Source organism: Pantoea sp. RCC30.1 (assembly GCF_058148845.1).
Genome location: NZ_JBXUHX010000013.1, coordinates 72,431 through 127,888, shown reverse-complemented (window position 1 = coordinate 127,888; position 55,458 = coordinate 72,431). Strand labels below are relative to the sequence as shown.

The 55,458-nt window shown below is 54.8% G+C and carries 60 protein-coding genes (2 of these 60 only partly in view); 19 read left to right on the top strand and 41 right to left on the bottom strand.

All coding sequences use genetic code 11. From position 1 onward, the window contains the following. The 8 genes from AC2LB6_RS13595 to hinT form a co-directional block, all read right to left on the bottom strand. Positions 1 to 1,123 carry the 5' portion of a ShlB/FhaC/HecB family hemolysin secretion/activation protein gene (locus AC2LB6_RS13595; protein WP_490093910.1) on the bottom strand. The gene continues 596 nt to the left of window position 1, outside the view, so 1,123 of the gene's 1,719 nt are visible here — the first part of the coding sequence; it begins with the start codon at positions 1,121 to 1,123; the stop codon falls past the left edge of the window. Positions 1,124 to 1,704: 581 nt separating this feature from the next. Then, positions 1,705 to 3,009 (bottom strand): NAD(P)/FAD-dependent oxidoreductase, encoded by a 1,305-nt coding sequence (locus tag AC2LB6_RS13590; RefSeq protein WP_490093909.1) that lies wholly within the window; start codon positions 3,007 to 3,009, stop codon positions 1,705 to 1,707. Positions 3,010 to 3,221: 212 nt separating this feature from the next. Continuing rightward, positions 3,222 to 3,764 carry an alpha/beta hydrolase YcfP gene (gene ycfP, locus AC2LB6_RS13585; RefSeq protein WP_490093908.1) on the bottom strand — a complete coding sequence of 181 codons (543 nt, stop codon included), beginning with the start codon at positions 3,762 to 3,764 and terminating at the stop codon, positions 3,222 to 3,224. 40 nt (positions 3,765 to 3,804) lie between these two features. Next, on the bottom strand, positions 3,805 to 4,845 hold the full coding sequence (nagZ, locus tag AC2LB6_RS13580) for a beta-N-acetylhexosaminidase (protein ID WP_490093907.1): 1,041 nt from the start codon (positions 4,843 to 4,845) through the stop codon (positions 3,805 to 3,807). 39 nt (positions 4,846 to 4,884) lie between these two features. Then, entirely contained in the window at positions 4,885 to 5,625 is a 741-nt protein-coding gene (thiK, locus tag AC2LB6_RS13575) for a thiamine kinase (RefSeq protein WP_490093906.1), read from the bottom strand. Positions 5,626 to 5,683: 58 nt separating this feature from the next. Continuing rightward, a complete protein-coding gene (lpoB, locus tag AC2LB6_RS13570; protein ID WP_136197454.1) occupies positions 5,684 to 6,280 on the bottom strand; it encodes a penicillin-binding protein activator LpoB in 597 nt (198 codons plus the stop codon). 11 nt (positions 6,281 to 6,291) lie between these two features. Beyond that, on the bottom strand, positions 6,292 to 6,660 hold the full coding sequence (locus tag AC2LB6_RS13565; protein WP_090962192.1) for a YcfL family putative periplasmic lipoprotein: 369 nt from the start codon (positions 6,658 to 6,660) through the stop codon (positions 6,292 to 6,294). Between the two features lie 15 nt (positions 6,661 to 6,675). Then, entirely contained in the window at positions 6,676 to 7,026 is a 351-nt protein-coding gene (gene hinT / locus AC2LB6_RS13560; protein WP_009090851.1) for a purine nucleoside phosphoramidase, read from the bottom strand. A gap of 360 nt (positions 7,027 to 7,386) precedes the next feature. On the opposite strand from hinT, the gene AC2LB6_RS13555 reads away from it, so the two are divergent. Further along, complete coding sequence (locus AC2LB6_RS13555) at positions 7,387 to 8,985, top strand: MFS transporter (protein ID WP_490093905.1); 1,599 nt, start codon at positions 7,387 to 7,389, stop codon at positions 8,983 to 8,985. Between the two features lie 3 nt (positions 8,986 to 8,988). After that, the gene (gene bglB, locus AC2LB6_RS13550; protein WP_490093904.1) at positions 8,989 to 10,128 is read left to right on the top strand and encodes a beta-galactosidase BglB; all 1,140 of its coding nucleotides are present in this window, start codon (positions 8,989 to 8,991) and stop codon (positions 10,126 to 10,128) included. A 54-nt stretch (positions 10,129 to 10,182) separates the two neighbouring features. On the opposite strand, the gene ptsG is transcribed toward bglB, so the two are convergent. The 14 genes from ptsG to yceD form a co-directional block, all read right to left on the bottom strand. Then, positions 10,183 to 11,619 carry a PTS glucose transporter subunit IIBC gene (ptsG, locus tag AC2LB6_RS13545; protein ID WP_490093903.1) on the bottom strand — a complete coding sequence of 479 codons (1,437 nt, stop codon included), beginning with the start codon at positions 11,617 to 11,619 and terminating at the stop codon, positions 10,183 to 10,185. A gap of 289 nt (positions 11,620 to 11,908) precedes the next feature. Continuing rightward, positions 11,909 to 12,700 (bottom strand): metal-dependent hydrolase, encoded by a 792-nt coding sequence (locus tag AC2LB6_RS13540; protein ID WP_490093902.1) that lies wholly within the window; start codon positions 12,698 to 12,700, stop codon positions 11,909 to 11,911. An 18-nt stretch (positions 12,701 to 12,718) separates the two neighbouring features. After that, a complete protein-coding gene (gene holB, locus AC2LB6_RS13535; RefSeq protein ID WP_490093901.1) occupies positions 12,719 to 13,708 on the bottom strand; it encodes a DNA polymerase III subunit delta' in 990 nt (329 codons plus the stop codon). Further along, complete coding sequence (tmk, locus tag AC2LB6_RS13530) at positions 13,708 to 14,340, bottom strand: dTMP kinase (RefSeq protein WP_490093900.1); 633 nt, start codon at positions 14,338 to 14,340, stop codon at positions 13,708 to 13,710. Before tmk ends, holB begins: the two co-directional genes overlap by 1 nt. Beyond that, a complete protein-coding gene (gene yceG / locus AC2LB6_RS13525) occupies positions 14,330 to 15,349 on the bottom strand; it encodes a cell division protein YceG (RefSeq protein WP_490093899.1) in 1,020 nt (339 codons plus the stop codon). The genes tmk and yceG overlap by 11 nt, the downstream gene beginning before the upstream one ends. Then, positions 15,346 to 16,161: an aminodeoxychorismate lyase gene (gene pabC, locus AC2LB6_RS13520; RefSeq protein WP_490093898.1), complete on the bottom strand. Its 816-nt coding sequence runs from the start codon at positions 16,159 to 16,161 to the stop codon at positions 15,346 to 15,348. The genes yceG and pabC overlap by 4 nt, the downstream gene beginning before the upstream one ends. Positions 16,162 to 16,252: 91 nt before the next feature. Further along, positions 16,253 to 17,494, bottom strand: coding sequence for a beta-ketoacyl-ACP synthase II (gene fabF / locus AC2LB6_RS13515; RefSeq protein ID WP_090962214.1), 1,242 nt, complete (start codon positions 17,492 to 17,494; stop codon positions 16,253 to 16,255). Between the two features lie 85 nt (positions 17,495 to 17,579). Beyond that, the gene (acpP, locus tag AC2LB6_RS13510) at positions 17,580 to 17,816 is read right to left on the bottom strand and encodes an acyl carrier protein (RefSeq protein WP_003849865.1); all 237 of its coding nucleotides are present in this window, start codon (positions 17,814 to 17,816) and stop codon (positions 17,580 to 17,582) included. Positions 17,817 to 17,970: 154 nt separating this feature from the next. After that, positions 17,971 to 18,705, bottom strand: a complete 735-nt coding sequence (gene fabG, locus AC2LB6_RS13505; RefSeq protein WP_090962216.1) for a 3-oxoacyl-ACP reductase FabG — start codon at positions 18,703 to 18,705, stop codon at positions 17,971 to 17,973. A gap of 10 nt (positions 18,706 to 18,715) precedes the next feature. Then, complete coding sequence (fabD, locus tag AC2LB6_RS13500; protein WP_490093897.1) at positions 18,716 to 19,648, bottom strand: ACP S-malonyltransferase; 933 nt, start codon at positions 19,646 to 19,648, stop codon at positions 18,716 to 18,718. 16 nt (positions 19,649 to 19,664) lie between these two features. Next, complete coding sequence (locus AC2LB6_RS13495) at positions 19,665 to 20,618, bottom strand: beta-ketoacyl-ACP synthase III (RefSeq protein WP_490093896.1); 954 nt, start codon at positions 20,616 to 20,618, stop codon at positions 19,665 to 19,667. After that, positions 20,619 to 21,659, bottom strand: coding sequence for a phosphate acyltransferase PlsX (gene plsX, locus AC2LB6_RS13490; RefSeq protein ID WP_090962223.1), 1,041 nt, complete (start codon positions 21,657 to 21,659; stop codon positions 20,619 to 20,621). A gap of 25 nt (positions 21,660 to 21,684) precedes the next feature. Next, positions 21,685 to 21,855, bottom strand: coding sequence for a 50S ribosomal protein L32 (rpmF, locus tag AC2LB6_RS13485; RefSeq protein ID WP_003849870.1), 171 nt, complete (start codon positions 21,853 to 21,855; stop codon positions 21,685 to 21,687). A gap of 14 nt (positions 21,856 to 21,869) precedes the next feature. After that, on the bottom strand, positions 21,870 to 22,391 hold the full coding sequence (gene yceD / locus AC2LB6_RS13480; protein ID WP_090962225.1) for a 23S rRNA accumulation protein YceD: 522 nt from the start codon (positions 22,389 to 22,391) through the stop codon (positions 21,870 to 21,872). 140 nt (positions 22,392 to 22,531) lie between these two features. Here yceD and AC2LB6_RS13475 point away from each other — a divergent pair, with 140 nt between their 5' ends. After that, on the top strand, positions 22,532 to 23,119 hold the full coding sequence (locus AC2LB6_RS13475) for a Maf family protein (protein WP_490093895.1): 588 nt from the start codon (positions 22,532 to 22,534) through the stop codon (positions 23,117 to 23,119). A 13-nt stretch (positions 23,120 to 23,132) separates the two neighbouring features. On the opposite strand, the gene rluC is transcribed toward AC2LB6_RS13475, so the two are convergent. Next, the gene (rluC, locus tag AC2LB6_RS13470; protein WP_490093894.1) at positions 23,133 to 24,089 is read right to left on the bottom strand and encodes a 23S rRNA pseudouridine(955/2504/2580) synthase RluC; all 957 of its coding nucleotides are present in this window, start codon (positions 24,087 to 24,089) and stop codon (positions 23,133 to 23,135) included. Between the two features lie 573 nt (positions 24,090 to 24,662). On the opposite strand from rluC, the gene rne reads away from it, so the two are divergent. After that, positions 24,663 to 28,127 (top strand): ribonuclease E, encoded by a 3,465-nt coding sequence (rne, locus tag AC2LB6_RS13465; protein WP_490093893.1) that lies wholly within the window; start codon positions 24,663 to 24,665, stop codon positions 28,125 to 28,127. A 217-nt stretch (positions 28,128 to 28,344) separates the two neighbouring features. On the opposite strand, the gene flgL is transcribed toward rne, so the two are convergent. From flgL to flgB, 11 genes are all read right to left on the bottom strand, one after another. Continuing rightward, entirely contained in the window at positions 28,345 to 29,310 is a 966-nt protein-coding gene (gene flgL, locus AC2LB6_RS13460; RefSeq protein ID WP_490093892.1) for a flagellar hook-associated protein FlgL, read from the bottom strand. A gap of 14 nt (positions 29,311 to 29,324) precedes the next feature. Continuing rightward, positions 29,325 to 30,974 carry a flagellar hook-associated protein FlgK gene (gene flgK, locus AC2LB6_RS13455; RefSeq protein ID WP_490093891.1) on the bottom strand — a complete coding sequence of 550 codons (1,650 nt, stop codon included), beginning with the start codon at positions 30,972 to 30,974 and terminating at the stop codon, positions 29,325 to 29,327. A 123-nt stretch (positions 30,975 to 31,097) separates the two neighbouring features. Further along, a complete protein-coding gene (gene flgJ / locus AC2LB6_RS13450) occupies positions 31,098 to 32,060 on the bottom strand; it encodes a flagellar assembly peptidoglycan hydrolase FlgJ (RefSeq protein ID WP_489376924.1) in 963 nt (320 codons plus the stop codon). Further along, positions 32,060 to 33,169 carry a flagellar basal body P-ring protein FlgI gene (locus tag AC2LB6_RS13445; protein WP_090962241.1) on the bottom strand — a complete coding sequence of 370 codons (1,110 nt, stop codon included), beginning with the start codon at positions 33,167 to 33,169 and terminating at the stop codon, positions 32,060 to 32,062. The genes flgJ and AC2LB6_RS13445 overlap by 1 nt, the downstream gene beginning before the upstream one ends. A 9-nt stretch (positions 33,170 to 33,178) precedes the next feature. Continuing rightward, on the bottom strand, positions 33,179 to 33,889 hold the full coding sequence (locus AC2LB6_RS13440) for a flagellar basal body L-ring protein FlgH (protein ID WP_490093890.1): 711 nt from the start codon (positions 33,887 to 33,889) through the stop codon (positions 33,179 to 33,181). A gap of 60 nt (positions 33,890 to 33,949) precedes the next feature. Further along, a complete protein-coding gene (flgG, locus tag AC2LB6_RS13435) occupies positions 33,950 to 34,732 on the bottom strand; it encodes a flagellar basal-body rod protein FlgG (protein WP_090962243.1) in 783 nt (260 codons plus the stop codon). Positions 34,733 to 34,749: 17 nt separating this feature from the next. Continuing rightward, a complete protein-coding gene (locus tag AC2LB6_RS13430; RefSeq protein ID WP_010669843.1) occupies positions 34,750 to 35,505 on the bottom strand; it encodes a flagellar basal body rod protein FlgF in 756 nt (251 codons plus the stop codon). Positions 35,506 to 35,525: 20 nt separating this feature from the next. After that, positions 35,526 to 36,785 (bottom strand): flagellar hook protein FlgE, encoded by a 1,260-nt coding sequence (gene flgE, locus AC2LB6_RS13425; RefSeq protein WP_090962246.1) that lies wholly within the window; start codon positions 36,783 to 36,785, stop codon positions 35,526 to 35,528. A gap of 26 nt (positions 36,786 to 36,811) precedes the next feature. Then, positions 36,812 to 37,486 carry a flagellar hook assembly protein FlgD gene (gene flgD, locus AC2LB6_RS13420; RefSeq protein ID WP_090962248.1) on the bottom strand — a complete coding sequence of 225 codons (675 nt, stop codon included), beginning with the start codon at positions 37,484 to 37,486 and terminating at the stop codon, positions 36,812 to 36,814. Between the two features lie 12 nt (positions 37,487 to 37,498). Beyond that, on the bottom strand, positions 37,499 to 37,903 hold the full coding sequence (gene flgC / locus AC2LB6_RS13415) for a flagellar basal body rod protein FlgC (protein ID WP_010246371.1): 405 nt from the start codon (positions 37,901 to 37,903) through the stop codon (positions 37,499 to 37,501). 2 nt (positions 37,904 to 37,905) lie between these two features. Further along, a complete protein-coding gene (gene flgB / locus AC2LB6_RS13410; RefSeq protein WP_009090882.1) occupies positions 37,906 to 38,319 on the bottom strand; it encodes a flagellar basal body rod protein FlgB in 414 nt (137 codons plus the stop codon). A 154-nt stretch (positions 38,320 to 38,473) separates the two neighbouring features. Here flgB and flgA point away from each other — a divergent pair, with 154 nt between their 5' ends. From flgA to flgN, 3 genes are all read left to right on the top strand, one after another. Then, the gene (gene flgA / locus AC2LB6_RS13405; protein WP_490093889.1) at positions 38,474 to 39,133 is read left to right on the top strand and encodes a flagellar basal body P-ring formation chaperone FlgA; all 660 of its coding nucleotides are present in this window, start codon (positions 38,474 to 38,476) and stop codon (positions 39,131 to 39,133) included. A gap of 104 nt (positions 39,134 to 39,237) precedes the next feature. Continuing rightward, positions 39,238 to 39,546, top strand: coding sequence for a flagellar biosynthesis anti-sigma factor FlgM (gene flgM, locus AC2LB6_RS13400; RefSeq protein WP_090962252.1), 309 nt, complete (start codon positions 39,238 to 39,240; stop codon positions 39,544 to 39,546). A gap of 5 nt (positions 39,547 to 39,551) precedes the next feature. Then, positions 39,552 to 39,983: a flagellar export chaperone FlgN gene (gene flgN, locus AC2LB6_RS13395; RefSeq protein WP_090962254.1), complete on the top strand. Its 432-nt coding sequence runs from the start codon at positions 39,552 to 39,554 to the stop codon at positions 39,981 to 39,983. Positions 39,984 to 40,059: 76 nt separating this feature from the next. On the opposite strand, the gene murJ is transcribed toward flgN, so the two are convergent. The 4 genes from murJ to rimJ form a co-directional block, all read right to left on the bottom strand. Next, on the bottom strand, positions 40,060 to 41,598 hold the full coding sequence (gene murJ, locus AC2LB6_RS13390) for a murein biosynthesis integral membrane protein MurJ (RefSeq protein WP_490093888.1): 1,539 nt from the start codon (positions 41,596 to 41,598) through the stop codon (positions 40,060 to 40,062). 121 nt (positions 41,599 to 41,719) lie between these two features. Next, positions 41,720 to 42,640 (bottom strand): Gfo/Idh/MocA family protein, encoded by a 921-nt coding sequence (locus AC2LB6_RS13385; RefSeq protein WP_490093887.1) that lies wholly within the window; start codon positions 42,638 to 42,640, stop codon positions 41,720 to 41,722. Between the two features lies 1 nt (position 42,641). Continuing rightward, the gene (locus AC2LB6_RS13380) at positions 42,642 to 43,280 is read right to left on the bottom strand and encodes a DUF480 domain-containing protein (protein ID WP_490093886.1); all 639 of its coding nucleotides are present in this window, start codon (positions 43,278 to 43,280) and stop codon (positions 42,642 to 42,644) included. Between the two features lie 16 nt (positions 43,281 to 43,296). Then, complete coding sequence (gene rimJ / locus AC2LB6_RS13375; RefSeq protein ID WP_490093885.1) at positions 43,297 to 43,887, bottom strand: ribosomal protein S5-alanine N-acetyltransferase; 591 nt, start codon at positions 43,885 to 43,887, stop codon at positions 43,297 to 43,299. Between the two features lie 299 nt (positions 43,888 to 44,186). On the opposite strand from rimJ, the gene grxB reads away from it, so the two are divergent. The 9 genes from grxB to AC2LB6_RS13330 all read left to right on the top strand — a co-directional run bounded on the left by grxB (position 44,187) and on the right by AC2LB6_RS13330 (position 50,575). Then, on the top strand, positions 44,187 to 44,834 hold the full coding sequence (grxB, locus tag AC2LB6_RS13370) for a glutaredoxin 2 (RefSeq protein ID WP_490093884.1): 648 nt from the start codon (positions 44,187 to 44,189) through the stop codon (positions 44,832 to 44,834). A gap of 115 nt (positions 44,835 to 44,949) precedes the next feature. After that, positions 44,950 to 45,513, top strand: a complete 564-nt coding sequence (locus AC2LB6_RS13365) for a lipoprotein (RefSeq protein WP_090962277.1) — start codon at positions 44,950 to 44,952, stop codon at positions 45,511 to 45,513. A 134-nt stretch (positions 45,514 to 45,647) separates the two neighbouring features. Further along, positions 45,648 to 46,691: a dihydroorotase gene (pyrC, locus tag AC2LB6_RS13360; protein WP_490093883.1), complete on the top strand. Its 1,044-nt coding sequence runs from the start codon at positions 45,648 to 45,650 to the stop codon at positions 46,689 to 46,691. A 62-nt stretch (positions 46,692 to 46,753) separates the two neighbouring features. After that, a complete protein-coding gene (dinI, locus tag AC2LB6_RS13355; protein ID WP_003849907.1) occupies positions 46,754 to 46,999 on the top strand; it encodes a DNA damage-inducible protein I in 246 nt (81 codons plus the stop codon). Positions 47,000 to 47,144: 145 nt separating this feature from the next. Further along, positions 47,145 to 47,417, top strand: a complete 273-nt coding sequence (locus tag AC2LB6_RS13350) for a hypothetical protein (RefSeq protein ID WP_490093882.1) — start codon at positions 47,145 to 47,147, stop codon at positions 47,415 to 47,417. Between the two features lie 246 nt (positions 47,418 to 47,663). Beyond that, positions 47,664 to 47,918: a biofilm formation regulator BssS gene (gene bssS / locus AC2LB6_RS13345; protein WP_010246399.1), complete on the top strand. Its 255-nt coding sequence runs from the start codon at positions 47,664 to 47,666 to the stop codon at positions 47,916 to 47,918. Positions 47,919 to 48,013: 95 nt separating this feature from the next. Then, positions 48,014 to 49,126, top strand: a complete 1,113-nt coding sequence (gene solA / locus AC2LB6_RS13340; protein WP_490093881.1) for an N-methyl-L-tryptophan oxidase — start codon at positions 48,014 to 48,016, stop codon at positions 49,124 to 49,126. 296 nt (positions 49,127 to 49,422) lie between these two features. Then, positions 49,423 to 49,998: a cytochrome b gene (locus AC2LB6_RS13335; RefSeq protein ID WP_490093880.1), complete on the top strand. Its 576-nt coding sequence runs from the start codon at positions 49,423 to 49,425 to the stop codon at positions 49,996 to 49,998. Position 49,999: 1 nt separating this feature from the next. Continuing rightward, on the top strand, positions 50,000 to 50,575 hold the full coding sequence (locus tag AC2LB6_RS13330) for a YceI family protein (protein ID WP_490093879.1): 576 nt from the start codon (positions 50,000 to 50,002) through the stop codon (positions 50,573 to 50,575). Positions 50,576 to 50,614: 39 nt separating this feature from the next. On the opposite strand, the gene trhO is transcribed toward AC2LB6_RS13330, so the two are convergent. Next, entirely contained in the window at positions 50,615 to 51,664 is a 1,050-nt protein-coding gene (trhO, locus tag AC2LB6_RS13325; RefSeq protein ID WP_490093878.1) for an oxygen-dependent tRNA uridine(34) hydroxylase TrhO, read from the bottom strand. Positions 51,665 to 51,907: 243 nt separating this feature from the next. On the opposite strand from trhO, the gene AC2LB6_RS13320 reads away from it, so the two are divergent. The 3 genes from AC2LB6_RS13320 to AC2LB6_RS13310 all read left to right on the top strand — a co-directional run bounded on the left by AC2LB6_RS13320 (position 51,908) and on the right by AC2LB6_RS13310 (position 54,169). Next, complete coding sequence (locus tag AC2LB6_RS13320) at positions 51,908 to 52,831, top strand: Kdo(2)-lipid IV(A) acyltransferase (RefSeq protein ID WP_490093877.1); 924 nt, start codon at positions 51,908 to 51,910, stop codon at positions 52,829 to 52,831. A gap of 538 nt (positions 52,832 to 53,369) precedes the next feature. Continuing rightward, the gene (locus AC2LB6_RS13315) at positions 53,370 to 53,636 is read left to right on the top strand and encodes a hypothetical protein (protein WP_255434135.1); all 267 of its coding nucleotides are present in this window, start codon (positions 53,370 to 53,372) and stop codon (positions 53,634 to 53,636) included. Positions 53,637 to 53,767: 131 nt separating this feature from the next. Then, entirely contained in the window at positions 53,768 to 54,169 is a 402-nt protein-coding gene (locus tag AC2LB6_RS13310) for a MysB family protein (RefSeq protein ID WP_490093876.1), read from the top strand. Here the strand turns inward: AC2LB6_RS13310 and AC2LB6_RS13305 are convergent. Continuing rightward, positions 54,160 to 54,399: a YceK/YidQ family lipoprotein gene (locus AC2LB6_RS13305; protein ID WP_490093875.1), complete on the bottom strand. Its 240-nt coding sequence runs from the start codon at positions 54,397 to 54,399 to the stop codon at positions 54,160 to 54,162. The two genes, AC2LB6_RS13310 and AC2LB6_RS13305, sit on opposite strands and share 10 nt — an antisense overlap. 130 nt (positions 54,400 to 54,529) lie before the next feature. After that, a protein-coding gene (mdoH, locus tag AC2LB6_RS13300) for a glucans biosynthesis glucosyltransferase MdoH (protein WP_490093874.1) crosses the window boundary here: on the bottom strand, positions 54,530 to 55,458 show its 3' portion. Its footprint extends 1,624 nt past the window's final position; 929 of the gene's 2,553 nt are visible here — the last part of the coding sequence; its start codon lies off the right edge, out of view; it ends in the stop codon at positions 54,530 to 54,532.

The window sequence follows — 55,458 nt, the reverse complement described above, 5'->3', positions numbered from 1 at the left end:
CGAGTCGCCACGCGCTGGTACGGCGCTGCTGGCTGCTGATTTCGGTGTCGTTGATGAAGTTGCGCGACTCTTTAACCAGCACATCGGCGCTGAAGGTGGTTTTGGCTGCGGCATTGCGGTAGATCACCCGGCTGGCCTGCACATCCAGCGAGCGGCTCTTTCCGGCGTAAAGAAAATCGCGGCTGTAACCGGCGACGGTCTGATGGTAGTCGTAGTCGCTGGCGGTAAGGCCAAACAGCCAGTAGCCCACAGGCAACGAGTAATGTCCCGACAGGCTTTTGCTGCTTTTTCTGCCCGCAAATCCCAGGTCGCGACTGGCGGTCAGGTAGAAGAGATCGCTGAGGGAGGTCGGGTTATCCAGCGCCAGCATAATTCCACTCTGATAGCGCCCGGTACTTTCGGTGCCGGAATCATCCAGCCATGCGCCGAGTCGCCAGAAACGGTGCTGCGTGCGTTCAATCATGATGTCGCTTTCACCCGGATTGAGGCCAGGACGGAGCGCCATATGCGCCTCTACCGTCGGCAGACGCTGCAGGTTTTCCAGCCCCTGTTCAATATCCCGTAAATCCAGCAGATTGCCTGCATGGGCGGGTAGTGTCGGCCACAGGCTGACATAGCGGGATGATGAGGAAGACAGTTCCACACTGCGGATTTTGCCAGGCACGATCAGCAGGTGCAGCACCCCCTGACGAAGATCCTGTTGCGGGGCCAGCACGCGCGTCGTGACCCAGCCATGATTGATCAGCCGGTTTTGCAGCGTGCTCATTAGCTGGCTGATGCCTTTTACGCCGAGACAATGACCATTGGCCTGGCTGGCCAGACGCTGCAAAGGCACCCAGTGCGGCAGCGCCTCCTGCCCGGACAGACTGACCTGCTGAATAACAAAACAGGGTATTTCCTGCGGGAACTTCAGGTGGGAAGGTGCCGGAACCGTTTCTGAGAGACGCACATCAGGCACCTGTGGCATCAGCCGCTGCTGACGCGCTTTTTGTTGCTCCTGCTGATGCTGTAATTGCTCATCACCCGGTGCAGCCTGAACAGTGCTGACTGACAGGGTGTTAATCAGCAGAACGCAAAGCAAAGGTGCCAGCGTTGTTAAAACTCCATTTTTTTGGGGCTGCATAACCGATCCATGTGGTTAATATGTAACAAAATGTATATGACTGCTTTCCTGCGCACATTATGGCGCGGGAATCAAAAACCACAAGAAAAATTACAGAAAAACTTACACTAAACTTACAAAAGTTAGTGGGGCAGGCCATTTAGAAAGTACCAATATTTACCTGGAGTTAAGGTGTTATTTAGTCCGGCGAATCGTCGGGATTAACTAAAGGTACCGATACGGATATTTTAGCCAATGAATAACAAAAGATTAGCCAACCGTTTGTCACCTAAGACCAGGCTTGCAGCCGGGCTCACGACGGAACTGAAGTAGCTGAACTCGTTACCTGAACAGTTTTCTGGCTATAGCAAATATTCTTCCGGTTATTCTATTGCTATGAACGGCACGAATTTCAGGCGCCACCCTGATCCTGTCCTGCCATGCTCATAAAATTTCACTTAAGTAAAAATTATGAATGCATTTTGTTTGAGTCGTTACCGCACTGTCCTGCGCCAGCTTCTGTTTTAGGTGCCTCTCAAAGACATAAAAAAGCCCCCCCGGAATCGAGGAGGCTTAACATTAGTCAGCGTTATCGCGGTTGCTTAGTGCAGCTTCAGCCGTGGGCGAATAACCCGGTTGATGCTGCCGACCAGCATCATCAGGCCGGTTTTGAAGTAGCCGTGGAGTGCGACCTGGTGCATACGATAGAGAGAGATGTAGACAAAGCGTGCAATGCGCCCTTCTACCATCATCGATCCGCGCATCAAATTGCCCATCAGGCTGCCGACGGTACTGAAGCGGGAGAGCGACACTAGCGAGCCATGATCTTTATAGACATAGGCTTTTAGCGGTTTGCCGTGACGCTGCGCCAGGATATTGTCCATGGCGCGTGAGGCCATCTGGTGCGCCGACTGGGCGCGCGGCGGAACAAAACCACCGCCCGGCAGGGCGCAGGAGGCACAGTCGCCAATCGCGTAAATGTCATCGTCCAGCGTGGTCTGCAAGGTCTCTTTCACCACCAGCTGGTTGATACGGTTGGTTTCCAGTCCGCCAATCTCTTTCAGGAAGTCGGGCGCTTTAATTCCTGCGGCCCAGACCATCAGATCAGCTTCGATAAACTCGCCACCTTTGGTATGCAGGCCCTTCGGCTCAGCGCTGGTAACCATGGTCTGCGTCATAACACGCACGCCCAGCTTGGTCAGCTCCTGATGGGCCGCTGCAGAGATACGCGGTGGCAGTGCAGGCAGTATGCGTTCACCCGCTTCCACCAGCGTCACATTCAGCGCTTCGCGCCCCAGGCCTTTGAATCCATAGCTGTGCAGTTGTTTAACCGCATTGTGCAGCTCTGCTGACAGCTCAACGCCCGTTGCGCCGCCGCCGACGATGGCGATGTTAACTTTCTCGACCCTGCCTTCGCTGGCAGAGAATTTCAGGAACAGGTTGAGCATTTCGTTGTGGAAACGACGTGCCTGATGCGGGTTGTCCAGGAAGATGCAGTTATCTTTTACTCCCGGCGTACCAAAATCGTTTGAGGTACTGCCCAGCGCCATGACCAGCTGGTCGTAGGCCACTTCACGCTGCGGCACCAGCACTTCGCCCTGCGCATTCAGCACTTCAGCCAGGCGGATCACTTTGCGGCTGCGATCGATATCGGTGAGCGAACCGAGCTGGAACTCGAAACCGTGATTGCGGGCATGAGCCAGATAGCTCAGCGCATCAATGCCTTCGTCCATCGAGCCGGTAGCCACTTCATGCAGCAGCGGCTTCCACAAATGACTGTGGTTACGATCAACCAGGATAATTTCGGCCTTCTTTTTACGACCCAGTTTATGGCCCAACTGCGTCGCCATTTCCAGGCCGCCCGCGCCCCCTCCGACAATAACAATTCTCTTAACAGACGTAGTCAACAAAGACCCCCTCAAATTGTGAACCAAAAGTTAACCAAAGGTTAAATTAAACCTTAATAAACATAGGGTTGGCGAAGTTAAAATCGCAATCTGCGGGCAGAATAGCATGGCGGGAAGAGGAGAACATAAGAATATTGATATACATCAAAGCGCAGAAATAAAACTCAGATAATTACGTAACGAAAACAGGCACCTTGCGGTGCCTGACTGGTTTAACTTAATGTTTTAAAAGCTTTTATCCGCTGAAGATGTGGGGATATATTTTTGAATTTGTGTCCTTCTGTCTCATCCCAGACGATTTCATAAAAAGGATGCAGCTGATCGGCGATGCGCTGGCTGTCCAGCGCCTCATCATGACGGGAGAGGAAGAGCAGACAGCGGTCGCGATTGCGTTCGCGAAAATCGCTGACGCATTTGGTAGCGATATCCTCATACTCCTCCGGCCGATCGATCTTCCCTTCCATGTTCTCCTGCGGAAAGAGGTTGGGATTGAAGATCGCCTGGCGGATGCCGCATAAAAAACCGATGCGCTCTGACCAGAAGCCGCCCAGCCCGACGCCGCAAATCAGCGGGTGGTCGTCGTCGGATAGCGTCAGCATCTTATCGGTCTCTTTCAGCAGAAACTGCATATCATGTTTGGGATGGCGGGTGCTGTAACTGATCAGCCTGACATCAGGATCGATAAATTGCAGTTGCAGCACTTTTTCGTGATTGCCCGGACTGTTGGAATCAAAACCGTGCAGATAGATGATCATGATAATCCTCAGGGTTGAGATAGCGCCGGGCAGTTACTGCTTACCACGTCGCCTTGTGAGCCAGCCAGCGTTCCTGAAGCGCACTCAGTTGCTGGGCATTGTTTTTCCAGCGATGCGTAGCCTGCAGCTCATCGCGGGTAAACCTGCCCTGATGATACAGCTGCGTCACCCGCTCTGACCCGACCGGGATCAGGTTATCCAGCACACTAATGGCACCCTGCCGCTGATTGCAGACCAGAATCATGTCACAACCGGCAGAAAGGGACTGCTGCGCCCGCTCAGGATAGCTTCCCATCACGGCGGCGCCCTCCATCGACAAATCGTCGGAGAAAATCACGCCATCAAAGCCCAGCTGCTCACGCAACACGGTTTTCAGCCAGTATCGCGAACCGCTGGCGGGCAGTGGATCAACGTCGGTGTAGATGACGTGTGCGGGCATAATTGCATCCAGCGCCTGCTCAGTAATCAGCTTGCTAAAGATCGCCATGTCATGCTCACGCAGCGTTTTTTCGTCGCGCGGATCGCGTGGCGTCTCTTTGTGCGAATCGGCGCTGACCGCGCCATGCCCTGGGAAATGTTTGCCGGTGGTCTTCATGCCCGCCTCGTGCATCCCCGCAATAAAGCGGCGGGCAACGGCTAGGGCAATGGCCGGATCGGCATGGAAAGAGCGGTCACCAATGGCAGCGCTGATATGACCAATGTCGAGTACCGGCGCGAAGCTGATATCGATATCCATCGCGATCATCTCGGCCGCCATCTGCCAGCCTACCTGCTGCGCCATCTCACCTGCGGTTTCTGCATCGTGAAGCGCGGCAAAGGATTGCATGGCGGGCAGTTGAGTGAAGCCGTCACGGAAACGCTGCACGCGACCGCCTTCCTGATCCACCGCAACCACCAGCCGGGAGTGAGAGGCCGCGCGGATCTGCCGCACCAGCTCTGCCAGCTGAGCCGGGTCGTGATAATTTCGGGCAAATAGAATTAAGCCCCCCACCAGCGGGTGCTTCAGGATGTCGCGCTCTTCGCCATCCAGTTCATAGCCCTCAACGTCTAGCATCAGAGGGCCGGGTAAATGTGATCTCATAACCTGAATCCTGTAGCGTTACGTAGCTGCTTAACGCGATTAAATCTGTTCCCAGCTCTGTCGGGCCAGCTGGTGTAATGTTTCATCCTGACTCTGACCGGCACGGAGCTGATACCAGCTGGCCATCAGCAAACGCAGCCAGGGCTGCCAGCGTCTGACCTGCTGCTCAAGCGCAGGAAGCGGCTGGTGCATCGCCTCGGCATACTCTGCCAGCCAGTCGGCCTCGTGCTGCGGATCGCTGGCACAGACGGCCGCCAGCTCCAGCGCGACGTCGCCATCGGCGGCATATTCCCAGTCGATCAGACAAAGACCTTCGGGACCTTGTATAACATTCCCGGCATGCAGATCCATGTGCAGTGGTGCCAGCCTCAGCGGCCTGGGTTCACCCTGCTGCGTCAGACGCCTGAGCGCTCGCAGCCAGCGGAAATGTCGCTGTGGCGTGAGTTGCCAGTAGCGCCATAACAGCGGCAACAAAGCCAGACGATAGCCGGTCAGCCGCTGCTGATGCAGCTGTCGCAGCAGGGCCACGATCTGCGGACGCTGCTGGCTAAAGCGTTCTTCATCCAGCGTATTGCCTGCGCACCAGGTCAGGATGATCCCCTGACGATGGCCCGCCACGGGCTGCGGAGCCAGTCCGCTGGTTCGCAACTTCTGTAACAGACGGAATTCGCGCTGCCGATCCACAAACGGAATAGCCGGTTGTGGTGTCGCCCGCGCGATAAAGATGCCGCGCGGGCTGACAATCTTCTGGCTGTGTCCGGTCAGGCCAGCCAGCGGCATTATGGATGCCCGTTCTGGTTCGCCGGTGACCTGTTGAATTAACCGCTGGAAAGCCGGATTAATTCTGTGCAACGCCGTTGCCGGACCAGATGATCTCGCCGGTCTGAACCAGCATCAGCTGCATCTGCAGAGTCGGCGCTTTGACATCGCCGCGCGCGTTACTGTAGAGCACATACTGCGCGTTAACGTTGCGCGCCAGGCCGATCGCTTTACTGCGTGAGTTCAGGCTGTCATCCGGCGATAATCCCAGCGTTTGCTTGGCCTGCGCCAGTTGATCGGCAGAAACCAGGGTAAATTTGCCATTGTTATTCAGCGCATTCTGGATAGCGGCCGTGGCTTTATCGCTTTGCAGTGAGCCGTTGGTGCTGTTTTTGATTCGATCCACCAGCAACACGCTGCCAGGCTCGGCGCTGGCGGCCTGTAACATCTGCGCCACCAGCGGCTGAACGCTGGCATCCCAGTTGATAGTAACCAGTTTCGGTGGCTGCGGCACAGGCTGCGGTTGCGGAACCGGTTCAGGTTGTGGAACGGGCTGCGTTGGCTCAGCGGGTTGGGTCGGCTCAACCGGGGCAGGCTGCTGCTGCTGTTTCACGACACAGCCTGTCAGAATGAGCGCCATCAGGAGCGTTCCGGTACGATTAATACTGCGTATCACGATGAAAATCCTTAAAGATAGAGATAAAGACGAACCTTGCTGGCAGTCAGGTTACCCATTTGCGAGGCGGCGACAATGCTGCCCTGCGGCGGAACGGTGACGGTCTGAGCCGGTTCCTGCGGGGAGATTTCCAGCCCTTTGTCGTCGTACCAGTAGTAACGATAGTGCACAACAACCGGTGTTTCGCGCTGATTATAGAGCACGCTGGTGGCACGTTTCAGCCCATCGTTCTCATCCAGCGTCGGCTCATCGGTAATGATCCCTGCCGACAGCACAGAGGACTCCATCACCAGTGACTGTGAGGTATTAATCATTGGTTTATCACTGCTACAGGCCGTCAGGCAGAGCAGGATCGGCAGGCCAGTCAGCCAGGATCGCATAGCACGTTTCCGTTATCAATTAGAGAGCATCGGACCCAGCGGTTCACCGCCCAGCAGATGCATATGAATGTGATAAACCTCCTGCCCACCATGTTGATTGCAGTTCACAATCAGACGATAACCATTTTGATCGATACCTTCCTGGCGGGCGATTTTCGCCGCAGTAGTAAACATGCGTCCCAGCGCGTGCTCATGCGCCGCTTCCGCCTCGTTCACCGTTGGGATCAGGACATTCGGCACAATTAAAATATGGGTCGGCGCTTTGGGCGAAATGTCGCGGAAGGCCGTGACCAGCTCGTCCTGATAAACCACATCAGCGGGGATTTCGCGGCGGATAATTTTACTAAAAATGGTTTCTTCAGCCATGGTGCAATTCCTTTAGCCTGAGTCGTAATCAATCAGTATGCGGGAGAAATTTGTTTTCTTTCAACCTCAGGACCACTTTTCTTGCATTGTTCGCCTGCCTTTGCAGCAGCCCTTCCTCTCCCTGATCGAAACGCCGTTCTGAATGCCAGTAAAGCAGCCACCATCACAGAAAAATGAAACGCTGTTTTATAAATTAGAATTCCGCCACCCTTTTCTTTGTCTGATTGCCACTTCAGCGCCAGTGCTTGCCAGATTGCGAAGGTTTAGCCATGGCGTCAGCTCTACTTTGCTAATCAGTCCGGGTGAGATGTCCGGCATCACCAGGGATAAACCGACATATAACATCAAGGAGCATCAGACATGCGCTCACGTAAAATTGGTCTTGGTCACTATCTGGCCTATGGTTCCGGAGATTTTCTCGGAGCGGGCACCACGGCGCTGACTGCCGCCTGGTTGCTCTATTTTTACACCACCTTTTGTGGATTAACCCCGATTCAGGCCACGCTGATCTTCGCCGCTGCCCGCGTGCTTGATGCCGTGGTCAGCCCGCTGATGGGCTTTCTGACCGACAACTTCGGTTCGACATGGCTGGGCAAACGCTTTGGCCGCCGCAAATTCTTTATCCTGCTCGGCATACCCTGTGTATTCAGTTATAGCCTGATGTGGGTCAGCGACATGAGTTTCTGGTGGTATCTCTGCACTTATCTGCTGTTTGATATCGTCTACACCATGATTCTGGTGCCTTATGAGACGCTGGTGCCGGAAATGACCGACGATTTCAAACAGAAGACCCGCTTCTCCGGTGCACGCATTGGTCTGGCACAGCTGTCGGCCATTCTGGCGGCGTTTCTGCCCGGTATTTTGCTGGGTATGCTGGGCAAAGATAATCCAGACTCCTTTTTCTACGCCAGCCTGGTCTTTTCGGTGATCTGCGCGCTCGTGCTGACGCTGGTCTGGTGCTTTACCTGGGAACGTCATCCCGATGACTTTTCCGCTGAATCACGCCGTGCCGAGCAGGAGAAGCAGCAGTTGACGCTGATGCAGAATCTCAAGCGACTCTATGTCGAACTGGCCTCCACCTTACGCATCCGCATCTTCCGACAGCACCTTGGCATGTATCTCGGTGGTTATATCGCCCAGGATGTGTTTAACGCCGTATTTACCTGGTACGTGGTGTTTGTGCTGATGCAGAGCGCGCAGGTCGCCTCAAGTCTGATGGGCACAATGGCGGTCTTACAGTTTATTGCTGTGATGGTGATGATTCCACTGTGCATCCGCATGGGACCTGCACCCGCCTACCGTATGGTAGCGGTGCTGTTCGGCTTTGCGGCCCTCTCCTATGCGGGGCTCTGGTACGCGGGAATGAATGACAGCATGTCACTGCTGCTGGTGATCTCCGCTCTGGCTGGTCTGGGGCGTGGCGGCATCAACTATGTGCCATGGAACACCTACACCTATATCGCCGATGTGGATGAGGTAATCACCGGTCAGCGCCGTGAAGGGATTTTTGCTGGCATCATGACGCTGACGCGTAAAGCATCGCAGGCGGGTGCAGTCATGCTGGTTGGTATCGTGCTGCAACTCTCCGGATTTGTCTCTGGCCAGGCCACACAGGTACCCGGTGTCAGCCACACTATTCTGGCGATTCTAAGCCTCGGTACCGTGGCCGTGCTGGCCTGTGGCTTTATCGTCTCACTGCGCTTTAAGCTGAATCTGCAGACTCACACCGTGCTGCGTCAGGAGACGCTGAAGATGCGCGAAGCAGACCGCATTGTGCCTGAAAACATCACTCCGGAAGCGCGTGGCATTGTTGAAACACTGGCTGGCATGCCTTACGAGAATCTGTGGGGCAACAACAACATTGGCTTCCTTAACCGCAACAAGCCAGCGCCAGCAAAACTCGCCGCGCATCCGGCTGTAACGCCTTCTTTAAACCCGACCTTAAAACGACAGGAATAAACCATGACTGTATTTCCCGTTAAACACAGCAAATTATTGTGCCAACCTGAGCATCTGCTGCCACGCAGCGAACTGGTACAGCTGATTCAAAAGCTGACACAAAATCTGGTTAACATCACCGATGAGACAGGCGAATTTTTATTGCGGCTGGACGATGGCCGGGTGATTGATACCAAAGGCTGGGCGGGTTGGGAATGGACACATGGCATCGGTCTGTATGGCATGCTGCACTACTATCAGCAGACCGGCGATCAGCAGACGCTGGCAATCATTGATGAGTGGTTCACTCAGCGCCTGGCGGAAGGCGCGCCAACCAAAAATGTGAATACGGTGTGTCCTTTCCTGACGCTGGCTTATCGTTACGAAGAGACAAGAAACCCGGTCTGGGTGCCGGTGCTCGAGCGCTGGGCAGAATGGGTCATGTATGAGATGCCGCGCACCGAACAGGGCGGCCTGCAGCACATTGTTTATAACAATGAGAACACGCAGCAGCTATGGGACGATACGCTGATGATGAGCGTAATGGCGCTGGCTAAGATTGGCCAGTTGCTGAAACGTGATGAGTGGATTGAGGAAGCGAGCTACCAGTTCCTGCTGCATACCCAATATCTGATGGATCGCAAAACCGGCTTATGGTTTCACGGCTGGAACTTCGACGGCCGCCATAACTTTGCTGATGCTCGTTGGGCGCGCGGTAACAGCTGGGTGACGATTGTCATTCCCGACTTCCTGGAGATGATGAACTGGCCAGAACATCATGCTACGCGCCGCTTCCTGCAGCAGGTGCTGGAAAGCCAGGTCAAAGCGCTGAAGGCCTGCCAGCACAGCAGCGGATTGTGGCACACCCTGCTCGATGATCCGCAGAGCTACCCGGAAGCCTCCGCCACCGCCGGGTTTGCTTATGGCATTCTTAAAGGGGTACGAAAGCGTTATCTGCCCGCTGAGTATCGAGAGATAGCAGAAAAAGCGCTGCGCGGCGTGATTGCTAATATCGATGAGGATGGCGAACTGAAACAGGTCTCCTTTGGCACCGCGATGGGCAGCAATCTGGATTACTACCGCACGGTTCCCCTGACGTCTATGCCCTATGGGCAGGCGATGGCCCTGCTCTGCCTGACCGAGTATCTGCGCGTCTACCTCTGAATCCTGGCCAAAAAAAAGCCCCGCTTAGCGGGGCTTTTTCAACTTAGTACATCATTACATGCTGCGGATGTAATCATCCATATCAGTTTTCAGGTTATCGGATTTGGTTCCGAAAATTGCCTGCACACCGGAACCGGCAACCACCACGCCACGGGCGCCGAGGTTTTTCAGTTCAGATTGATTCACTTTCGCCACATCGGCAACACTGACGCGTAAACGGGTGATACAGGCATCCAGGTTAGTGATGTTCTCTTTACCACCAAACGCGGCAACCAGTTTACCCGCCATCTCGGTACCGGTCGCGGTAGATTGCTCGCTGCTGCTGCTCTCTTCACGGCCAGGCGTTTTCAGATCCAGTTTAGCGATCAGTACGCGGAACACGGTGTAGTAAATCAGACCGTAGATGATACCGACAATCGGGAACAGCCAGATTTTGCTGCTGTTACCGCTCAGCACGATAAAGTCGATCAGACCGTGTGAGAAGCTGGTGCCATCACGCATTCCGAGCAGGATACAGATTGGGAATGCCAGACCAGCCAGCAGCGCATGGATCACATACAGGATCGGCGCGACGAACATGAATGAGAATTCAATCGGTTCGGTGATACCGGTCAGGAATGAGGTCAGCGCAGCAGAGATCATGATGCCGCCAACTTTGGCACGGTTTTCAGGTTTAGCTGAATGCCAGATAGCAATCGCTGCCGCTGGCAGGCCGTACATTTTGAACAGGAAGCCGCCAGAAAGTTTACCTGCGGTCGGGTCACCTGCCATGTAGCGCGGGATATCGCCGTGGAACACCTGACCAGCCGCATTGGTGTATTCACCAATCTGCATCTGGAAAGGAACGTTCCAGATGTGGTGCAGGCCAAATGGCACCAGCGAGCGTTCAACGACGCCATAGATACCAAAGGCAACGACCGGGTTCTGATAGGCAGCCCACTGTGAGAACTCCTGAATCGCGGCACCGACAGGTGGCCAGATAAAGGAGAGCAGCACGCCCAGTACAATCGCCGCCAGGCCAGAGATAATCGGCACAAAGCGTTTACCGGCAAAGAAGCCCAGGTATTCTGGCAGCTTAATGCGGTAGAAGCGGTTGAACATGTAGGCGGCGATGGAACCGGCGATAATACCGCCCAGTACCCCGGTATCGGCGAGGTGTTTAGCCTCGATCTCCGCCGCAGGCAGATGCAGCACCAGCGGTGCAACAACCGCCATGGTTTTTACCATGATGCCATAGGCGACAACTGCTGCCAGCGCCGAAACGCCATCGTTATTGGTAAAGCCCAGCGCCACACCGATGGCAAAAATCAGCGGCATGTTGGCGAACACTGATCCACCCGCTTCTGCCATTACATGCGAAACCACTGCAGGTAACCAGCTGAAATTGGCTGAACCGACCCCTAACAAAATACCGGCAATCGGCAGAACCGATACCGGCAGCATCAGCGATTTACCGACCTTTTGAAGGTTGGCAAAAGCATTTTTGAACATAGCGTGAAGCTCCTGAGTATGAGTGCATATTTGCGCAGTGCGCGTGGCAAAGAGGGAGGATTCTTTGCCGGGCTAGCGGTGACCGCCTTTTGATTTATTACGAAGGGTAAAATAAATCCCGGTTTGTTACTTTGATGGCTATCACGTTTCGACAATCACAGGCGCGCACTTTACGAAATTTCTGACTGATCCGCACGAGTAATCGACGATAAAAAGCTAACCCTGTCTGAAAAAACAGGGTCATATAAGCAGGTTGAACATTAATTACAGGGGCTGAAATAAAAGCCGATCAGGCACCCAGCTTGCTCATAGGGATATGAAATAGCGTGGAGAAGTTTTGCGTGGTGGCGGCGGCCAGGGTTTCCATATCCACGCCTTTTAATACGGCCAGATATTCGGCAACATCGCGCGTATAAGCGGGCTGATTCTCTTTACCACGGAAAGGCACCGGTGCCAGATAAGGGGAATCCGTCTCCACCAGCATCCTGCCCAACGGCACATAACGCGCGGCTTCACGTATCTGTTCGGCATTACGGAAGGTTACGATACCGGAAAAGGAGATGTAGAAGCCCATATCCAGCAGTTTCGCAGCGGTAGGCTGATCCTCAGTGAAGCAGTGCAGCACCCCGCCGCAACGCTCAACCTGCTCTTCACGCAGAATCGCCAGCGTATCTTCGCGTGCATCCCGGGTGTGAACGATGATCGGTTTGTTCAGCGCGATACCGGTGCGAATGTGTTCCCGGAACGAGCGCTGCTGCTGCTCTTTAGTCTCTGGCTGATAGTGATAGTCCAGCCCGGTTTCACCCAGCGCCACCACCTGAGGATCGGCAGAGAGCCGACGAAACTCTTCGACGTCATAGGCCTCTTCCTGATTCAGCGGATGCACACCGCAGGAGAGCGCAATATTTTTCCGATCGCCAACCAGACTTTTCAGGGTGTGAAAACCTGGCAGCGTGGTGGCGATAGCCAGCATAAATTTCACATCACGTGCCGCCGCTTTAGCGACCACATCATCAAGGTCTCGATGGTTCTTTTCATAATCCAGGCCATCGAGATGGCAATGGGAATCCACAATAAACATAATTACTCTCAGATAGGTTTAGCCGACCAGCGCAGGCTTCTGTTTGTCCGCCCAGCTCAGAAGCTGATCGGTCAGCAATAGTTCGCGATTCACTGACGCCACATGCAGTAACTGCTCGCGACAGCGCATCCACTCCTGGGTACTGCTGTTGAGCGCACTGGCTGAAAAGTATCCGGCCAGCAGTTGCACGACATCCTGGCGATCGATATTACTCAGCCACTGACCTGCATTTTGCTGCCATTTCATTGCATCCAGCAGTAAAGAGAGCAGCCAGCCAATACGCGCAGCCGCATCGTCCGCGTTCAGCGCAGGCAATAACTGCAGGATATCCTGCTGCAACGCAGCGGGCAGCGCATCACAGAGCTTTTGACGGGCCTGCCACGGCCCGGTTTCCAGCAGGCTCAGTGCCGCACCCGGTGCGCCTGCGCTAAGGCGCAGCGCCGCCAGCAGCATCTGCTCATCGTGTGAAGACTGCTTCTTCAGCCAGAGCAGGCTTTGTCCTTCATCGGGCGGCGTCAGATGCAGCGTCATGCAGCGGCTACGTAACGTGGCCAGCAGGCGTGAAGGATCACGGCTGCTGAGGAAGAACCAGCTATTGGCAGGCGGCTCTTCAAGGGTTTTTAGCAGGGCATTGGCTGCCGCTTCCGAAAGCTGCGCGGCATCCGGCAGCCAGACGATTTTCGCGCCGCCCTGCTGACCAAAGTGATACATCTTTTCCGTCACCTGGCGCACTGCATCAATGCCCAGCGTACTTTTGCCCTTCTCCGCCTCAAGGCGATACCAGTCAGGATGGGTGTTGGCCTGCATCAGCTGACAACCATGACACTCTCCGCAACTTTTCAGGCCATCCCGCTGCTGGCACATCAGCCAGCGACTCATCCCCCAGACCAGCGCCTCATCGCCCATGCCGGCCATTGCCTGGATCAGCAGCGCATGATGCGCGCGATTCTCCTGGTGCTGGCTAATCACCTGCCGGTAAGGTTGATTCAACCACGGATACCAGTTCATTATTCCTGCTCCGCCAGCCAGCTATCCAGCGCCGCCTGAAGTGACGCGGTCACGTTGGTGAGCGATTGTGTGGCATCAATGGTGAGAATGGTGGGATCTTCTGCGGCCAGCGCCAGATAGCGCGCACGGGTACGTTCAAAGAAGCGCAGCGACTCCTGTTCAATGCGATCCAGTTCGCCACGCGCACGGGCACGCTGCAGACCGATGTCCGGTGTCACATCGAGATAAAGTGTCAGATCGGGCCGGAAATCACCTAAAACAGCATCGCGCAGCGTCTGCATCAGTTTGCTGTCGAGCCCCCGGCCACCACCCTGATAGGCCTGAGAGGAGAGATCGTGACGGTCGCCAATGACCCAGGCACCGCGAGCCAGCGCCGGTTTGATTACGGTCTCCACCAGCTGAACCCGCGCCGCATAGAGCATCAGCAGTTCCGCTTTATCCGTAACCTGCTCACCCTCAATCCCCTGTTTGACCAGCACCCGCAGCTGTTCTGCCAGCGGTGTACCGCCAGGCTCACGGGTGAAGACCAGATCACGGATGCCACGAGCGTGCAGCGTGGCGACGATGGCGTCACGCGCAGTGGTTTTTCCGGCGCCTTCCAGGCCTTCAATGACGATAAACTTACTGTTCATTTTTTTCCTTCAGCGTCTGCCGGTAGACCTGCACCGCCTTGTTATGGCTGGCAAGATTGGTGGTAAAAGTATGTCCGCCCTTGCCGTCTGCAACAAAGTAGAGATAGTTAGTTTTCTCGGGATGCGCCGCTGCCTGCAGTGAGGCTTTGCCCGGCATCGCGATCGGGCCAGGCGGCAGACCGTTAATGATGTAAGTATTATACGCGCTGGCGGTCTCAAGATCTTTGCGGGTCAGCGTGCCGTTATAACTGTCGCCCATGCCATAGATGACGGTGGGATCGGTCTGTAAACGCATGCCGGTGCGCAGGCGATTGATAAACACCGAGGCGACGCGCGCGCGCTCTTCGCTGACGCCGGTCTCTTTCTCAATGATGGAGGCCATCGTCACCAGATCCTGTGGCGTTTTATAAGGCAGATTGTCCGCCCGTCCCTGCCACACCTCATCAATGGTCTTTTTCATCCGCTCATGCGCGCGCTGCAGCAGCGACATATCCGTGGTGTTCGCCGTGTAGAGCCAGGTATCGGGGAAGAAGTTGCCCTCCAATTGCTCAGGCTCCACTTTGAGTGCGCTGGCAAGGGTGGCGAACTGATCGTCTTTCAGAGTATGCCGGATGTAGGGCGCTTTACGCAGCTCACTCAGCCACTCTTTCAACCGCTGACCTTCTACGAACCGCACAGGGAATTGCGCCTCTTTTCCGCTGGCCAGCAGCTGTAACAGCGAGCGTACGGTCATGACCGGCTCAAGGCGATAGGTACCCGCCTTGAAGGTCGCCAGTTCCGGCTCCAGGCGCAGTAGCGCGCCAAACCAGATGCTGCGTGGAATAATCTTTTGCTCTTCAAGCTGCGCTTCAAGCGCGACCCGGCCCGTACCGGCAGGCAGCGTATAGATCGTTTCCTGCTTAATGGTTAACGGGGTTGCCGCAAACTGTTTAACCTGCCAGTAACTCAGCACAGCTGCGAGACCCACAATCGCCAGCAGGCCGACGAGAATTTTTTTGCTTCGAATCATGATGCATCCATTATCTTTTCACAGCTTGCCTGCAGCTGATTAAACAGCGAGCGCTCAGTAAACTGTACCGCTTCTATCTGTCGGACCGGCAGAACCGGCATCAGCGCGTTACATATCACCACTTCATCGGCGGCCAGCAGCTGCGCCGGTTCGCTTTTTACTACCTGACAAGCCTGACCTGCGGCAGCAAGTTGCGCCATCAGACTCCGCCGCATAATGCCATCCACGCCCGACGCTGAAAGATCAGGCGTGAAAATCTGCGTGCCCTGACGCCAGAATAAATTGGCCGCACAGCATTCCACCACCCAACCTTCAGTGTCAAGCACCAGCGCCTCGTCGGCGTCTGTCTGGTCAAGATGAGCCCGGATCATCACCTGCTCCAGGCGGTTAAGGTGCTTGATACCAGCAAAATGGGAATTACGCGCCAGAGGGATTGGGCTGATCCGGAGTGAAGCTCCCCGCTGCTGTAGATCGGCATAGTGTTGCGGCCAGGGTGCCAGCGAGACAAGCCGCGTGGGTTCATCACAGCTGCGTCGGCTGTAACCCCGTCCACCGCTGCCCGCGCTGATAATCACTTTCAGTACCGCCTGGGTTTGATCCTCCCCGGCTTGTTTCATCTCTGTCTCAAGCTGATGCCAGTCGACGCCAGCGATCCATAACCGTTCACAGCCCTCTTTGAGGCGCTGGATGTGGCTTTCCAGCAGCACGATTTTACCCTGACGCACGGCGGCGGTAGTAAAACAGCCATCCCCGAACTGCAGGCCGCGATCGCTGGCGGCCAGCACCGATTGTTTTGTCCCGTTAATCCACATCGTTCTCTCCTGAGCATGACCCGTGATTTCAGCGCATTTTGCAGGATAAAAAAAGGCCCGCATCGCGGGCCTTTTTAGCAATCTACAACGATTACACTTTACGGAAGATCAACGAACCGTTGGTTCCGCCGAAACCGAAGGAGTTACACAGCGTGTACTCCAGTCCAGGAACCTGACGCGCGGTGTGAGGGACGAAGTCGAGATCGCAGCCCTCATCCGGATTGTCCAGGTTAATGGTCGGTGGAACGGCCTGGTCGCGCAGTGCCAGAATCGAGTAAATCGATTCAACAGCGCCTGCGGCACCCAGTAAGTGTCCGGTCATTGATTTGGTTGAGCTGACCATTACGCTGCTGGCTGCTGCCCCAAAGACCGATTTCACCGCCTGCGCTTCCGCTTTATCACCGGCTGGCGTGGAGGTACCGTGCGCGTTGACGTAGCCGATTTGCTCTGGCGTAAGCTGAGCATCACGCAGTGCATTGATCATGGCCGCCGCGGCACCTGAACCATCTTCTGGTGGTGAAGTCATGTGGTAGGCATCGCTGCTCATACCAAAACCTACGATTTCTGCGTAGATTTTCGCACCACGTTTCTTCGCATGTTCATACTCTTCGAGTACAACAATGCCCGCGCCGTCACCCAGCACAAAACCGTCACGATCTTTATCCCACGGGCGGCTGGCCGCTTGCGGGTTTTCGTTACGGGTTGAGAGAGCACGTGCTGCACCAAAACCACCGACGCCTAATGGCGTGCTGGCTTTCTCTGTGCCACCTGCCAGCATCACGTCAGCATCGTTATAAGCGATGATACGTGCGGCATGACCGATGTTGTGCACACCAGAGGTACAGGCTGTCGCGATAGAGATGCTTGGACCTTTCAGGCCATACATGATGCTGAGATGACCCGCCACCATGTTAACGATGGTTGAAGGCACAAAGAATGGGCTGATTTTGCGCGGGCCGCCGTTGACCAGTGAAGTATGATTCTCTTCAATCAGACCTAAACCACCGATGCCGGAGCCAATTGCTGCGCCCATACGGCCTGCATTTTCGTCGGTAATAACCAGACCACTGTCCTGCATGGCCTGCATACCGGCCACAATGCCGTACTGGATGAAGGCATCCATCTTGCGTTGATCTTTACGCGAGATGTAGTCATCACAATTAAAATCTCTTACCAGACCTGCAAAACGTGTTGCATAAGCACTGGTATCAAAATGGTCGATCAGGGTAATGCCGCTCTGACCGGCAAGGAGAGCACTCCAGGTAGACTCTACGGTATTGCCGACAGGAGACAACATGCCAAGACCAGTCACAACTACACGACGCTTAGACACGTTCGTCCTCCAGGGAGGGGAAATAGGGAACTATGTGGGACAAACAAAAAAATCAGGCGGTCGAGCGACCGCCTGAAGATATTCATTAGCCTTTATGGCTATTGATATAGTCGATCGCTGCCTGAACGGTAGTGATTTTCTCAGCTTCTTCGTCTGGAATCTCAGTATCAAACTCTTCTTCCAGAGCCATCACCAGCTCAACGGTATCAAGAGAATCGGCACCCAGGTCTTCTACGAAAGATGCAGAGTTGGTGACTTCTTCCTCTTTCACACCCAGCTGCTCACTGATGATTTTCTTAACGCGTTGTTCGATATCGCTCATACTATTTAATTTCCTATCAAAACTCGCTTTCGCGATGGTTTTCGTAGTGTATAAAAAGGTGAAAAAGATGCAACAAAATCCCGGCTGGTCGAACCACGATTTTGCGTTATTTTGCGGTTTTAACCGCAAATAAAGCAAATGATTTCGTGATTTATCAGACCATGTACATTCCGCCATTGACGTGCAGCGTTTCACCAGTGATGTAGGCTGCTTCGTCAGAGGCTAAAAATGCAACAGCATTGGCGATTTCCTGAGCATCGCCTAAGCGACCCGCAGGCACTTCCGCCAAAATACCGGAACGTTGATCTTCGTTCAGTGCCCGCGTCATGTCAGTCTCAATAAAGCCTGGAGCCACGACGTTGACGGTAATGCCACGTGACGCGATTTCGCGCGCCAGTGATTTGCTAAAACCAATCAAACCCGCTTTTGCTGCCGCGTAGTTTGCCTGGCCCGCATTACCCATGGTTCCAACAACGGAACCAATGGTGATGATACGGCCCACGCGCTTTTTCATCATGGCACGCAGGACCGCCTTAGAAAGGCGGAATACCGATGTGAGGTTGGTATCGAGGATATCCGCCCACTCATCGTCCTTCATGCGCATGAGAAGATTATCACGCGTAATGCCTGCATTATTGACTAAAATATCCACTTCGCCAAATTCAGCGCGAATATTCTCTAAAACGCTGCTGATTGAGTCAGCGTCTGTCACGTTCAGTAACAGGCCTTTTCCCTTGTCGCCAAGGTAAGCACTGATGGCGTCGGCGCCACTCTGGCTGGTTGCAGTTCCGACCACTTTAGCACCACGTGCCGCCAGAGTTTCTGCAATCGCACGACCAATGCCGCGACTCGCGCCGGTAACCAGCGCAACTTTACCTTCAAAGCTCATGATTTTCCTCTTATTCCTTACCGAGTGCAGCCGTCAGTGATGCCGTATCGTTAACGGCAGCCGCAGTGAGGCTATCGACAATACGTTTCGTCAGTCCGGTCAGGACTTTACCTGGACCCATCTCCAGGAGCTGCGTCACGCCCTGTGCTGCCATCGCTTCCACGCTCTCAGTCCAGCGAACCGGGCTGTAGAGCTGACGAACCAGCGCATGGCGGATGGCCGCAGCGTCGGTCTCAGCTTTCACATCGACGTTGTTGATCACTGGCACCGCAGGTGCATTAAACGTAATGCTTTCCAGCGCAACCGCCAGTTTATCGGCAGCAGGCTTCATCAGTGCGCAGTGAGAAGGCACGCTGACCGGCAGTGGCAGGGCACGCTTAGCGCCCGCGGCTTTACAGGCAGCGCCTGCACGCTCAACGGCTTCTTTGTTACCCGCAATGACCACCTGGCCCGGCGAGTTGAAGTTAACCGGTGAGACAACCTGGCCCTGCGCGCTCTCTTCACAGGCTTTGCGAATAGCCGCGTCATCCAGGCCAATAATCGCCTGCATCGCACCGGTGCCTTCTGGCACCGCTTCCTGCATCAGTTTGCCGCGCAGTTCTACCAGCTTCACTGCATCAGCAAAGTTAAGCACACCCGCGCAAACCAGCGCTGAATATTCACCCAGGCTGTGACCGGCCATCAGGACAGGCTGTTCACCGCCCTGCTGCTGCCAGACACGGTAGATGGCTACTGAGGCGGCTAACAGCGCAGGCTGAGTCTGCCAGGTTTTGTTCAGCTCTTCAGCCGGACCCTCACTGACTAACTGCCACAGATCATATCCCAGCGCGTCAGAGGCTTCACGGAAAGTCTCTTCTACCAGCGGATAAGTTGCTGCTAATTCAGTCAGCATGCCCACGGTCTGTGAACCCTGACCTGGAAAAACAAATGCAATTTGCGTCATCTTTCGTTCCTGTCAATCAAAAGCGAACCAGCGCAGAACCCCAGGTGAATCCACCACCAAAGGCTTCCAGCAAAATAAGGTGTCCGGGTTTGATGCGGCCATCACGAACCGCTTCATCCAGTGCGCTTGGCACCGATGCGGCAGAGGTATTGCCATGACGATCCAGCGTGACGACCACTTTATCCATGGTCATGCCGAGTTTTTTCGCGGTGGCGCTGATGATGCGCAGGTTAGCCTGATGCGGCACCAGCCAGTCCAGCATTTCGCGATCGAGATTATTGGCCTGCAGCGTTTCATCAACAATGTGGGCCAGCTCGGTGACGGCGACCTTGAAGACTTCGTTGCCTGCCATGGTGACATAGGCAGGTTGATCCTGATGGGCACGATCCTGATAAGGCAGCGTCAGCAACTGGGCGTAGCGACCATCAGCATGAAGATGGGTAGAGATAATCCCCTGCTCTTCGCTTTGACCCAGCACGACCGCACCCGCGCCATCACCAAACAGGATAATGGTGCCGCGATCTTCCGGATCCAGTGCGCGCGCCAGGACATCAGCGCCAATCACCAAAGCATGCTTAACCGCGCCATTTTTAATGTATTGATCGGCCACGCTCAGTGCATAGGTGAAACCTGCACAGGCGGCAGCGAGGTCAAACGCCGCGCAGTCTTTGATTTCCAGCATTTGCTGGATCATGCAGGCGGAGCTTGGGAAGGCATGGCTGGAAGAGGTTGTGGCGACAATAATCAGCCCAATCTCGTTCGCTTCAATGCCCGCCATTTCAAGGGCGCGTTGCGCCGCACTGAATCCCATGGTGGCGACGGTTTCGTCAGGCGCTGCAATGCGGCGCTCACGGATGCCGGTACGGGTAACAATCCACTCGTCCGACGTCTCCACCATTTTTTCCAGATCAGCATTGGTGCGAACCTGGCTGGGCAGATAACTGCCCGTACCGATAATTTTGGTATACATCTAGGCTTTGTCACTCCTGGCTAATACAGCATCAAGGCGCGCAGCAATTCGCTCGGGAATTTGCTGCCTCACCGCCTGCTCTGCCTGTTCTATCGCCACGGCGAACGCGTGTTGATTTGCTGCGCCGTGACTCTTGATCACTGTTCCGCGCAATCCTAACAGACAAGCGCCATTGTATTGGTCAGGGTTGAGTTGCCCGAAGCGCTTCGCCAGACGTTTCTGGATTAAGCGTCCCAGCAACGTCAGCCACCATGACCGTTTTTTACCTTCCCCTGATGACTTCAGCAGAGAAAGAAACATTCTTACCACGCCTTCCATGGTCTTCAGCGTGACGTTTCCGACAAAACCGTCACAGACCATCACATCCGTTTTACCGGTGAGCAGCTCGTTACCTTCGAGGTAACCAATATAGTTGATTTGCGGTGATTCTCGCAGCACTACCGCGGCGTCACGGATGGTTTCCAGCCCTTTAGTCTCTTCATGACCAATATTGAGCAACGCGACACGGGGCCGTGGAATACCAAGCACATGCTCAGCCATCACTGACCCCATCACGGCAAACTGCACCAGCATCGCACTGTCTGAATTAACATTCGCGCCCAGATCCAGTACCACGGTTTTACCCTGCTGCTGATGCGGTAAAACGGACATCAGCGCCGGACGTTTAATTCCATCCAGCGGTTTTAATAAGAGTGTCGACAGCCCCATCAGTGCACCGGTATTACCGGCGCTGATGCAGGCCTGAGCACGTCCCTCTTTAACCATCTCCAGCGCCACGCGCATTGAGCTGCCGCGACTGTTCCGGATGGCCTGAGCGGGCCGCGCATCACTTGCAATAACCGATTCGGCAGGGATAACCTGCAAACGCCCCGTCAGGGAGGAATCCGCTTTGGCAAGCAATGGCGTGAGGGTGTCGGGATGTCCGACCAGAAGAAGGAATAGTTCCGAATGAGAGGCCAGTGCCTGCAATGCTGCAGGCACTGTCACGCAGGGACCGAAGTCCCCGCCCATGGCATCAATCGCCAGGGTCAAACGTGTCAAGGTATCGCCTTGCTAAGCAAGAAACTTACTTAACGATAACCTTGCGACCGCGGTAGTAACCGTCCGCAGTGATGTGGTGACGCAGATGAGTTTCGCCAGAAACTTTATCTACTGACAGAGCAGCAGTGGTCAGCGCATCGTGCGAACGACGCATACCACGCTTAGAACGGGTGGGTTTATTCTGTTGTACGGCCATGGACCTTACTCCTATTACTTACGCTTTAAACTGGCTAATACGGCAAATGGATTTGGTTTCTCCGCCTCAGGAGGCAGTTTGCCAAAGACCATGTCCGCCTCGGACACTTCACAGTGTTCAGAATCGTGCACCGGAACGACCGGCAGCGCGAGAATAAGTTCATCCTCGACAACCGCCAGCAAATCGATCTCACCAAACTCGTTGACATCGACCGGCTCGTACGCTTCCGGTAATGCCTCGGCCTGCTCTTCAGAAGAGACAGGGCTGAAGCAGTAACTCACTTTTACGTGATGGGGAAAGGTCTGGTTGCAGCGCTGGCAACGCAACGTCACGTGTGCTTCAGCAGTACCCGTCAGTACCGCCAGACGTTGGTTATCAACCGCAAACGACATGGCACAATCCACATCACTGTCCACACTAACGACCGACTCGGCCACACGCTCCACCTGTACAGATGTGTAGACACCCTGATAATCAAGGCGCTTCTGAGCGGTGCGGACAGGGTCCAGCGTTAGGGGTAATTTTACCTTTTGCATAGGGCGCGCATATTAACTTTGTAATGTTATAGAGTCAAAGAAAAAGGCCGTTAAACAGCATCTTTCAACCACTATTCGCATCCAGTGCGGCGCACAGTTTAAAATGACTGTCACCAATTCGCTATCACTATTGAAAAAAAATGACACCATCGATTCTTTTAGCTTCAACTTCACCCTTCCGGCAGGCATTACTGCACAAGCTGGGCCTGCCTTTTATTACCGCTGCACCTGAAGTGGATGAGTCACCACAGCCCGGTGAAAATGCCGAAGCGCTGGTGATCCGTCTTGCTGTGGCGAAAGCGCAGGCGCTGGCAAAAACGTATCCCGGCCACTGGATCATCGGCTCGGATCAGGTCTGCGTACTCGACGGCCAGATTACAGGAAAGCCTCACACGCCTGAGAATGCGCGGGCGCAACTGCGTGCCGCCAGCGGTAAGGCCATTACCTTTTATACTGGCCTGGCCCTTTTCCATCCAGACAGTAACCAACTGCTGCACTGCTGTGAGCCCTTTGTGGTTCATTTCCGCATGCTAACGGACGCTGAAATCGCCGGGTATGTGGAAAAGGAGCAGCCATTGCAGTGTGCGGGCAGTTTTAAAAGTGAAGGGTTGGGGATTTGTCTGTTCAATCGTCTGGAAGGTCGCGATCCCAATACGCTGGTCGGACTGCCGCTGATTGCGCTGAATGGGATGTTGCAGCAGGCCGGCATCAACCCTTTAACGGACTGATGCCGGAGAGCGATTACGCTTTCATTTGACGCAGTTTATTCAGGCACTGCTTCAGGCCATCATCCAGAGGCGCTTCGACCCGCATCACTTCGCCGGTGCCAGGATGGGTAAAGCTCAGCGCCGCTGCGTGCAGGAACAGGCGTTTTAAACCGGTTGACGCCAGCTGACTGTCAAAGTCACGTTCACCATAGCGATCGTCGAAGGCGATGGGATGCCCGGCATGCAGCGTATGTACACGAATCTGGTGAGTACGTCCGGTGACCGGACTCGCTTTCACCAGCGTGGCAAACCCGAACCGCTCTTCCACTTTAAAGCGGGTTTCAGAGGCTTTACCTTCGCTGCTGACGCGAACCACTCGCTCGCCGCTCTGCAGGATATTTTTCAGCAGCGGTGCCTGAACCACCTTCAGATGTGACGGCCAGTTGCCGCGCACCAGAGCCAGATAATCTTTCTGCATCCCCTTTTCGCGCAGTTGCTCATGCAGGGAACGCAGCGCCGAGCGCTTTTTAGCGACCAGCAGAATGCCGGAGGTGTCACGATCCAGGCGATGCACCAGCTCCAGGAAGCGTGCTTCAGGTCGCAGGGCACGTAATCCTTCAATAACGCCGAAACTGAGTCCGCTACCGCCATGAACCGCAGTGCCAGAAGGTTTGTTCATCACCAGCAGAGACTCATCTTCAAAGAGGATGGCATCGGCCAGTGAGGCGACTTTCGCCAGTTTGGGGGAAACAGCATCTTCGTCGCGTTCCGCTACCCGAACCGGCGGAATGCGCACCTCATCGCCCTCTTCCAGCTTGTACTCTGGCTTAACGCGTTTCTTATTAACCCGCACCTCGCCTTTGCGTACGATGCGATAAATCATGCTCTTTGGCACACCCTTGAGTTGCGTGCGCAAAAAGTTATCAATACGTTGTCCGGCATTTTCAGCCGTGATGGCGACAAAATGTACGCCGGGATTCTCTGTTTTCATGGCGGCGATTCTAAATAGTGTCCCCTGATAGCGCCACCCCTTTTTCTGTGCTTAACTCAGGAGTTGATGTGGCGGCGGCTCGCTTCCCTGCTGGCTTTTTCAGCAAAGTGGTGCTTTGTCCGACACATTAGCGCTTTAAATGTAAAGAAACTTCACAAGCTGGCTAAAGTCGCCTTGCTATATGAAGGTTAGCAATGGAATAATGTTTGAGTTTCTTGCCTGTTGCATTTCAGGGCAGAAAACGAGCGGAATTGTCATTTTGCCGGATTGAGCAGACACGCAGCAATGGCGTAAGACGTAATGCGAAATCAGGCACTTAGCGGGCTGCGGGTTGCGGCCTGGACAACAGTATGGGATGCACGGGTTTTCTTTATCCTCTCAGGCATTTCCACTATCTGGTGCTGTTTTCCCTTATGAAAAACAGGCCACCGACGTTATTTGCGCCCCTCGCGCGGTCGACAGCCGTGAGGTTGACGACATTGCACTAAGTCACGGGGCCATCGGTTGATACTCGTCCAGGGTAACTATGCCCGCAGCTGTAATCACTCATGAAAGAATAACGAGTAAGTCACGATGAAAAGAATGTTAATAAACGCAACTCAGCAGGAGGAGTTGCGCGTTGCCCTGGTTGACGGTCAGCGTCTGTACGATCTGGATATTGAAAGTCCTGGACACGAACAGAAGAAAGCCAACATCTACAAAGGTAAAATCACTCGCATTGAACCCAGCCTTGAAGCTGCGTTTGTCGATTATGGCGCAGAGCGTCACGGTTTCCTCCCTTTAAAAGAAATCTCCCGCGAATACTTCCCTTCCAGCTACAACGCGCATGGTCGTCCGAATATCAAAGATGTGCTGCGTGAAGGTCAGGAAGTTATTGTTCAGATCGATAAAGAAGAACGCGGCAATAAAGGCGCGGCGCTTACTACCTTTATTTCTCTGGCGGGCAGCTATCTGGTACTGATGCCGAATAACCCACGTGCAGGCGGTATCTCTCGCCGCATCGAAGGTGACGATCGTACCGAACTGAAAGAAGCGCTGTCGGCGCTGGATCTGCCGGAAGGCATGGGCCTGATTGTCCGCACTGCGGGCGTCGGCAAATCCGCCGAATCACTGCAGTGGGATTTAAGCTTCCGTCTTAAACACTGGGAAGCGATCAAGAAAGCCGCTGAAAACCGCCCTGCTCCGTTCCTGATCCATCAGGAAAGCAATGTGATCGTGCGTGCCTTCCGCGACTATCTGCGTCAGGACATCGGTGAAATCCTTATCGATAACCCAAAGGTTCTGGAACTGGCGCGTCAGCATATCGCTGCGCTGGGCCGTCCGGACTTCAGCAGCAAAATTAAGCTCTACACCGGTGAAATCCCGCTGTTCAGCCACTATCAGATCGAATCGCAAATCGAATCCGCTTTCCAGCGTGAAGTCCGCCTGCCTTCCGGTGGCTCGATTGTGATCGACAGTACCGAAGCGTTGACCGCTATCGATATCAACTCAGCACGTGCAACGCGCGGCGGTGACATCGAAGAGACAGCCTTCAACACTAACCTTGAAGCGGCTGATGAGATTGCTCGTCAGCTGCGCCTGCGTGACCTGGGCGGCCTGATCGTTATCGATTACATCGATATGACGCCAGTACGCCATCAGCGCGCGGTTGAGAACCGTCTGCGTGAAGCTGTCCGCCAGGATCGCGCCCGCATTCAGATCAGCCATATTTCACGTTTCGGCCTGCTGGAGATGTCCCGTCAGCGCCTGAGCCCGTCATTAGGTGAATCCAGTCATCACGTCTGCCCACGCTGTAGCGGCACCGGCACCATCCGTGATAATGAGTCACTGGCGCTGTCAATTCTGCGTCTGATTGAAGAAGAAGCGCTGAAAGACAACACCAAAGAAGTTCACGCCATTGTTCCGGTTCAGGTTGCCTCTTACCTGCTGAACGAAAAACGTGAAGCGGTCAGCGCGATTGAAAAACGCCAGGGCGGCGTGCGGGCGATCATCGTTCCTGATGACAAGATGCAGACCCCACACTACTCCGTGTTACGTGTGCGCAATGGCGAAGAGACGCAGACCCTGAGCTATCATCTGCCGAAACTGCATGAAGCCGAAATGGCGATGCCGTCTGATGAGGAACATGCTGAGCGCCGTCGTCCTGAGCAGCCTGCTCTGGCCGCGTTTGTGATGCCTGATGCCCCTCCGGCACCGGTGGAAGTTGAGCCAGAAGCGCAGCGCGCTGAAGTTCAGCCAGCAGCAAAATCCGCCCCAACTGTGGCTGCACCTGCTACCGTCAGCACCGGTTTCTTCGGACGTCTGCTTGGCGGCCTGAAGAAAATGTTCTCAGGTGATGAAGCCCCTGCCGCCGCGCCAGTGGCCGCTGAAGTTGCTGAACCGCAGAAAGCGTCTGAAAGCGAGCAGGAAAGCAACAACGGCCGTGGCGAGCGCCGTAGCAACAATAACAACCGTCGTAACAACAATCGTCGTGAGCGTACGCCGCGTAATGGTGATAACGCCCAGTCGCGTGAAGGCCGTGAACCACGCGAAAGTCGTGAGCCACGTGAAAGCCGTGAACCGCGCGAAAGCCGCGAGCCACGTGAAAATCGCGAGCCGCGTGATGGCAATAACACCCGTCGTAACAAGCGTGAGTCTCAGCCAGGTGAAGTTCGCGAAGAGCGTCCAGCTCTGAGTGAAGAAGCGCGCCAGCAGCGTGATGAGCAGCAGCAGCAGCGCCGTGAACAGCGTGCTGAACGCCAGCGCCGTCGTCAGGAAGAGAAACGCGCCGGTGAAGAAGCCGCCAAAGTGGCTGAGCAGCCGGAAGTGATCGCTGAAGTTCTGGACGTGGCCGAGGCGCAGGATGATGAGCGCGTGCAGGTTATGCCGCGTCGTAAGCCGCGTCAGCTGAACCAGAAGGTGCGTGTTGATGATAACCGCCCACCTATGCCAGCCTCAGCCAGCGATTTTGCCCAGCCTGCTGAAGTACGTCAGCCTCAGGCTGTTGAAGTTGCACAGCCGCAGCCTGTTGAAGTTGCACAGCCGCAGCCTGAGTTCCAGGCGCAGCAGAGTGACGAGCAGGATGACAACGACAATCGTGATAACGCCAATATGCCGCGTCGCTCACGTCGTTCGCCGCGCCATCTGCGCGTCAGCGGACAGCGTCGTCGTCGTTACCGTGATGAGCGTTACCCTACTCAGTCAGCCATGCCTCTGGCGGCTGCCGCTGCCTCACCAGAGATGGCGTCCGGTAAAGTCTGGATTCGCTATCCGGTGAGCCAGGCCAGCGAAGAGCAGGTTCAGAATGTGACGCATGAGACACCAGCGTACAACGCGGAAGAGACAGCAGAGGCCACCCGTGCGCTGCCGGTTGCTGCTGCCGTTGAATCTGTTGCTCAGGAAGCACCAGTGCAACAGGCTGAGCCTCAGGCAGAAACGCCAGTGCCGGTCGTCAACACTGATAATACCCGTGCTATCGACGCCCCGGTTGACGAGCAGCCCTCTGTTGTTCCGGCTGCCGATGAAGCTAAAGCAGACGCTGTAGCGGCTGAAGCCGTGCCTGCTGAGCCCGTCGCTGAAGCACCCGTGGTGACCCCTGCTATTGATGCAGTTGAGACTGTTCAGCCTGCAGAGGTTGCACAGCCTGCTGTTGAGACTGTACAGCCTTCAGAGGTTGCTGAGCAGTCAGCCACCGATGTCAGCGAAGAGATCGCAGCAGAAGTTGAAGAAGTCCTGAAAGCGCCGGTCGCAGCAGAAGCTGAAACCGCGCCGGTAAGTGAACCTCATGCACCGGTTGCCGCACGTGATATCGCGCCTGCAGCACCAGTGACTGCGGCCGAACCTGTTGCTTCCGTGCCTGCTGCAGCTGTGCCCGATGACGGTACACGCTGGAAGCACTTTGCTTCTGCGCCGATGACTAAAGCCCCTGCGCCAGTCTGGCAGTCAGAACCAGCTCCGCAGAGTGACTGGGTGCGTGCACCGTATGAGTTCGACGGTCGTGGCTCTGCGGGTGGTCATAGCGCCACCCATCAAGCCACTGCCCCGGCAACTAAACCGTAACGCCTAATCTGTTGTGAACTGAACCCCGGCCTCTAAGCCGGGGTTTTTTTATGGCTACAATACTGCCTGTCTGCCACTTTAAATCTACCCGCTTTTAGTGTCTGGTGCTCACGTCAGCAACTGAATCGCAGGCAAAAAAAATCCCACCGTCCTTTAGCAGGAGGGTGGGAAAAAGTAAGCGCATCCGGTTAAAGTACGCCTAAAATTTCAGGTCAGACTACGAATTCATCTGGAACAGTGACATCTTGGACATATCAGTAAAGGTCTTGTAAGACGCCTGAAGTGCTGTCTGCTTCATGGTATAGCTGGAAGCCGCTTCAGTTAAATCCACGTTAACCAGGTCACTCATCTGCGAGTTGTAAATGACACTGCGGTCATCGCCCTGGGCATTCAGCGTATCGATCTCTGAAAGCTGAGTACCAATTTCAGAACGTACGGTTAAAACATTATTCAACGAGTTACCCAGACCACGGTTGGTTTTATCCATCGCATCCTGGAAAGCCTGTTTGGTTGTAGCGTCAGCACCTTCCTGCGGCACTTTTAGTGCAGCAATGGCGCTATCCAGCATCTTAAACACGTTAGTTTCGCTGGCGCTGCCATCCGGCTCTTTGGTGGCATTGCCTGAGATAGCCATAAAGATGTTGTCACCGGTATGCCCCACGGTCATGGTACGGCTGGTATCGACCTTCTGGGTGATCGCATCGGTGCCGCCGGCGTAGCTTACGCCGGTGCCTGCCGTATCAACAAATGGTGCACTGTCAGTTTTATAACCGGCAAAAATATAGCGACCATTAGCATCCTGACTGTTTGCCTGGTTCAGCAATTGGGCGCGAATACCTTCCAGCTGGGTGGCAATCGATCCGCGGTCACTATCGCTCAGGGTACCGGTTGAACCGTTAACGATCAGTGCTTGCGCAGCAATGACCCCATCGGTAACACCTTTCAGCGTATTCTCTTCCAGTGACAGGCCCTGCTCGGCAAAGGTACGCGCCAGCTCATATTGTTTTCCCTGCTGCTGGGTTTGTGACAACACCACAGCACGGGACGCTGCAATCGGATCGTCCGAAGGATTATTCACACGGCGGCCGCTGGAGAGCTCCTCGCCTGATTTCAGCCAGGAGGCCTGTGAGTCAGTGATGCCACGCACCTGCTGCTCAAAAATCATATTTGTACTGATTCGCATGTTATCTCCTGCCCTTAGCGAATATTGATCAATGCATTAAACACGGTGCTGGCAGTCTGCAGCACCTGCGCATTGGCCATGTAATATTGCTGATATTTAGTCAGGTTAGCGTACTCCTCATCGAGGTTTACGCCTGAGACCGATTGCTGGCGTTCAGTCAACTGACTGACCACGCTTTTCTGTGTATCGCTGGTGGTTGCCAGCGAACTGGTTTTGTTACCGACACTACTGACGATGGTGGCGTAAGCCTGTGACAGCGTGGCGTTACCGCCAACCAGCTTCACATCCTGCAGATTCAGCAGTTTTTGCGCATTGCGGTTATCACTCTCACCGCCAACGGCACCCGCTGCGGCCACCTGAGATTCATTGGTGATCGCGACGGACATGTCGTTAACCACGTTCTGGACCGGCTTCACCAGGAAGCTGTCTTTGGCGGCGGGTGCAGGCGTGCCGGCGACAGTCAGCTTCAGGCCATCAAAGCTCAGCGTGGTATTGCCACTGGCATCGGTACCCGGCGTGATGGTCACGGCGGTGCTGTCCGAGGCACGCGTGGCGCTCCAGTTAGTGCCGTCAAAGCTGACGTTATAGTTGGTGGCTTTCAGCGCGCTGGTATCGGTCCACTCCGCAGTAACGGATGCGGCGGTGCTGTTTTTGTTGTTGCTCACCACCAGTGGGCTGCCGATATTAAAGAAATCGACGCCCTGATTGCCGTTGCTGTCAAAGCCCTGCTTGTGGACATCGTTAAAGCTGGTGGTAAACGCAGCCGCTAACTGACCCAGCTGGTTCTGTGCCAGATCCAAATCCTGAGTACGGAATGCCAGCAGACCGCCCAGTGAACCGGTGGTGATCAGCTTTTCCGGGATCTCGACGTTGCCCGCCTGTTTATCGACATAGCCGATAGTCGTGCGTGTCGGATCGCTGCTGGAAGGCATCGCCACCAGATCGTGAGATTTGTCGCCGTTTACCAGCGTCAGGCCATTCGCCATCGCGACCGTGTAGCCGCCATCCTGCTGCGACACCGTCACGCCAACGACGTTATTCAGGGTATTCACCAGCTGATCGCGCTTATCGAGCAGATCGTTAGGTGTGGCACCGTTAGCGGTACTCAGTTTGCCAATCTGCTTGTTAAGATCGGCGATCTGGCTGGTAATGGTGTTGACCTGCTTGATGCTGGAACCGACGTCTGCGTTGACGCTGTTCTGCATATTGTTCAGGTATTGCGCCGAGGTCTGGAACTGGCTGACCAGACCCTGTGCATTGCTGAGCATTGACTGACGTGCTGACGGATCGTTGGCGTTGCTGACCACGTTCTGCAGGTTAGTAAAGAAGCCCTGCAGCGAGGTCGACAGGCTTGTCGTCGAAGTCGACAGCAAATCGTCAATGTTAGAAATCTGGCTGTGCTGAGTGCTTACCGCGCTGTAGTTCGCGCTGGAACCGCGTAACTGCGTGGCAATAAATGCATCATATTCACGTTGTACACCGGTGATATTCACGCCGTTACCATAATAGCTATTGCCCTGCAGGGTACTGTTCGCCTGCGCCAGTACCGTGGTCTGACGTGAATAGCCCGCCACGGTGTAATTGGAAATGTTGTTACTGGTGGTGCTCAGAGCGGCCTGCGCGGCACTCAATCCACTCATCGCGGAGTTAATTATGCTGGACATCTCGGTTCCTTACGTTCCCCGTCAACCGGGCTGGCAGACATCAAAGTGGGCGCCAGCAGGCGAAAACGCTTCTGGCTATAGGGATGTTATCGGCTTGCTTAAGTGAAACTTGAGGCGCAATGATCAGAACAGGTCGCCCATATCCTGGCTGTACGCTTTGACGACTTTATCGCCCATACTTTTGAACTGCTGAATCATTCCCACCAGCTTTTGCGCATATTTCGGATCGGTGGCGTAACCTGCCGCCTGCAATGCCTGCGCACCCTGCTCTGCGGATGTGGCGTTGGTCACCGCCGCATAGCGTGGGTTTTTGGTCAGAAGTTTAACGTAGTCAGTCAGCGCCTCGAAATAGGAGTTATAAACACGGAAGCTGGCATGGACTTTCTTCGCTTCGCCCTGCTCATATTCGGTGGTCATGATATCGGTGGTGTCACCTTTCCAGTCGCCGCTGGCTTTAATCCCGAACACGTTGTAGCTCGGTTTGCCGTCGCGGGTCAGGATCTGGCGCTGGCCCCAGCCCGACTCCAGCGCAGCCTGCGCCAGAATCAGGTGATGAGGAATGCCACTCTGCTGACTGGCTGCCTGCGCCGGTTGCGTCAGTTGGGCGATAAATTCGCGGCTGTCGCTGGGCAGGCCCGTCGGTGACGCGACCGGCGGCAGACGCGGCATCGCCTTACGCACAATCTGCTCCAGCTGCTGCGCGGCCATGGGTGTTGCTCCGCTGGTACTGAGAATAAAGCTGTTATCCAGCTTCATCGGCACCGTACCGGCTTTTTCGTCCGGCGCGGTGGCGGGCTGCATCTGTTTGACGATGGTTTCCGCCAGCCCAAGGCCGCGCTTACCCATCTCCTGTGCAATCTGCTGGTCATACATAGAGGTAAAGAGTTTGGTCTGTTCGTTGCCCATAATGCCGTCCTGCGGCAACGCCTCACGCATGCTCTTTAGCATCATCTGTACAAACATCCCTTCGACCTGACGCGCGACCTGCAACGCTTGTCCTTTCGGATCGTTGCTGGCCTGGCGTTTCAGTTCATTCAGGGAACGGCTGTCAAAAGCCGAACTTGTCAGAGATTGCATATCAGCCATCAGATAATTTCCAGTTTGGCACGCAGACAGCCGGCACTCTGCATCGACTGCAGAATCGACATCAGTTCGATAGGTGACGCACCCAGCGCATTCAGCGCACGCACCACGTTGTTCAGGTTGGCGCTGGCATTCACGCGTTGCAGCGCGCCGCCGGTCTGGCGCAGATCGATCTGCGTCTGCGTCGTCGCCACCGTCTGACCACCGGCCAGGGGGGTGTCAGGCTGACTGACGTTCTGCTGCTGATTAACCGTCACCGACAGGTTACCCTGCGCCACAGCACACTGATTCAGCGTCACTTCGCGGTTCATAACGACTGAGCCGGTACGGGAGTTGATGATGACTTTGGCATCTTCAACCGGAATAGAGACATCAATGTTCTGGATCTCAGCCAGCAGGCGCACCTGCGCACCATTATTGGGTGACACGCGGATCTGCACGGTACGGGCATCCAGCGGCTGCGCTGCGCCGTAACCGCCGCGGGCGTTGATTGCATCAGCAATACGCTGCGCCATCGAGAAATCTTCGCTGTTAAGCTGCAGGTTAATGGTGTTCTGCGTACCAAAGTTGCTCTGCAGTTCACGCTCAACGGTTGCGCCGCTGGTAATACGGCCACCGTTCAGCTGGTTAACCTGAACACTGCTGCCGCCCGCTGAGGCACCCGCACCACCGACCAGGATATTACCCTGTGCCAGCGCATAGACCTGGTTATCGACCCCTTTCATCGGCGTCATTAACAGCGTGCCGCCGCGCAGGCTTTTGGCGTTACCCAGCGATGAGACCACCACATCCAGCGTCTGTCCCTGACGGGCAAACGACGGCAGTTTCGCGGTGACCATAACGGCCGCCACGTTTTTCAGCTGCATGTTGGTTCCGGTGGGAACGGTGATACCAAGCTGTGACAGCATGTTGCTCACTGTCTGCGTGGTAAATGGCGTCTGAGTCGTCTGGTCACCCGTGCCATCCAGACCCACGACGAGGCCGTAGCCCAGCAGCTGGTTATCACGTACGCCCTGTACCGTGGTTAAATCACGAATCAAATCGGCTTTGGCCAGCAGGCTTACGCCCAGCAGCAGCGCCAGCCCGGCGCGTAACAGCGTTAACTTTTTCATTGAAACCTCTTACATCGGCGAGATGTTCAGGAAGAAACGCTGGAACCAACCCATGGTCTGCGCCTCATTGATGTAACCATTTCCGACGTACTCAATACGTGCATCGGCGACAGCGGTAGATAACACGGCGTTACTGGCGCTGATGGTGCGTGGGTTGACCACGCCCGAGAAGCGAATGAACTCCGTGCCCTGATTAATGGCAATCTGTTTTTCACCGACCACGTGCAGGTTGCCGTTTGACAACACCTGATCCACGGTGACGGTAATGGTGCCGGTAAAGGTGTTATTGGCGGATGCGCCGCCTTTACCTGCGAAATCGTTTTTGCCTTCTGCGCTGAGATTGGCTTTTTCGCCACCTGCACCCACCAGGCCAGCCAGACCGGTCGGCACCCCGCTCACACCAAAGCTGTTGCTGCCATCGCGGCTGGCATTGGCTGAGGAGCTTTTGCTGGCGCTGACGTTTTCCTGCAGCGTAATGGTCAGGGTATCGCCAATGTTGCGTGGACGACGATCTTCAAACAGCGGCTGATAGCCGTAGTTAAGCGGCGCGACGCCCTGGAATATAGAGCCGTTGACCACCGGTGGCGCGGACGGCATGGGTTGCGCTGTGGTTGCACCTTCGACCAGCGGAGTACGCGGGACCAGGGCACATCCGTTGAGAGTTAGCAGCAACGAGGCGACTAACCAATGTCCAGGCTTGAGAATCTGTTGCTTCGCCACGGCGTCACGACCTTATTAATGTCTTTGTTTCAGGCCAGCACGGGCTGGCCCTGTTCGGGATTAAAGCTGTGTTAATTTCGCCAGCATCTGATCAGAGGTACTGATCGCCTTACTGTTGATTTCGTAGGCGCGCTGCGTCTGGATCATGGTGACCAGCTCTTCCGCCACGTTAACGTTCGAGGTTTCGGTGTAGCCCTGATAGAGCAGACCCGCGCCGTTCTGGCCTGGGGTGCTGTCTGTCGGTGCGCCCGATGCCTGCGTTTCCTTGTAGAGGTTTTCACCCACGCTATCGAGACCGGCGTCATTCATAAAGGTGCTCAGGGTTAACTGACCCACCTGCGCGGCCTGAGCCTGACCCTGCTGCGTCACGCTGACCACACCGTCACGCGACACCGTAATGCTGGTGGCGTTGGCCGGAATGGTGATGCCTGGCTGAACCGGGAAACCGGAGTTGGTCACCAGCTGACCGTTCTGATCAACCTGAAACGCACCGTCACGGGTATAGCCAGAGGTGCCATCCGGCATCTGAATCTGGAAATAGCCCTGGCCGTTAATGGCGATATCTTTTGAGTTGCTGGTCTGCGACAGGTTGCCCTGAGTATGCAGACGCTCAGTGGTCACCGGACGAACACCGGTACCGATTTGCAAACCGGATGGCAGCGTCGTCTGTTCTGATGACTGGGTGCCCGGCTGGCGCATAGTCTGGTACATCAGGTCTTCGAACACGGCACGTGAACGCTTAAAGCCGTTGGTGCTGACGTTTGCCAGGTTGTTGGCAATGACGTCCATGTTCATCTGCTGCGCATCAAGACCGGTCTTAGCGATCCATAAAGAACGAATCATGTTGTTATCCTCGTGCCTTAACCCATGCTCAGGAGCTGGTTGGCTTTTTGTTCATTTTCGTCGACGTTGGTGATGACTTTCATCTGCATCTCAAAACGTCGGGCGTTGGCGATCATATCAACCATGGTTTCTACCGGTTTGACGTTGCTGCCTTCCAGCACGCCAGGCATCACCTGCATAGTGGCATCGGCCTGCAGCGCGGCACCGCGGGTCGCCTGCGTCGACGCAGTAGGACGGAACATGCCGTCATCACTACGCTGCAGCTCCTGGCCGGTGGCCCTGACCAGCTTCAGCTTGCCCAGCTGAACCGTGGCGTTCGGTGAATCACCGGCATTCAGCCCGGTGATCGAGCCGTCAGCCGCAATGGTGATTTCCGTGCCCTGCGGGATCACAATCGGACCGCCATCGCCCATCACAGGATTGCCCTGAACCGTCAGCGTACCGGTCGGACTGATTTGCATATTGCCGTTGCGGGTATAGGCTTCGCTGCCGTCAGCGGTACGCACCGCCAGCCAGCCATCCTGCTGCACCGCCACATCGAGCGGACGCTCGGTGTAATCCATCGCGCCCTGACTCATGTCGGCGCCAGGTGTAGAGGCGGCGACCAGCGTACGGGTCGGCAGCGACCAGCCACTCACCGGAACTGCGCGCAGCGCATTCAGCTGCGCACGAAAACCAGGTGTAGAGGCGTTGGCGAGGTTGCTGGCGGTCACCGCCTGCTGATCCAGCGTCTGGCTGGCCGCGCCCATCGCGGTATATATCGCGTGATCCATATGGCAATCCTGTTAGCGAATTAACGTAAGTTAACCAGCGTGTTGAGAATCTGGTCCTGAGTTTTGATGGTCTGCGCATTCGCCTGATAGTTACGCTGCGCCACAATCATATTCACCAGCTCTTTACTCATGTCGACGTTGGAAGATTCCAGTGCGCCGGCGGTCAGTGAACCAAAGGTGCCGGTGTTAGCCAGACCGACTGCTGCCTGACCAGATGCGCTTGAAGCCTGCCAGACGTTGTCGCCCTTAGACTGCAGACCTTCCGGGTTAGAGAAGCTCGCCAGGACAATCTGACCCAGCAGCTGGGTTTTCTGGTTTGAGTAGCTGCCGGTGATGGTGCCGTCATCATTGATCGCGTAGCTGGTCAGATCGCCAGGTGCATAACCATCCTGGGTCGGACTACCAAAAGAGGTTGCGCCGGTGTTCTGCTGCAGGCTGCCCAGCATGCTCAGGTTGATGGGCTGATTGGCGACCGCGCCATTGGCGCCGCCCACGTTCAGCGTCAGGCCGACGGTGCCATCAGTGGTAGGCGTGCCCACTACCGCGCCGCTGGCATCCAGCTTAGAGACGCTGGTCAGCTTACCGCTGGTGTCAAATGCCATTCTGAAGTCACCCGCTGAGGTGCCGGTGGTGCCATCAATGGTCCGCACGGTCCAGCTGTTGCTGGTGGTGTCTTTCGCGAAATACATGTCGAGCGCGTGATCATTACCCTGCGAGTCGAACACGGTTACCGTGGTTTTCTTGTTGTAGCTGTCCGCGTTAGCCGTCGAGAAGGTGGCCACAGATGGCGTTGCATCCGTTGAGTTCAGGTTGGCAACCAGACCGGCAGTGGTGGTGGAACGGGCTGACATCTGCTCGGTAGGAATACGCAGCGCGACCGGGTTAGCACCTGCCTGGATAGTGGCCGGTGAACCGCTGGCCGGATAGCCGGTCACGTTCAGACCCTGGGTGTTGACCAGGTTACGGTTGGCATCCAGCGTTAACTGGCCGTTACGTGAATAGAAGACGCCGCCGCTGCTGTCGGTCATACGGAAGAAACCGTTACCGCTCAGCGCAACATCCAGGCCACGGCTGGTGGTGGTGGTCGCGCCGTCGTTAAAGTTCTGGATTACCGCAGCGACTTTGGTGCCGAGGCCGACGTTTGAGCCGGCAAACATATCGGCAAACGCAATGGTGCTGGATTTAAAGCCCGCTGTTGCGGAGTTAGCAATGTTGTTACCGATGACATCAAGGTTACTTGAAGCAGCACCAAGGCCGCTGACCGCTTGGGAAAATGACATTTATTTGTTTCCTGTCTACAGGTTAATCAGAGAATCTGACGTACGTCGTCAAGGGTGGCGGAGCCCATGGTGCCGAGATCCAGTTTTGTGGTGTTGTTCGCAGTACTCACCCCATTGACGTAGGCGTAGTTAAGCGGTTGTGCCACCAGTTGTGCGTTGCCATTACTTGCGGCAATCGCAACGCTGTATTTACCATCCGGCGCGACAGAACCATCGGTCAGCTTGCCGTCCCACGAGAAGGTGTGCACGCCAGCGCTGAGCGCGCCCAGATCGACGGTGTCGATCACGTTGCCACCGGCATCTTTAATCGTGGCCGATGCGCCGGTTGAGGCAGAGGCCAGCTCAACGCCAAATGGCGTTGTGGTGCCCTTGCCGACCAGAATCTGTCCGCCATTGACCATCACGCCATGCCCAATCAGCGTGGAGCTCTGCAGTGACTGGCTGGTGGTGATCTGGCCGGAGATCGATCCCAGCGTGGTGTTCAGTTTTTCAATACCGCTCAGGGTATTGATCTGTGCCAGCTGTGTGGTGAGCTGGCTATTGTCCATTGGATTGGTTGGATCCTGGTTCTTTAACTGCGTCACCAGCATGGTCAGGAACTGGTTCTGCAGATCCTGCGCATTGTTGCCGGTGCCACTGGTGTTGGAAGAGCTCAGGACCGTGGGGTCCAGCCTTTCGTTAACGCCTACCGCGATAGCCATAAATTTTCTCCGTTATTGCCCGAGGGTCAGGGTTTTCATCATCATCGACTTCACGGTGTTGAGCACTTCGACGTTGGCCTGGTAACTGCGTGACGCCGACATGGTGTTGACGCTTTCAGAAACCACATCCACGTTCGGCATCTTCACGTAGCCTTTGGCATCTGCCATCGGATTGCCTGGGTCATAGACCAGCTTCGCTGGCGTGGGGTCATCTACGACTCTTGCTACTTTCACGCCGCCGGTGGCTGAACCTGGCGCTGCATCGGTCTGGAAGACCACCTGCTTGGCCACATAAGGCTTACCATCGGGGCCGGTGACGCTGTCGGCGTTCGCCAGGTTACTGGCACTGACGTTTAATCGCTGTGATTGCGCGGTCATCGCTGAGCCGGCAATGTCAAAAATATTCAGCAAGGCCATAATTATTGCCCTTGTAACACGCTCATCATGCCTTTGATCTGGCTACTGATGAGGGTGAGGTCGGTTTGATATTTCAGGCTGTTATCCGCGAACTGCGTACGCTCACGGTCCATATCTACGGTGTTGCCGTCGGCAGAAGGCTGATCGGGAATGCGATAAAGCATATCCATCGATGGCACGCCGTTTGTCTGTGCTTCAATGTGGCGAGCTGACGTGACTTTTAACGCCATGCTGCTGCCTTCCGCACGGCCATTGGACATCACCCGACTCAGCTCGCTTGCAAAGTCGATATCCCGGGCCTGATAACCAGGGGTATCGGCGTTGGCAATATTTGACGCCAGGATCTCCTGACGTTGAGCACGCAGGTTGAGGGCCTCCGTACCAAATTTCAGCGCCGCATCCAGTTTGTCGAGCATGTTTCCTCCGCGTATGAAAATTTTGAGTTCGCAGCTTAATTTGAAAAAGCAAGTCGTCATCGTCTGAATAGGGCCTCAAATTACCGCTATTTTGACAATTAAGGATTTTTCTTAAGGGGTACACTTGTCGCCATCATCAGTGAGGAAATGCACAATGCGTCGATATCTGACCCTGCTGACCAGTCTGCTGGTCGTGATCGCCCTGCCGGCTTCTGCCGGTGATCTCAATGCACAACTGAATCAATTTTTTAAAGCGCGTGACGCCCAGCATGCTGATGGCATGGTCGTGGTGGTACGCACGCCGAAGGAACAGTGGCCAGCCTGTGAAACGCCAAAGTTCACTCTGCCCGGCAACAGCCGGTTGTGGGGCAATATGAGCGTGGCGGCAAACTGCGATGAGAACCGCCGTTATATTCAGGTTCAGGTTCAGGTCACCGGTTCTTACCTGGTGGCGAACCGGTTGCTGAGCCAGGGTAGTAGCGTCACCGAGAGTGATTTCACTCTGCAGACCGGCCGCCTTGATACGCTGCCCGCCCGCGCCCTGCTGAATGCGGACTCGATCGCCGATGCTGTCGTGCTGCGCGACATCCAGCCAGGACAGCCAATTAATCCGTCTACGCTGCGTCAGCCGTGGCGGGTCAAGGCAGGTCAGAATGTGATGGTAATTGCCAGCGGCGATGGATTTGACGCCAGCGGTGAGGGTAAAGCACTGAATAACGCCGCCCGTTCGCAGTCGGTCCGGGTCCGGATGGGAAATGGTCAGGTTGTCAGCGGTAAGGTACGAGAAGATGGGAATATTCTTATAACGCTGTAAAGTGTTAAAGAAGCCCGTAGTGCTGCCGATAGAAGAATCAACGAAGCGATAACGCTATTCTGATTCAGGTGGCAGACTTCCCCTGACCGTACAGGAGCCCGAACATGAGCATTGACAGAACGCAACCTCTGAAACCCGCCAGCACCGTACAGAGCCGCGATAGCAGTGAGTCCGGTAACAGTAAAGTGCGCCAGAGCGCCAGCCCGGTGGCAGCAGCCACGACGCCTGCAGCAGCTCAGGTGAGCCTGAGCAGCGCACAGTCGCAGCTGATGCAGCCGAGCAGCAAAGATATTAACGTCGAGCGCGTTGAACAACTGAAAACCGCCATTCGTAATGGCGAACTGAAGATGGATACCGGCAAAATCGCCGATGCGCTGATTGCCGACACCAAGGCGTATTTAGAGGGTAATTAATTCCCATGAGTAATTTGCAGACCACATTAGATAAGATGCAGGACGTGCTGGCGTCGCTGTCAGCCGTGCTGGAAGAAGAACAGCAGCAGCTGGCTGCCGGAAACATTAACAGCAACCTGCTGCAGCGTATCACCGAAGATAAAAGCGCGCTGCTCAGCACGCTGAACTATCTGGATGAGATGCGCCGCACCGCTGAACAGAGTCAGGCGACATCGGCACCTTATCGTGGGCAGAATGACATGGCGCGCCGCTGGGACAGTATTCAGCAGCATTCCCGTCGTCTGCAGGATGCCAATGTCCATAATGGCATGCTGCTGCAACATCAGATTCGCTACACCGAGAATGCGCTTGAAGTGCTGAAGCCGCATCAGACCCAGGCCTTTTATGGCCCGGATGGTATGGGTAAAGGCCAGGCGACGTTAAGCCGTAAAGCCTGAGCCGAAAAGTAGCGTAAAAAAATCCCGCCTGGTGCGGGATTTTTTATTGTCTTATTTTATTGTAAGGTGCTTTGCCTTACACAGCCGTGCGCCGTGCATAGTCGCGCAGCCGGAAGCCCAGCAGCCCCAGCGCCAGGAAATAAGCCCCACCGCCAACCGCACAGACCGCAGCCAGACGCAGCAGTCGCCACAGCATCGAACCCTGCTCCCAGTCTGGCATCCACTGCAGCATGGCAAACAGCGCGCCAGCCATCACTACCACGGCGATCAGCAGGCGGATCAGGAAGCTGCTCCAGCCCGGCTGCGGCATAAAGATCTTCTGCTTACGCAGCTGCCAGTAGAGCAGCGATGCATTCAGACAGGCCGCCAGACCAATCGACAGTGACAGACCAGCATGTTTCAGCGGGCCAATAAACGCCAGGTTCATTACCTGCGTCATGATCAGCGTGATAATCGCGATTTTTACCGGCGTTTTGATGTCCTGACGGGAATAGAAGCCCGGTGCCAGCACCTTGACTACAATCAGCCCCATTAGTCCGACGGAGTAGGCAATCAGGGCGCGCTGCGTCATCAACGCATCAAAAGCAGTAAATTTACCGTACTGGAACAGCGCTACAGTTAGCGGGCCGGAGAGCATACCCAATGCCACCGCGCTGGGCAGCGCCAGCAGGAAGCAGAGACGCAGACCCCAGTCCATCAGCCGGGAATATTCATCATGGTTGCCGCTAGAAAAACTTTTGGCCAGCGATGGCAGCAAAATGGTGCCCAGCGCCACACCCAGCACGCCGGAGGGGAACTCCATCAGACGGTCGGCATAGTACATCCAGGAGACGGAACCTGAGACCAGAAAAGAGGCGAAGATGGTGTTAATGATCAGCGAAATCTGGCTGACGGAGACACCCAGAATGGCGGGACCCATCTGACGCATAACCCGCCAGACGCCCGCGTCACGTAGATTCAGGCGCGGCAGCACCAGCATCCCGAGCTTCTTCAGGTGTGGCAGCTGATAGCCGAGCTGCAGCACGCCGCCAGCCACGACGGCCCAGGCGAGCGCCATAACCGGTGGATGGAAATGTGGCGCGGCAAACAGCGCAAAGCCAATCATGCTGACGTTCAGCAGGGTCGGCGCAAAGGCTGGCACCGAGAAGCGGTTCCAGGTGTTCAGCACCGCACCCGCCAGCGACGCCAGCGAAATTAGCATAATGTAGGGGAAGGTCACCCGCAGCAGCGAGCTGGTCAGCGCGAACTTGTCGGGACTGTCGGCAAAGCCGGGAGCCGTGACCATGATGACCCAGGGCGCAGCGATCATGCCCGCCACGGTGACCAGCGCCAGCGCCAGCGTCAGCAGCCCGGAGACGTAAGCCAGGAAGAGTTTGGTCGCCTCTTCACCCTGCTTGCTTTTATATTCAGCCAGTATCGGCACGAAGGCCTGAGAAAATGCGCCTTCAGCAAAAATACGCCGCAGCAGATTGGGAAGTTTAAACGCAACAAAGAACGCATCGGTCGCCATTCCGGCGCCAAACACCCGCGCCACGATGGCATCACGGGCAAAGCCCAGTACGCGGGAAAACAGGGTCATAGAACTGACCGCTGCCAGCGATTTCAACAAATTCATAATTGACGGCGCATCCTGAAAAGAATCGGCAAAAAAGGAGAATTAGCGCGGGCACCTGAGGATGCCCGGCGACAGTCTACTGCCACGGAGGGAAATGACCAGCACGGAGTGTTACAAGGCGTTATTCGCGGGTCGCCTCACGCCACAGTTTTTCTACCACACGCTGCGCCATCAGTGCCTGCTCACCGCTGGTTTCAGGCTTCGTCTGATTTTGTACGCAGTCGATAAAATGACGGGCTGCACCGCTGAAACCGCGCTGCGTCAGATGGCTCTGCCAGGCGGGTGGTGGCGTAATCAGCAGGCCATCGCTGCTTTCTTCCTGCCAGTCGCGCATCTCACTGATGTCGATGCACTTACCATCACACACCGCGCTGACCCGCTCGCGCTGGCTGCCCGCACGCCGGTGCATGCTGGTGGTGATCGTTAATCCTTCGAGGTTGAAATGGTGCTCGGCATAGAGCATCTGGCCCTGTTCGTTGGTGTCGATGCGTCCCTGAACCTGGCGCAAGGGTTTGCCGCCCAGCCAGAGTGCGGTGTCCACCACATGCAGGTAGTCGTCGAGCAGGGTAAAGCGGAGATCCTGTGGCCCGACGCTGTCGCTGCGGTGCTTTTCAATCCGCAGAGAGGCGGCGTCAGCCATCTCTGCCCGCAGCTGCTGATAGCGCGGAGCGAACCGCCGGTTAAACGCCACCATCAGTTTGCGCTGGCGTTTTTCCGCCAGCGCCACCAGCGCCTCGGCCTGCTCCAGGGTTTCAGCCAGTGGCTTATCAACGCAGACATCTTTTCCTGCCAGCAGCAGCGCTCTGACTACTTCATAGTGCGTGGCGGTGCTGCTGTGGACAAAGACCGCGTCACAGGCAGCAGCCAGATCATTCAGTGACCCAAAACATTGCATTCGGTAGCTGTCACAGATCGGGCCGGCTTTGGCCTGGTTCGGAGAAAATGCGCCCACCAGCGTCCAGTCTGTCGCGGCCGACAGCACCGGCAGCCAGGCTTTCTGTGCGATGCCGCCTAATCCTATCACGCCAATACGTAATGTCATCTCAGCTCTCCGGTTGCAGTAGTTGGGTGAGTTGTGCCTGAAGCTCTGCGACCTGCTGCTCCAGCGTGGCAACGCGTGCCGCCAGATCGCCCTGCTCTTCCGGCGCGTCAGCGGCCTGCGGCTGATCACTTTCTTCACCCAGCAGATGCATAAAGCGGCTTTCACGCTTGCCCGGCTCACGCGCCAGACGGATCACCTGAGCACTGTCGTCACGCTGCATCAGGCCTTCCAGCGTCTGCTCGACTTCGCTGACGTCACTGAACTCGTGCAGACGACCGCTGCGGGTGCGCAGTTCGCCTGGCGTCTGTGGTCCGCGCAACAGCAGCAGGGTCAGCAGGGCAACTTCCGCGCTATTGAGCTTCAGCGTGCCAAACGCGGAGTTACAGAAACGCTGCTCATATTTCACCACCCGCTGTCCGGCGGCGCTGCTGGCCGTGATGAGATGCCGTTTTTCCAGCAGGTCGAGCTGATTCTGTACCTCGCTTTCACTCAGCTCCATCACCGGCTCGCGGTTCGATTTCTGGTTACAGGCTACTACGACACCGTTTAGTGACAGCGGATACTGTTCCGGCGTCGTCACCTGCTTCTCCAGCAGGCAGCCCAGCACGCGCATTGCCTGCGCCGATAAAACCATCTTCATACTCGCATTCTCATTATTATCCACGCCGGTCAGGCGTCCATTCCCGCAGGGTTAAGGCTGTCAGCACGTGATCCTGCCAGCGTCCGTCGATGAGCAGATAATCTTTAGCGTACCCCTCTTTCTCAAAACCGAGTCGCGCCAGCAGATCGCCGCTGCGCTGGTTGTGCGGCATGTAGTTCGCCATGATGCGGTGAATATGCTGCTGGCGCTGCATATAACGAATAGCTGTCTGCAACGCTTCGAACATCAGACCCTGTCCCTGCCACTTTTCACCCAGTGAATAGCCGAGGTAGCAGGCGTGAAATGATCCGCGCAGCACGTTGCTGAAGTTCGCCACGCCGCGCACTTCGGTTTCATCGCTGTCCATGAGGATAAAATAGAAGGCCGTTCCCTGCTTGTGCATGTCGGAAATCAGCCCGAGCCGTGCCTGCCAGCCCGACGGGTAGCAGTGGCTGTCATCGCGCACCGGCTCCCAGGGTTTTAAAAACAGGCGGTTTTCCGAATAGTAATCTGCCATTCGCCAGGCATCACGTTCGTGAACCAGACGGACCACCAGCCGATCGGTGGTTAATCGCACCCTGGGCGCGGCAGAACGATAGCCAAACATCCTGACTCCTGAAATCAATGGCTGCTAGAACTGAGCCGTCATTACCCGGCTTTCACTATAACCGCCGCCTGAGCTGCGGTAAAACGTTACAGTGGTTGCGCCATAAAGAGGTTGATTTTGCTCTGTTATCCCAGCGGTCAACAAACTGTAAAGGCGGCTCTGACAGCGGGGCCTGTCACGCATCTGACAGGCCGGTTTGCCCTGTGGGGTAATCTCTTCCATACTTTTTACGCGCCCGAAAACAGGATGAATAGATTCACTCTGTTAAAACAGTAAACCTCTAAACCCGGGAGATCAGGATGAAGCTCTATATCTATGACCACTGCCCTTTCTGCGTTAAAGCGCGAATGATTTTTGGCCTGAAAAATAAGCCGGTTGAGCTGGTGGTGATGCTCAACGACGATGAAGAGACGCCGAAACGACTGATTGGTCAGAAAATGGCACCAATTCTGCAGAAGCAGGATGGCAGCGCGATGCCTGAGAGCATGGAGATTGTGCATTACGTCGATCAGCAGGATCGCGAGCCGCTGATCACCGGCGCGCTGAACCCGGCGATTGGCGAGTGGCTGCGTCATATGAACAGCTACGTCAATAAGCTGCTGCTGCCGCGCATTGCAGACGCCGCGTTTGCCGAATTCGCCACCCCGGAGGCGCGTGACTATTTCCGCACTAAAAAGCAGGCAAGTATCGGTGACTTCGACACGCTGAATAGTCACTCAGCCGGGCTGATTAAAAATGTCAGCCAGGATCTGCGCAAGCTGGACAAATTAATCGAACAGCCCAATGCGGTAAACGGCGAGCTGTCGGAAGATGATTTTAATCTGTTCCCGCTGCTGCGCTCGTTGACGCTGGTGGCGGGTATAGACTGGCCCGCACGGGTCGCCGACTACCGCGATAATATGGCCAAGCAGACCCAGGTAAATCTGCTCTCCTCAATAGCCCACTAATCCTGCCCCGATGAGAGACGCTGCGGCGTTTCTCATCTCTTTCCTGATGACACCCGCCACGCATTCAGGCAGGCTATTGCCTGTTTACTGGCTCTGATATTCAGGATAAAGATCGATGAAAAAGGCATTTTTCGGGCTGACGGCCCTGTTGATCGCGCTGCTGGTGAGCGGCTGTAATCAACTGACGCAATACACTATCAACGAACAGGAAGTGAATCAGGCGCTGCAGAAGCACAACAACTACGAGAAAGATATTGGCGTCTCCGGACTGGTTAACGCGCACATCGTGCTGAACAACCTGACCAGCCAGATTGGCCGCGAAGAGCCGGGTAAAGTGACGCTCTCCGGCAACGCAAAAATCAACGTGACATCGCTGTTTGGCCCGCAGCAAGCTGATATGCAACTGAAGATGCGTGCTCAGCCGGTCTATGACCAGCAGCAGGGTGCCATCTATCTGCGCGATCTGGAGATTGTTGATGCGCAGGTTGCGCCGGAAAAAATGGCCTCAATTATGAAAACGCTGACGCCTTACCTGAATCAGTCACTGAAAAGCTATTTTGATCAAAACCCGGCTTACGTCCTGAGTGCTGACCGCAGTAAAGGCGAGTCGCTGGCGAAGAAGTTTGCCAAAGGGCTGGAAGTGAAACCCGGCGAACTGGTCATCCCCTTTACGCAGTAACCCCAATCTCCGCGCCCTCCGGCGCGGATTTTCTTTGTCGGCATAAAAAGCAGGTGCAAACGGTTGCCTGAATCCTTATGCTTATACCCCGGCCAAAACACGCCTTTTGTTTCCCTTCTGCCGGAGCTTCACTGATGACAGCACAACCTCAGCAACTTACCCTGCGTCGCCCTGACGACTGGCATATTCATCTGCGTGACGATGAGATGCTCAAAACGGTCCTGCCCTATACCAGCGCGGTGAATGGTCGTGCCATTGTGATGCCTAACCTGGTGCCACCGGTGACCAGTGTGGCGGCAGGTGAAGCGTACCGCGCTCGCATCCTGGCGGCGCTGCCCGCCGATCACACCTTTATGCCGCTGATGACCTGCTATCTGACTGACTCGCTGGATCCTGATGAACTTGAGCGCGGCTTCACCGCCGGTCTGTTTACCGCGGCTAAGCTCTATCCGGCGCACGCCACCACCAACTCCAGCCATGGCGTGACCAATATCGCGTCGATCGCCCGCGTGCTGGAGCGGATGCAGAAACTCGGTATGCCGCTGCTGATCCACGGCGAAGTCACCGATGCGCATATCGACATCTTTGACCGCGAAGCCCGTTTTATCGAAACCGTCATGGTGCCGCTGCGCAGCCAGTTTCCGGCACTGAAAGTGGTGATGGAGCACATTACGACTCAGGACGCCGCTGATTACGTCGCTGATGCTGATGAGACGCTGGGCGCGACCATTACGCCACAGCATCTGATGTTTAACCGCAACCATATGCTGGTGGGCGGTATTCGTCCGCACCTCTACTGCCTGCCCATCCTGAAGCGCAACGTGCATCAGGAAGCGCTGCGCAAAGTGGTGGCAAGCGGGAATCCTCGCTTCTTCCTCGGCACCGACACCGCGCCGCATCTACGTCACCTCAAAGAAGCCAGTTGTGGCTGTGCCGGCGTCTTTAATGCGCCGACGTCGTTGCCCGCTTACGCCACCGTTTTTGAAGAGCTGAACGCGCTGGAACATTTTGAGGCGTTCTGTTCTGAAAACGGCCCGCGTTTCTACGGCCTGCCGCTGAATGAAGGGACGATTACCCTGGTGCGTGAGCCCTGGCAGGTGCCAGAGTCTATTGCGCTCGGCAGCCATTCACTGGTGCCGTTCCTGGCGGGTGAAACACTGAACTGGCGCATAGCATAATTTTACTTGCCTCCGGCCTGCCGATACTGTAAATATATACAGCATCTTAACCGGAGGCTATTATGCGCGTTGAAATTACCGTATCCAATACCCGACCTCTTCCTGCTGGCGCGATTGAAGCGTTAAGCGATGAATTATCGCGCCGCATTGATGAACAGTTCCCTGACTCGACCAATCACGTCAAGGTACGTTACGCCAGTGCCAACAATCTCAGCGTGCTGGGCGGTGGAAAAGAGACGCGCGACCAGATCAGCGAAATCCTGCAGCAGACGTGGGAAAGCGCTGATGACTGGTTCATTACTGATTAACCGCCACTGTGCTTTTTTTTCCGGGTGTCGCCACCCGGTTTTTTTATCTTTTCTCCCCTCTCGCACTTCCCCCTCTCTGCATCTAGACTCTTAATGATCAATGCCCTATCCTTGCGCTCGTCACGCATAACAGGAGGTGCGCACCATGACTACTGATAAACCGGAAGAGGCGATGACCTTTGGTGAGTTGTTAGCACTGATTGGTGATCAACAGCGTCGTTTAACGGTGCTGGAGAATGCTTTTTCCAGTCTGATTTTCTGTCTTGACGATCGTGCCAGTCAGCTGCTGGTGCACAATCTGTCGCTGGAAGCCCAAAATCAAAACCATGATGAGCAGCTTCAGCAGCACTTTGCCCGTCTGGCAGAAAACCTGCAAAAACGCGGCGGCGGTATCGTGCCGGAAACCCCGACACTCTGAGCACGCACATGCGGCTTAACCCGCTATTTGCCGGCCCATTGAATAGTGATTAAAATGCCTGCCCGCCAGGCATTTTATTTTTTCCTCCCCTCCTTTCAAACGCAAATATTCTGTGAGAAGCTGACTCACGGCATTTTTTAAACAGTGATGCACTGGTTTACTGTTATAATAGTTTTGCTATTGGAATAAAAAAGCCGCATTGAACCTCACCATGCACTTCGTTTAACGAGTAATAAGGAGGTTATAATGGACAGAAGAAAAGACGTTATTCAGACTCATCCGCTGGTGGGCTGGGATATCAGTACCGTTGATAGCTATGACGCCATGATGATCCGCCTGCACTCGCTGTCGTCGCAGGATCAAAAAGAAGAAGAAGCGGATGTTGGCCCGACTTACTGGCTGACAACGGATGTGGCAAGGCAATTTATCTCGATTCTCGAAGCGGGTATCGCCAAGATAGAATCAGCCGAGCAGATAGAACGACTCCTCAAAAAGCATTAATTTCTGCCGCATCAAAGAGGCGCCCTCAGGGGTGCCTTTTTCGTTTCTGTTTCTGGTATGCTTTTGATTATCTGTCCCTTTAGAGCGTAGTTACCATGATTTATGATCTTATCGTCGTCGGCAGTGGCTCAGTGGGCGCGGCGGCAGGCTACTATGCCACCCAGGCAGGTTTGTCGGTACTCATGATCGACAGCGCCCATCCTCCCCACAATCAGGGCACGCATCATGGCGAGAGCCGTCTGATTCGTCACGCCTATGGTGAAGGCGAACGCTATGTTCCCCTGGTCCTGCGGGCGCAGTCGCTATGGGATGAGCTGGAACAGCGTGCCGGAGAGCGCATCATGCATCGCAGCGGTGTACTCAACCTTGCGCCGCTTCAGTCGCCCTTTATCCAGAACGTTATCGACAGTGCCTCCCGCTGGCAGCTCAACATCGAGGTCATGCAGCCCGATGAAGTGCGCAAGCGCTGGCCGCAAATCAACGTACCTGAAGGTTATCTGGGCGTCTTTGAGCCGGAGTCCGGTTATCTCAAGTGCGAGCAGGCCGTTCGCAGCTGGATCCAGCTGGCGGAACAGGCGGGCTGTGCGCAGCTGTTTAACTGCCCGGTCACTGAACTGGGTCGTGATGGCGATCTGCAGCAGGTTACCACCCTGGATGGTATCTACCGGGGCCGCAAAATGCTGGTCAGTGCCGGAACCTGGGTTGGCAAATTAGTGCCTGGCCTGCCGGTGGCGCCGACCCGCAAAGTGTTTGCCTGGTATCAGGCCGATGGCCGCTACAGCGAAAATAATAAGTTTCCCGGCTTTACCGTGGAAATGGCGGATGGCAGCCAGTTTTACGGCTTCCCGGCGGATAACAACGCACTGAAAGTGGGTCGTCATGATGGCGGTCAGCTGATGCAGCAGCCTGAGGATCGTAAACCCTTTGGCGCGGTAGCCGCAGATGGCAGTGAAGCTTTTGGTTTCCTCCGTCAGTTTTTACCTGGCGTGGGTGTCTGTCTGCATGGCGAAGCCTGCAGCTACGATTTCAGCCCGGATGAAGACTTCATTATTGATACTCTGCCGGGTGAGCCTGATCGCTTATTAATTACCGGACTTAGCGGACACGGGTTTAAATTTGCCAGCGTATTAGGCGAACTGGCTGCGGAATTCGCCCAGAAAAAACCGTTCTCATTTGATTTGGCACCTTTCCGTCTTTCACGCTTCTGACTCTGATAACGGGTGGTATCAGACAGGTGCCACCCGATTGACATTAACTGAAGGAAGCTGAACGTTATTGACATAACAGCGCTGATTTGTTTCGCCCTTATGGTTAATTCCCGCCCTTTTTAGTTGACGAGCTTCCTGCCCCAAAATACTCATTCAGTAATATTGAGCATTTTCTGCCCTTTTTATTCAACCTTTTCAGGATAGAAATTAAAACTTATAGAAGCGTAAGGAAGGTTGCTTTTATATTTCATAATGTGGATGCTTATTTCAGATTATTTCCTTATGAAAACCACATTATGTTATTACGCAATTCACCTCATCAGTTTGGTCTGGTTGCCGTGCTGCTACACTGGTCAATGGCGCTGGCGATCTATGCCATGTTTGCACTGGGATTATGGATGGTAGGCCTGGGATACTACGATAGCTGGTATCACGACGCGCCGGAAATTCATAAAAGTATTGGTGTGATTCTGTTGCTAACGCTGATTATTCGTCTGGTGTGGCGCGTTATTTCACCGCCGCCAAAACCGCTTAGCAGTTATTCTCCGCTGGTGCGCATCAGTTCAGTGGTGGCTCATCTGTTGCTGTACACCCTGCTGCTGGCCATTCTGATCAGTGGCTACCTGATCTCCACCGCCGATGGCAAACCGATCTCTGTATTTAACTGGTTTACCCTGCCCGCGCTGTTCAGCGGTGCAGGCGAACAGGCTGATCTTGCAGGCGACATTCACCTCTGGCTGGCCTGGACAGTTGTGGTCCTGTCGGTACTGCATGGTCTGGCTGCGGTAAAACATCATTTTATCGATCGCGATATCACCTTAAAACGGATGTCAGGTTTACGCATCCCTTCTCCCTCTGAAAAGGATAAATAATATGTTCAAGAAGACTCTGCTGGCGATGACCGGTGCCAGCCTGCTGCTCGGCTCGATGACTGCTAATGCTGCGGACTACAAAATCGATAAAGAGGGCCAGCACGCTTTTATTCAGTTCCGTATTCAGCATCTGGGTTACAGCTGGCTCTATGGCACCTTTAAAGACTTCGATGGCAGCTTCACCTTTGATGAGAAGAACCCTGCCGCAGATAAAGTCAACGTCACGATTAACACCAGCAGCGTCGATACCAATCACGCGGAACGTGACAAACATCTGCGCAGCGCTGACTTCCTGAACACCAGCAAAAACCCGCAGGCCACGTTCAAATCCACAGAGGTGAAGAAAGAGGGTGATGAACTCAAAATTACTGGCGATCTTACACTGAATGGCGTGACTAAACCGGTAACGCTTGAAGCGAAAATGTTGGGTGAAGGTAAAGACCCGTGGGGCGGTTACCGCGCCGGCTTTGAAGCCGAAGGGGAAATTGCACTGAAAGATTTCAACATGACCAAAGATCTGGGGCCAGCTTCGCAGAAAGTTCAGCTGATGATCTCGGTTGAAGGTGTGCGTCAGTAAAATAACACGCCGCCTGAAGCTGACTTCAGGCGGCGACGTTTATTTCTTCAGTGGCGAGGGAATGGTCATATTTAACAGGCCACGTGACTTGTTAAAGATCTTGTTGCCATTCTCACGTCCCGCCCGACGAGCACGCTGCTCTTCCGGAGAGAGTTTTGCCTCTTCCTGACAGATCGGGCTGCAGCAGTTCTCAAACTTCTCTGCGCAACTTTTGCACTGAATAAACAGCAGATGACAGCCGTCATTCACGCAATTAACGTGAGTGTCGCAAGGTTCGCCGCACTGATGACAGTTCGACAGCACGTCGTCAGAGATGCGCTCACCCATCCGCTCATCAAACACAAAGTTTTTACCTTTGAAGCGTACTGGTAATCCCTGCTCACGCGCGCGTCGGGCATACTCGATGATACCGCCTTCGATGTGATAGACATCCTCAAAGCCGTTATGCCGCATCCAGGCGCTAGCTTTTTCACAGCGGATCCCGCCAGTGCAGTACATCACGATTTTTTTGTCTTTCTTACCCTGCAGCATATCAACGGCCATTGGAAGCTGATCGCGGAAGGTGTCAGCAGGCACTTCCAGCGCATTGTCAAAGCGACCCACTTCATATTCGTAGTGGTTACGCATATCCACGAACAGGGCGTCAGGATCGTCCAGCATGGCGTTAACTTCCGCCGCTTTCAAGTACTGACCCACATCGCTGGCATCAAAGCTTTCGTCTTCAATACCGTCTGCGACAATGCGATCGCGTACTTTCAGACGCAATACCCAGAACGATTTCCCATCATCATCCAGCGCAATGTTCATGCGCAGGTTGTTCAGCGCCGGGTCAAAGCCATACAGCCACTCTTTCATCTTTTCATACTGGCTGGCAGGTACGCTGATCTGCGCATTGATACCTTCGTGCGCCACATAGACGCGGCCAAACACTTTGAGTGCCGTCAGGCCAAGGTAGAGCGCGTCACGGAAGGCTTTGGGATCGGCAATCTGGAAATATTTATAAAAAGAGACAGTGGTGCGCGGCTCAGTTTCAGCCAGCATGCGCGCCTTCAGCTCTTTATTGGAAACGAGGTTATGTAACACTGGCATGGTGTTCTTTCCTGTTATCAATAGGAGAAATTTAGCGGGCACATGATACCTGATTTCACCAGGATGCAAAGACCAGTGTCAGAATTGCTCATTAATTGCTGTTTTTTCCGGCGCTATCTGTTGTGTTAACAGCAGCATGCTCTGTCAGTAATATTTATACGTACGGTAAAAACTGGCACAATGGGGTAATTCAATGAGATATCAGCACCGCACGGTGCGCGACGCAGGAAAAATTACGTTCACATGACCCAATTGCCTCAGTTTTCACGAGAACTGCTTCACCCGCGCTATTGGCTGACCTGGCTAGGTGTCGCTTCTCTTTATGTTTTGGTGCTACTTCCTTATCCCCTGCTCTATGTTCTCGGCTGCAATATTGGTCGTATTGGGATGCGTTTTATGAAGCACCGCGTCAGTATTTCCCGGCGTAATCTGGAATTGAGTTTTCCGGATATGCCGGTCAATGAACGCGAAGCGATGGTTAAGCACAATTTCGAATCGGTGGGCATGGGATTAATCGAAACCGGTATGGCGTGGTTCTGGCCTGACTGGCGCATCAATAAATGGCATAAGCCTTCGGGGCTGGAGCATATTCAGCAGGCGCGCGACAGTCAGCGCGGCGTGCTGCTCATCGGCATGCACTTTCTGACGCTGGAAATTGGTGCGCGCATGTTTGGTATCCACAATCCAGGTATTGGTGTCTATCGCCCTAATGACAACAAATTGATCGACTGGCTGCAGGTTAAAGGCCGGATGCGATCCAACAAAAGCATGCTGGACCGTAAAGATCTCAAAGGCATGATCCGGGCGCTGAAGCACGGAGACATTATCTGGTATGCACCCGATCACGATTATGGCCCGCGCAGCAGCGTCTTTGTGCCCTTCTTTGCCGTGGAAAAGGCGGCAACCACGGTGGGGACTCATCTGCTGATCCGCACCGGTAAACCGGCTGTCATTCCTTTCGTGCCGCGTCGTCTGCCTGGCGGCCGGGGTTATGAACTGATGATACTGCCCGACATCAGCGGCGAATTTACACTGGAAAGTGATGTCGCCACCGCAGCCAGAATGAATCAGGTGGTTGAAGAGGGTGTGCTACTGGCACCTGAACAGTACATGTGGCTCCACCGCCGCTTCAAAACCCGCCCCGAGGGTGAACCGTCCCGTTACTAATCTGTTCGCGCTAAATGTCCGTCAGGCATTTAGCGCGTTTTACCCCACTCCCTGCTAAATAAATACGTCACGCATTGCTGGCTCAGCTTTTAAGCTAAGTCGCAGGTCCAGCAATTAATAAACCCCCGTATTCATAATATAATTTATCTCTGTTTAAAGTTAAAATTGCTAATCAATTAGCAGGCTGGCAAGGGGCATTCAGCCTCTTTCGGTTTTTATTAATTAATATTGCAGCGACCAGTATGAGATGTGTTATGGCGCTGATTATTCTGCATGCCAGGTGCTAATCCTATTTAGCCGCTCTTAACGGTGTCTCACCGCTTATGAATCGATAAAAATTAACTTACATTACAAGCTATTGCCTTAGGAATTTGGCTTATATTCCATTTTACATTTTTTTAACAGCCCGATAGACCGTTATGTAATTTGAAGTCATTTACGCTTATCGGTAATTTCTTACGTAACAGTCAGACCTTTAACCGCTCTGGCCAAAATTATAAAAAAGACAACACAGCAAACCTCTAACGGGACATATAATATGAACAAAGGTCTCTACTATTACGTCACTATTGGTACCGATCAGGACAATTATCATTTTCTTCATCGTAAGGGTTGTAAACGTATGCCTGACAAAGAAGAGGTCATATTCATCGGCACTTTATATAATCTGAGTCAGGCACTCTCTATCGCAAGAATTAATTTTAAGAAAGTTAAACCCTGTATAAAATGTTGTATCCGTTACTCAGCACCCGTGATTCATGACTCCGTTCAACCCGTCCTGCATTTCCCGCAAAAGATGATCTGACCCTGACTGGCGGGAAATGGTTTATTTCCCGCCAGTTGCACCGGCCCGCCCTTTCCCTCCCCTGAATTTCGTCTATCCTTCACTGAAATCCAATGAATCTGCAGTTAATGAACCCGGTAAGGAGAAGATCGATGAGCATGTACAGTACGTTAGAGGAAGCGATTGATGCTGCACGTGAAGAGTACCTCGCTAACAATCCTGAGGTAGATGAAGAGGAAGCATCGATCAGCCAGTTTGGCCTGCAGAAGTATGTGATGCAGGATGGCGATATCATGTGGCAGGCTGAGTTTATGGCCGATGAAGGTGAAGCAGGCGAATGTCTGCCCTTCCGCAGCGGTGAAGCCGCACAGGCCATTTTTGATGCTGAATTTGATGAAGTTGAGCTGCGTCAGGAATGGTTAGCGGAAAATACCCTGCACGAGTGGGATGACGGCGAGTTCCAGCTTGAGCCGCCGCTGGACACCGAAGAGGGTGAAGCCGCAGCGCAAGAGTGGGAAGATGATAACAGCGACTCCGATCGCAGTTATTCGTAAGGGCCGTGACTGGCATCCACAGGTAACAATAGGGTGTCAACCACCAGCGACAGCGGCAAATCGAGGATCGTTAAGACCCGCCATCCGCTGTCGCGTACATCCCACTGTACGCCGGGATAATATTGATTACCGTGCCCCTGCCCGGGGATGGTGCGACTGATAATACTGCCGCATCCGCTTAAGCAGAGCACCAATGCTGCGACAACTCCCGCCTTTAAGAATGCTTTCACCACTGATATCCGCCATGAACAGCCGTTGAGATCGTCACACGCTGCTCGCGGTGACTGCCAGCAATTAATTTATCAACCAATCGCTGATTTAATCCGATAAAAAAAGCGGCATCGCTGCCGCTTTTTCAGATTACGCGTTTTTTGCCAGCGCGTTCGGGTTGAGGTTAAGTTTCTGATAACTCTCTACCCACTGATGATACTTGTCCGCATTTTCCCACAGTCGGGTATGAACACGGGCCAGCACCACCGGATCGCTGATCAACTGCAGACGCTGTTCGCGGCCCAGTTTATCCGGCGAATCGCTCAGCGCCTGATCCACACGGCGGTCACGTGCATAGTCCAGTAACTGACTCTGCCTGTGGCGGGATGTCGCCAGTGCCGTTGCCAGTGCGTTAAAGGCAGGATGGAACAGGGCATGCATAAAGCCATTTTCCAGCGCGCGTTCACGGTTCAGCAGCACATAGCGATCGGTATCCACCAGCTCCTGCGGCGGCGAATACTCTTCCGGGATCAGGAACAGTTTGGCTTTCTTGCTCTTAATACCCAGGGTTGAGCGGCTCGACATCACCGAAACAAACGGCGACAGGATCAGTGAGAAGACAATCGGGGCCAGCCACCACAGGAAGTTAAGATCCAGCAGTCCCATACCCGTCGCCCACACCAGACCCAATGCCATCTGCGAACCGTGACGTTTAAACGCCTCGCTCCACGGAGTCGCATCGTCATCACGCTGAGGTGAGTTCCATACGACTTCCCAGCCCAGGAAAGCACTGACTACGAATACCGTATGGAACAGCATACGCACCGGTGCCAGCAGCACTGAGAACAGCGTTTCCAGCACCAATGAAGCCAGCAGGCGCAGAGGACCACCGTAGGCCTTCGATCCTTTAAACCAGATCAACACCACACTCAGCATCTTCGGCAGGAACAACAGCACCATAGTGGTCGAGAACAGCGCTATCGCCAGCTCCGGACGCCACTGCGGCCAGACCGGGAACAGCTGCCGTGGCTGCAGGAAATAGGTCGGTTCCATCAGCGTATGCACCACCTGTAAGGCAG

What these genes read in the sequence shown, in the direction of transcription:
- holB (WP_490093901.1), bottom strand. Translation starts at nt 13,708, where the DNA reads ATGAACTGGTATCCGTGGTTGAATCAACCTTACCGGCAGGTGATTAGC.
- nagZ (WP_490093907.1), bottom strand. Translation starts at nt 4,845, where the DNA reads ATGAGATCACATTTACCCGGCCCTCTGATGCTAGACGTTGAGGGCTAT.
- bglB (WP_490093904.1), top strand. Translation starts at nt 8,989, where the DNA reads ATGACTGTATTTCCCGTTAAACACAGCAAATTATTGTGCCAACCTGAG.
- hinT (WP_009090851.1), bottom strand. Translation starts at nt 7,026, where the DNA reads ATGGCTGAAGAAACCATTTTTAGTAAAATTATCCGCCGCGAAATCCCC.
- flgG (WP_090962243.1), bottom strand. Translation starts at nt 34,732, where the DNA reads ATGATTCGTTCTTTATGGATCGCTAAGACCGGTCTTGATGCGCAGCAG.
- AC2LB6_RS13565 (WP_090962192.1), bottom strand. Translation starts at nt 6,660, where the DNA reads ATGCGATCCTGGCTGACTGGCCTGCCGATCCTGCTCTGCCTGACGGCC.
- dinI (WP_003849907.1), top strand. Translation starts at nt 46,754, where the DNA reads ATGCGCGTTGAAATTACCGTATCCAATACCCGACCTCTTCCTGCTGGC.
- pabC (WP_490093898.1), bottom strand. Translation starts at nt 16,161, where the DNA reads ATGTGGATTAACGGGACAAAACAATCGGTGCTGGCCGCCAGCGATCGC.
- flgA (WP_490093889.1), top strand. Translation starts at nt 38,474, where the DNA reads ATGCGTCGATATCTGACCCTGCTGACCAGTCTGCTGGTCGTGATCGCC.
- AC2LB6_RS13555 (WP_490093905.1), top strand. Translation starts at nt 7,387, where the DNA reads ATGCGCTCACGTAAAATTGGTCTTGGTCACTATCTGGCCTATGGTTCC.
- flgE (WP_090962246.1), bottom strand. Translation starts at nt 36,785, where the DNA reads ATGTCATTTTCCCAAGCGGTCAGCGGCCTTGGTGCTGCTTCAAGTAAC.
- flgD (WP_090962248.1), bottom strand. Translation starts at nt 37,486, where the DNA reads ATGGCTATCGCGGTAGGCGTTAACGAAAGGCTGGACCCCACGGTCCTG.
- rluC (WP_490093894.1), bottom strand. Translation starts at nt 24,089, where the DNA reads ATGAAAACAGAGAATCCCGGCGTACATTTTGTCGCCATCACGGCTGAA.
- AC2LB6_RS13350 (WP_490093882.1), top strand. Translation starts at nt 47,145, where the DNA reads ATGACTACTGATAAACCGGAAGAGGCGATGACCTTTGGTGAGTTGTTA.
- flgB (WP_009090882.1), bottom strand. Translation starts at nt 38,319, where the DNA reads ATGCTCGACAAACTGGATGCGGCGCTGAAATTTGGTACGGAGGCCCTC.
- flgL (WP_490093892.1), bottom strand. Translation starts at nt 29,310, where the DNA reads ATGCGAATCAGTACAAATATGATTTTTGAGCAGCAGGTGCGTGGCATC.
- AC2LB6_RS13335 (WP_490093880.1), top strand. Translation starts at nt 49,423, where the DNA reads ATGTTATTACGCAATTCACCTCATCAGTTTGGTCTGGTTGCCGTGCTG.
- trhO (WP_490093878.1), bottom strand. Translation starts at nt 51,664, where the DNA reads ATGCCAGTGTTACATAACCTCGTTTCCAATAAAGAGCTGAAGGCGCGC.
- AC2LB6_RS13540 (WP_490093902.1), bottom strand. Translation starts at nt 12,700, where the DNA reads ATGTTTATTGTGGATTCCCATTGCCATCTCGATGGCCTGGATTATGAA.
- flgC (WP_010246371.1), bottom strand. Translation starts at nt 37,903, where the DNA reads ATGGCCTTGCTGAATATTTTTGACATTGCCGGCTCAGCGATGACCGCG.
- AC2LB6_RS13315 (WP_255434135.1), top strand. Translation starts at nt 53,370, where the DNA reads ATGAACAAAGGTCTCTACTATTACGTCACTATTGGTACCGATCAGGAC.
- AC2LB6_RS13445 (WP_090962241.1), bottom strand. Translation starts at nt 33,169, where the DNA reads ATGAAAAAGTTAACGCTGTTACGCGCCGGGCTGGCGCTGCTGCTGGGC.
- AC2LB6_RS13310 (WP_490093876.1), top strand. Translation starts at nt 53,768, where the DNA reads ATGAGCATGTACAGTACGTTAGAGGAAGCGATTGATGCTGCACGTGAA.
- flgN (WP_090962254.1), top strand. Translation starts at nt 39,552, where the DNA reads ATGAGTAATTTGCAGACCACATTAGATAAGATGCAGGACGTGCTGGCG.
- grxB (WP_490093884.1), top strand. Translation starts at nt 44,187, where the DNA reads ATGAAGCTCTATATCTATGACCACTGCCCTTTCTGCGTTAAAGCGCGA.
- yceG (WP_490093899.1), bottom strand. Translation starts at nt 15,349, where the DNA reads ATGATTCGAAGCAAAAAAATTCTCGTCGGCCTGCTGGCGATTGTGGGT.
- rpmF (WP_003849870.1), bottom strand. Translation starts at nt 21,855, where the DNA reads ATGGCCGTACAACAGAATAAACCCACCCGTTCTAAGCGTGGTATGCGT.
- thiK (WP_490093906.1), bottom strand. Translation starts at nt 5,625, where the DNA reads ATGCCGCTGGCTGGCCTGACCGGACACAGCCAGAAGATTGTCAGCCCG.
- AC2LB6_RS13495 (WP_490093896.1), bottom strand. Translation starts at nt 20,618, where the DNA reads ATGTATACCAAAATTATCGGTACGGGCAGTTATCTGCCCAGCCAGGTT.
- AC2LB6_RS13380 (WP_490093886.1), bottom strand. Translation starts at nt 43,280, where the DNA reads ATGAAGATGGTTTTATCGGCGCAGGCAATGCGCGTGCTGGGCTGCCTG.
- ycfP (WP_490093908.1), bottom strand. Translation starts at nt 3,764, where the DNA reads ATGATCATCTATCTGCACGGTTTTGATTCCAACAGTCCGGGCAATCAC.
- AC2LB6_RS13365 (WP_090962277.1), top strand. Translation starts at nt 44,950, where the DNA reads ATGAAAAAGGCATTTTTCGGGCTGACGGCCCTGTTGATCGCGCTGCTG.
- rne (WP_490093893.1), top strand. Translation starts at nt 24,663, where the DNA reads ATGAAAAGAATGTTAATAAACGCAACTCAGCAGGAGGAGTTGCGCGTT.
- AC2LB6_RS13430 (WP_010669843.1), bottom strand. Translation starts at nt 35,505, where the DNA reads ATGGATCACGCGATATATACCGCGATGGGCGCGGCCAGCCAGACGCTG.
- acpP (WP_003849865.1), bottom strand. Translation starts at nt 17,816, where the DNA reads ATGAGCGATATCGAACAACGCGTTAAGAAAATCATCAGTGAGCAGCTG.
- AC2LB6_RS13330 (WP_490093879.1), top strand. Translation starts at nt 50,000, where the DNA reads ATGTTCAAGAAGACTCTGCTGGCGATGACCGGTGCCAGCCTGCTGCTC.
- fabD (WP_490093897.1), bottom strand. Translation starts at nt 19,648, where the DNA reads ATGACGCAAATTGCATTTGTTTTTCCAGGTCAGGGTTCACAGACCGTG.
- solA (WP_490093881.1), top strand. Translation starts at nt 48,014, where the DNA reads ATGATTTATGATCTTATCGTCGTCGGCAGTGGCTCAGTGGGCGCGGCG.
- yceD (WP_090962225.1), bottom strand. Translation starts at nt 22,391, where the DNA reads ATGCAAAAGGTAAAATTACCCCTAACGCTGGACCCTGTCCGCACCGCT.
- tmk (WP_490093900.1), bottom strand. Translation starts at nt 14,340, where the DNA reads ATGAACAGTAAGTTTATCGTCATTGAAGGCCTGGAAGGCGCCGGAAAA.
- flgJ (WP_489376924.1), bottom strand. Translation starts at nt 32,060, where the DNA reads ATGGCTGATATGCAATCTCTGACAAGTTCGGCTTTTGACAGCCGTTCC.
- rimJ (WP_490093885.1), bottom strand. Translation starts at nt 43,887, where the DNA reads ATGTTTGGCTATCGTTCTGCCGCGCCCAGGGTGCGATTAACCACCGAT.
- AC2LB6_RS13320 (WP_490093877.1), top strand. Translation starts at nt 51,908, where the DNA reads ATGACCCAATTGCCTCAGTTTTCACGAGAACTGCTTCACCCGCGCTAT.
- bssS (WP_010246399.1), top strand. Translation starts at nt 47,664, where the DNA reads ATGGACAGAAGAAAAGACGTTATTCAGACTCATCCGCTGGTGGGCTGG.
- flgK (WP_490093891.1), bottom strand. Translation starts at nt 30,974, where the DNA reads ATGTCCAGCATAATTAACTCCGCGATGAGTGGATTGAGTGCCGCGCAG.
- murJ (WP_490093888.1), bottom strand. Translation starts at nt 41,598, where the DNA reads ATGAATTTGTTGAAATCGCTGGCAGCGGTCAGTTCTATGACCCTGTTT.
- fabG (WP_090962216.1), bottom strand. Translation starts at nt 18,705, where the DNA reads ATGAGCTTTGAAGGTAAAGTTGCGCTGGTTACCGGCGCGAGTCGCGGC.
- ptsG (WP_490093903.1), bottom strand. Translation starts at nt 11,619, where the DNA reads ATGTTCAAAAATGCTTTTGCCAACCTTCAAAAGGTCGGTAAATCGCTG.
- pyrC (WP_490093883.1), top strand. Translation starts at nt 45,648, where the DNA reads ATGACAGCACAACCTCAGCAACTTACCCTGCGTCGCCCTGACGACTGG.
- AC2LB6_RS13385 (WP_490093887.1), bottom strand. Translation starts at nt 42,640, where the DNA reads ATGACATTACGTATTGGCGTGATAGGATTAGGCGGCATCGCACAGAAA.
- flgM (WP_090962252.1), top strand. Translation starts at nt 39,238, where the DNA reads ATGAGCATTGACAGAACGCAACCTCTGAAACCCGCCAGCACCGTACAG.
- AC2LB6_RS13475 (WP_490093895.1), top strand. Translation starts at nt 22,532, where the DNA reads ATGACACCATCGATTCTTTTAGCTTCAACTTCACCCTTCCGGCAGGCA.